The 55,638-nt window shown below is 37.0% G+C and carries 59 protein-coding genes, 1 pseudogene and 1 riboswitch (1 of these 61 cut by a window edge); of the genes and pseudogenes, 29 read left to right on the top strand and 31 right to left on the bottom strand.

Annotated elements, in window-relative coordinates:
- Positions 1-152 precede the first annotated feature (152 nt).
- Entirely contained in the window at positions 153-788 is a 636-nt protein-coding gene (locus tag COD92_RS12415) for a phosphatase PAP2 family protein (RefSeq protein WP_098996372.1), read from the bottom strand.
- Between the two features lie 148 nt (positions 789-936).
- Between COD92_RS12415 and COD92_RS12410 the strand changes: the two genes are divergently transcribed.
- On the top strand, positions 937-2,112 hold the full coding sequence (locus tag COD92_RS12410) for a M20 family metallopeptidase (protein WP_098996371.1): 1,176 nt from the start codon (positions 937-939) through the stop codon (positions 2,110-2,112).
- 19 nt (positions 2,113-2,131) lie between these two features.
- Here the strand turns inward: COD92_RS12410 and COD92_RS12405 are convergent, their stop codons facing one another.
- The 3 genes from COD92_RS12405 to COD92_RS12395 form a co-directional block, all read right to left on the bottom strand.
- A complete protein-coding gene (locus COD92_RS12405; protein WP_098529766.1) occupies positions 2,132-2,854 on the bottom strand; it encodes an EcsC family protein in 723 nt (240 codons plus the stop codon).
- A 97-nt stretch (positions 2,855-2,951) separates the two neighbouring features.
- Positions 2,952-4,163 (bottom strand): ABC transporter permease, encoded by a 1,212-nt coding sequence (locus COD92_RS12400; protein WP_098996370.1) that lies wholly within the window; start codon positions 4,161-4,163, stop codon positions 2,952-2,954.
- Positions 4,156-4,896, bottom strand: a complete 741-nt coding sequence (locus COD92_RS12395) for an ABC transporter ATP-binding protein (RefSeq protein WP_098529764.1) — start codon at positions 4,894-4,896, stop codon at positions 4,156-4,158. Before COD92_RS12395 ends, COD92_RS12400 begins: the two co-directional genes overlap by 8 nt.
- 639 nt (positions 4,897-5,535) lie before the next feature.
- On the opposite strand from COD92_RS12395, the gene COD92_RS12390 reads away from it, so the two are divergent.
- Positions 5,536-5,955 (top strand): HIT family protein, encoded by a 420-nt coding sequence (locus COD92_RS12390; RefSeq protein ID WP_098529763.1) that lies wholly within the window; start codon positions 5,536-5,538, stop codon positions 5,953-5,955.
- A gap of 154 nt (positions 5,956-6,109) precedes the next feature.
- Positions 6,110-6,637 (top strand): tryptophan transporter, encoded by a 528-nt coding sequence (locus tag COD92_RS12385; protein ID WP_098529762.1) that lies wholly within the window; start codon positions 6,110-6,112, stop codon positions 6,635-6,637.
- 54 nt (positions 6,638-6,691) lie between these two features.
- On the opposite strand, the gene yhzF is transcribed toward COD92_RS12385, so the two are convergent.
- Entirely contained in the window at positions 6,692-6,883 is a 192-nt protein-coding gene (yhzF, locus tag COD92_RS12380; RefSeq protein WP_098529761.1) for a membrane protein YhzF, read from the bottom strand.
- Positions 6,884-7,049: 166 nt separating this feature from the next.
- On the opposite strand from yhzF, the gene COD92_RS12375 reads away from it, so the two are divergent.
- Both COD92_RS12375 and COD92_RS12370 read left to right on the top strand, forming a co-directional pair.
- Complete coding sequence (locus COD92_RS12375; RefSeq protein ID WP_098529760.1) at positions 7,050-7,412, top strand: YtxH domain-containing protein; 363 nt, start codon at positions 7,050-7,052, stop codon at positions 7,410-7,412.
- A 167-nt stretch (positions 7,413-7,579) separates the two neighbouring features.
- Positions 7,580-8,155, top strand: coding sequence for an HTH-type transcriptional regulator Hpr (locus tag COD92_RS12370; RefSeq protein WP_098529759.1), 576 nt, complete (start codon positions 7,580-7,582; stop codon positions 8,153-8,155).
- Positions 8,156-8,166: 11 nt separating this feature from the next.
- On the opposite strand, the gene COD92_RS12365 is transcribed toward COD92_RS12370, so the two are convergent.
- The gene (locus tag COD92_RS12365; RefSeq protein WP_098996369.1) at positions 8,167-8,505 is read right to left on the bottom strand and encodes a DUF1878 family protein; all 339 of its coding nucleotides are present in this window, start codon (positions 8,503-8,505) and stop codon (positions 8,167-8,169) included.
- A gap of 278 nt (positions 8,506-8,783) precedes the next feature.
- Here COD92_RS12365 and COD92_RS12360 point away from each other — a divergent pair, with 278 nt between their 5' ends.
- Positions 8,784-8,963, top strand: coding sequence for a hypothetical protein (locus COD92_RS12360; RefSeq protein WP_098529757.1), 180 nt, complete (start codon positions 8,784-8,786; stop codon positions 8,961-8,963).
- 91 nt (positions 8,964-9,054) lie between these two features.
- Here the strand turns inward: COD92_RS12360 and COD92_RS12355 are convergent, their stop codons facing one another.
- Positions 9,055-9,147 carry a YjcZ family sporulation protein gene (locus tag COD92_RS12355; RefSeq protein WP_040204450.1) on the bottom strand — a complete coding sequence of 31 codons (93 nt, stop codon included), beginning with the start codon at positions 9,145-9,147 and terminating at the stop codon, positions 9,055-9,057.
- Positions 9,148-9,180: 33 nt separating this feature from the next.
- A complete protein-coding gene (locus COD92_RS12350; protein WP_098529756.1) occupies positions 9,181-9,267 on the bottom strand; it encodes a YjcZ family sporulation protein in 87 nt (28 codons plus the stop codon).
- 221 nt (positions 9,268-9,488) lie between these two features.
- Here COD92_RS12350 and COD92_RS12345 point away from each other — a divergent pair, with 221 nt between their 5' ends.
- Positions 9,489-10,361: a peptidylprolyl isomerase gene (locus COD92_RS12345; RefSeq protein ID WP_098996368.1), complete on the top strand. Its 873-nt coding sequence runs from the start codon at positions 9,489-9,491 to the stop codon at positions 10,359-10,361.
- A gap of 84 nt (positions 10,362-10,445) precedes the next feature.
- On the opposite strand, the gene COD92_RS12340 is transcribed toward COD92_RS12345, so the two are convergent.
- The 6 genes from COD92_RS12340 to COD92_RS12315 all read right to left on the bottom strand — a co-directional run bounded on the left by COD92_RS12340 (position 10,446) and on the right by COD92_RS12315 (position 18,252).
- Entirely contained in the window at positions 10,446-10,634 is a 189-nt protein-coding gene (locus COD92_RS12340) for a sporulation YhaL family protein (RefSeq protein WP_176541166.1), read from the bottom strand.
- Positions 10,635-10,759: 125 nt separating this feature from the next.
- Entirely contained in the window at positions 10,760-11,704 is a 945-nt protein-coding gene (yhaM, locus tag COD92_RS12335) for a 3'-5' exoribonuclease YhaM (protein WP_098529754.1), read from the bottom strand.
- A gap of 55 nt (positions 11,705-11,759) precedes the next feature.
- Positions 11,760-14,759, bottom strand: a complete 3,000-nt coding sequence (locus tag COD92_RS12330) for an ATP-binding protein (protein ID WP_098996367.1) — start codon at positions 14,757-14,759, stop codon at positions 11,760-11,762.
- A gap of 16 nt (positions 14,760-14,775) precedes the next feature.
- Positions 14,776-15,996 carry a metallophosphoesterase family protein gene (locus COD92_RS12325; protein WP_098996366.1) on the bottom strand — a complete coding sequence of 407 codons (1,221 nt, stop codon included), beginning with the start codon at positions 15,994-15,996 and terminating at the stop codon, positions 14,776-14,778.
- Between the two features lie 110 nt (positions 15,997-16,106).
- On the bottom strand, positions 16,107-17,360 hold the full coding sequence (locus tag COD92_RS12320; protein WP_098996365.1) for an ABC transporter permease: 1,254 nt from the start codon (positions 17,358-17,360) through the stop codon (positions 16,107-16,109).
- Positions 17,353-18,252: an ABC transporter ATP-binding protein gene (locus COD92_RS12315; RefSeq protein ID WP_098996364.1), complete on the bottom strand. Its 900-nt coding sequence runs from the start codon at positions 18,250-18,252 to the stop codon at positions 17,353-17,355. The genes COD92_RS12320 and COD92_RS12315 overlap by 8 nt, the downstream gene beginning before the upstream one ends.
- Before the next feature lie 165 nt (positions 18,253-18,417).
- Here COD92_RS12315 and COD92_RS12310 point away from each other — a divergent pair, with 165 nt between their 5' ends.
- Entirely contained in the window at positions 18,418-18,603 is a 186-nt protein-coding gene (locus tag COD92_RS12310; RefSeq protein WP_098529749.1) for a YhzD family protein, read from the top strand.
- A 32-nt stretch (positions 18,604-18,635) separates the two neighbouring features.
- Here COD92_RS12310 and COD92_RS12305 read toward each other — a convergent pair whose 3' ends face one another.
- The 3 genes from COD92_RS12305 to COD92_RS12295 form a co-directional block, all read right to left on the bottom strand.
- A complete protein-coding gene (locus COD92_RS12305) occupies positions 18,636-19,427 on the bottom strand; it encodes an enoyl-CoA hydratase (RefSeq protein WP_098529748.1) in 792 nt (263 codons plus the stop codon).
- 270 nt (positions 19,428-19,697) lie between these two features.
- Entirely contained in the window at positions 19,698-20,567 is an 870-nt protein-coding gene (locus COD92_RS12300) for a Cof-type HAD-IIB family hydrolase (protein WP_098529747.1), read from the bottom strand.
- 276 nt (positions 20,568-20,843) lie between these two features.
- Complete coding sequence (locus COD92_RS12295; RefSeq protein ID WP_098529746.1) at positions 20,844-21,191, bottom strand: YlbF/YmcA family competence regulator; 348 nt, start codon at positions 21,189-21,191, stop codon at positions 20,844-20,846.
- 150 nt (positions 21,192-21,341) lie between these two features.
- On the opposite strand from COD92_RS12295, the gene COD92_RS12290 reads away from it, so the two are divergent.
- The 8 genes from COD92_RS12290 (at position 21,342) to COD92_RS12255 (ending at position 29,057) form a co-directional block, all read left to right on the top strand.
- Positions 21,342-22,718, top strand: a complete 1,377-nt coding sequence (locus tag COD92_RS12290) for a YheC/YheD family endospore coat-associated protein (RefSeq protein ID WP_098529745.1) — start codon at positions 21,342-21,344, stop codon at positions 22,716-22,718.
- Between the two features lies 1 nt (position 22,719).
- Entirely contained in the window at positions 22,720-23,823 is a 1,104-nt protein-coding gene (locus tag COD92_RS12285; RefSeq protein ID WP_098529744.1) for a YheC/YheD family endospore coat-associated protein, read from the top strand.
- A complete protein-coding gene (locus COD92_RS12280) occupies positions 23,801-25,165 on the top strand; it encodes a YheC/YheD family endospore coat-associated protein (RefSeq protein ID WP_098529743.1) in 1,365 nt (454 codons plus the stop codon). The genes COD92_RS12285 and COD92_RS12280 overlap by 23 nt, the downstream gene beginning before the upstream one ends.
- Complete coding sequence (locus tag COD92_RS12275) at positions 25,162-26,205, top strand: YheC/YheD family endospore coat-associated protein (RefSeq protein ID WP_098529742.1); 1,044 nt, start codon at positions 25,162-25,164, stop codon at positions 26,203-26,205. The genes COD92_RS12280 and COD92_RS12275 overlap by 4 nt, the downstream gene beginning before the upstream one ends.
- A 78-nt stretch (positions 26,206-26,283) precedes the next feature.
- Complete coding sequence (locus tag COD92_RS12270; RefSeq protein WP_098529741.1) at positions 26,284-26,493, top strand: YheE family protein; 210 nt, start codon at positions 26,284-26,286, stop codon at positions 26,491-26,493.
- Between the two features lie 135 nt (positions 26,494-26,628).
- Positions 26,629-26,814: a hypothetical protein gene (locus COD92_RS12265; protein WP_098529804.1), complete on the top strand. Its 186-nt coding sequence runs from the start codon at positions 26,629-26,631 to the stop codon at positions 26,812-26,814.
- Positions 26,815-26,934: 120 nt separating this feature from the next.
- A complete protein-coding gene (locus COD92_RS12260; protein ID WP_098529740.1) occupies positions 26,935-27,837 on the top strand; it encodes a PucR family transcriptional regulator in 903 nt (300 codons plus the stop codon).
- A gap of 107 nt (positions 27,838-27,944) precedes the next feature.
- The gene (locus tag COD92_RS12255) at positions 27,945-29,057 is read left to right on the top strand and encodes an ABC transporter ATP-binding protein (RefSeq protein ID WP_098529739.1); all 1,113 of its coding nucleotides are present in this window, start codon (positions 27,945-27,947) and stop codon (positions 29,055-29,057) included.
- A gap of 40 nt (positions 29,058-29,097) precedes the next feature.
- Here the strand turns inward: COD92_RS12255 and COD92_RS12250 are convergent, their stop codons facing one another.
- Entirely contained in the window at positions 29,098-29,295 is a 198-nt protein-coding gene (locus COD92_RS12250) for a hypothetical protein (protein WP_480254070.1), read from the bottom strand.
- A gap of 374 nt (positions 29,296-29,669) precedes the next feature.
- Here COD92_RS12250 and COD92_RS12245 point away from each other — a divergent pair, with 374 nt between their 5' ends.
- Positions 29,670-29,876, top strand: a complete 207-nt coding sequence (locus COD92_RS12245) for an alpha/beta-type small acid-soluble spore protein (RefSeq protein ID WP_098529737.1) — start codon at positions 29,670-29,672, stop codon at positions 29,874-29,876.
- Positions 29,877-29,950: 74 nt separating this feature from the next.
- On the opposite strand, the gene fumC is transcribed toward COD92_RS12245, so the two are convergent.
- The 7 genes from fumC to thiT all read right to left on the bottom strand — a co-directional run bounded on the left by fumC (position 29,951) and on the right by thiT (position 37,667).
- A complete protein-coding gene (fumC, locus tag COD92_RS12240; RefSeq protein WP_176541165.1) occupies positions 29,951-31,375 on the bottom strand; it encodes a class II fumarate hydratase in 1,425 nt (474 codons plus the stop codon).
- 328 nt (positions 31,376-31,703) lie between these two features.
- Positions 31,704-33,743: a transglycosylase domain-containing protein gene (locus tag COD92_RS12235; protein WP_098996363.1), complete on the bottom strand. Its 2,040-nt coding sequence runs from the start codon at positions 33,741-33,743 to the stop codon at positions 31,704-31,706.
- 136 nt (positions 33,744-33,879) lie between these two features.
- Positions 33,880-34,335: a helix-turn-helix transcriptional regulator gene (locus tag COD92_RS12230; protein WP_098996362.1), complete on the bottom strand. Its 456-nt coding sequence runs from the start codon at positions 34,333-34,335 to the stop codon at positions 33,880-33,882.
- A gap of 160 nt (positions 34,336-34,495) precedes the next feature.
- Complete coding sequence (locus COD92_RS12225; protein WP_098529733.1) at positions 34,496-34,651, bottom strand: FeoB-associated Cys-rich membrane protein; 156 nt, start codon at positions 34,649-34,651, stop codon at positions 34,496-34,498.
- Positions 34,652-34,672: 21 nt separating this feature from the next.
- Positions 34,673-36,676 (bottom strand): ferrous iron transport protein B, encoded by a 2,004-nt coding sequence (feoB, locus tag COD92_RS12220; RefSeq protein ID WP_098996361.1) that lies wholly within the window; start codon positions 36,674-36,676, stop codon positions 34,673-34,675.
- Complete coding sequence (locus tag COD92_RS12215; RefSeq protein WP_098529731.1) at positions 36,676-36,900, bottom strand: FeoA family protein; 225 nt, start codon at positions 36,898-36,900, stop codon at positions 36,676-36,678. The genes feoB and COD92_RS12215 overlap by 1 nt, the downstream gene beginning before the upstream one ends.
- 176 nt (positions 36,901-37,076) lie before the next feature.
- A complete protein-coding gene (thiT, locus tag COD92_RS12210; protein WP_098529730.1) occupies positions 37,077-37,667 on the bottom strand; it encodes an energy-coupled thiamine transporter ThiT in 591 nt (196 codons plus the stop codon).
- A 119-nt stretch (positions 37,668-37,786) separates the two neighbouring features.
- A riboswitch (TPP riboswitch) is annotated at positions 37,787-37,895 on the bottom strand.
- A gap of 213 nt (positions 37,896-38,108) precedes the next feature.
- On the opposite strand from thiT, the gene COD92_RS12205 reads away from it, so the two are divergent.
- From COD92_RS12205 to COD92_RS12185, 6 genes and pseudogenes are all read left to right on the top strand, one after another.
- Positions 38,109-39,263 (top strand): histidine kinase N-terminal domain-containing protein, encoded by a 1,155-nt coding sequence (locus tag COD92_RS12205; protein WP_098996360.1) that lies wholly within the window; start codon positions 38,109-38,111, stop codon positions 39,261-39,263.
- A 115-nt stretch (positions 39,264-39,378) separates the two neighbouring features.
- Positions 39,379-39,930: a GNAT family N-acetyltransferase gene (locus tag COD92_RS12200; protein WP_098529728.1), complete on the top strand. Its 552-nt coding sequence runs from the start codon at positions 39,379-39,381 to the stop codon at positions 39,928-39,930.
- Between the two features lie 204 nt (positions 39,931-40,134).
- Positions 40,135-41,445 carry a hemolysin family protein gene (locus COD92_RS12195; RefSeq protein WP_098529727.1) on the top strand — a complete coding sequence of 437 codons (1,311 nt, stop codon included), beginning with the start codon at positions 40,135-40,137 and terminating at the stop codon, positions 41,443-41,445.
- A gap of 192 nt (positions 41,446-41,637) precedes the next feature.
- A pseudogene (locus tag COD92_RS33595) lies at positions 41,638-41,820 on the top strand (MerR family transcriptional regulator); the annotation flags it as partial.
- Between the two features lie 12 nt (positions 41,821-41,832).
- The gene (locus COD92_RS33590) at positions 41,833-42,039 is read left to right on the top strand and encodes a hypothetical protein (RefSeq protein ID WP_255286623.1); all 207 of its coding nucleotides are present in this window, start codon (positions 41,833-41,835) and stop codon (positions 42,037-42,039) included.
- Between the two features lie 61 nt (positions 42,040-42,100).
- Positions 42,101-43,453, top strand: a complete 1,353-nt coding sequence (locus tag COD92_RS12185) for a hemolysin family protein (RefSeq protein ID WP_098529725.1) — start codon at positions 42,101-42,103, stop codon at positions 43,451-43,453.
- A 98-nt stretch (positions 43,454-43,551) separates the two neighbouring features.
- Here the strand turns inward: COD92_RS12185 and COD92_RS12180 are convergent, their stop codons facing one another.
- Complete coding sequence (locus COD92_RS12180; RefSeq protein ID WP_098529724.1) at positions 43,552-43,848, bottom strand: hypothetical protein; 297 nt, start codon at positions 43,846-43,848, stop codon at positions 43,552-43,554.
- Between the two features lie 358 nt (positions 43,849-44,206).
- Between COD92_RS12180 and COD92_RS12175 the strand changes: the two genes are divergently transcribed.
- On the top strand, positions 44,207-44,509 hold the full coding sequence (locus tag COD92_RS12175; RefSeq protein ID WP_098996358.1) for a HesB/YadR/YfhF family protein: 303 nt from the start codon (positions 44,207-44,209) through the stop codon (positions 44,507-44,509).
- A gap of 51 nt (positions 44,510-44,560) precedes the next feature.
- Here the strand turns inward: COD92_RS12175 and COD92_RS12170 are convergent, their stop codons facing one another.
- A complete protein-coding gene (locus tag COD92_RS12170; RefSeq protein ID WP_098996357.1) occupies positions 44,561-45,094 on the bottom strand; it encodes a hypothetical protein in 534 nt (177 codons plus the stop codon).
- A 322-nt stretch (positions 45,095-45,416) separates the two neighbouring features.
- On the opposite strand from COD92_RS12170, the gene COD92_RS12165 reads away from it, so the two are divergent.
- Together COD92_RS12165 and COD92_RS12160 are read left to right on the top strand one after the other, a co-directional pair.
- Complete coding sequence (locus COD92_RS12165) at positions 45,417-46,082, top strand: DUF3939 domain-containing protein (protein ID WP_098529721.1); 666 nt, start codon at positions 45,417-45,419, stop codon at positions 46,080-46,082.
- 105 nt (positions 46,083-46,187) lie between these two features.
- The gene (locus COD92_RS12160) at positions 46,188-47,444 is read left to right on the top strand and encodes a DUF445 domain-containing protein (RefSeq protein ID WP_098529720.1); all 1,257 of its coding nucleotides are present in this window, start codon (positions 46,188-46,190) and stop codon (positions 47,442-47,444) included.
- Positions 47,445-47,699: 255 nt separating this feature from the next.
- On the opposite strand, the gene COD92_RS12155 is transcribed toward COD92_RS12160, so the two are convergent.
- Positions 47,700-48,518, bottom strand: coding sequence for a 5'-nucleotidase, lipoprotein e(P4) family (locus COD92_RS12155; protein ID WP_255295275.1), 819 nt, complete (start codon positions 48,516-48,518; stop codon positions 47,700-47,702).
- 128 nt (positions 48,519-48,646) lie between these two features.
- Complete coding sequence (alaP, locus tag COD92_RS12150; RefSeq protein ID WP_098529719.1) at positions 48,647-50,047, bottom strand: alanine permease AlaP; 1,401 nt, start codon at positions 50,045-50,047, stop codon at positions 48,647-48,649.
- Between the two features lie 308 nt (positions 50,048-50,355).
- Here alaP and COD92_RS12145 point away from each other — a divergent pair, with 308 nt between their 5' ends.
- The gene (locus COD92_RS12145) at positions 50,356-51,588 is read left to right on the top strand and encodes a PucR family transcriptional regulator (RefSeq protein WP_098529718.1); all 1,233 of its coding nucleotides are present in this window, start codon (positions 50,356-50,358) and stop codon (positions 51,586-51,588) included.
- A 135-nt stretch (positions 51,589-51,723) separates the two neighbouring features.
- A complete protein-coding gene (gene ald / locus COD92_RS12140) occupies positions 51,724-52,857 on the top strand; it encodes an alanine dehydrogenase (protein ID WP_098529717.1) in 1,134 nt (377 codons plus the stop codon).
- An 82-nt stretch (positions 52,858-52,939) separates the two neighbouring features.
- On the opposite strand, the gene COD92_RS12135 is transcribed toward ald, so the two are convergent.
- Both COD92_RS12135 and COD92_RS12130 read right to left on the bottom strand, forming a co-directional pair.
- Entirely contained in the window at positions 52,940-54,355 is a 1,416-nt protein-coding gene (locus tag COD92_RS12135) for a SpoVR family protein (protein WP_098529716.1), read from the bottom strand.
- Positions 54,356-54,496: 141 nt separating this feature from the next.
- Entirely contained in the window at positions 54,497-55,405 is a 909-nt protein-coding gene (locus COD92_RS12130; RefSeq protein ID WP_218014472.1) for a M14 family zinc carboxypeptidase, read from the bottom strand.
- A 224-nt stretch (positions 55,406-55,629) separates the two neighbouring features.
- Between COD92_RS12130 and COD92_RS12125 the strand changes: the two genes are divergently transcribed.
- Positions 55,630-55,638, top strand: partial view of a YhdB family protein gene (locus COD92_RS12125; protein ID WP_098529714.1) — the beginning only. 246 nt of this gene lie beyond the right edge of the window; only the first 9 of its 255 coding nucleotides appear in the window; its start codon is at positions 55,630-55,632; its stop codon lies beyond the right edge, outside the window.

The following is a 55,638-nucleotide window of genomic DNA, read 5'->3' as shown; positions in this document are numbered from 1 at the left end:
GCCGGCCGAAAGGTTTGTTTTTAACCTTTTGGACGGATTGGCTTATGGCCTCGAGGGGCTAGGCGCTGGAGCTGGACGTCGACAGTCCTTTTATTAACAGTTATCCACAAGCGAAAATTTTATAATTTCCTGAACGAAAATAAAGGCCGGCATTAGCTCGGCCTCTTCTTCGTATATTGATGTTTAAAATATTTGTATAAAAATATCCAAATGGCAGCCCAAATAAAGCCAAAGGCATAACCTCCAAGCACATCGGAAGGATAATGGACCTGCAGAATGATCCGACTTGCTCCAATCAGAAGCACTAATAAGGAAGCTAGAATAGCAACTAGCCATTTGGCAGTTTTCGATTGGATTTCCTCAATTAATAAATAAGCAACTGTAAAGTAAAGCACCATACTAACCATCGCATGGCCGCTAGGAAAACTGTAGCTTTTAACCTCAACAAGGTGCTCTAAATCAGGTCTAGGACGAACAAACCAATCTTTTAATACCTTATAAGCTTCATTTGCTAAAGCCAGCGATAAAGCAAGCATTGCTGCCCCAGGATAGTTCCGTTTTTTTATCAATAACCACATTAACATGATCAATGCTATTAGGCCAATCCCTTTTTTATCTCCCATTTCCGTCACCTGAATAAAAAATGGATCTGCGCTATTGGGTACGTGTGAAAACAAATCTCCGACATAAGTATCCATCCAAAAAGCACTGTGTAAAGCCACTTTAATAGCGGTAAATAAAGTAATTAAAACAGCTATTATAAGAAAAACAAACGATTTCTTTTTCAAAATTATTCCCCCAACCCCTTGAATCTCCTTGTTTACATACTTTTAAAAGTATAAAAAAAATCAATATAAAAATCTATATAATAGTGTTAAAAGTGTTAAAATTGTTTGAAAATACATTCTTTAACTTTAACCATAAGGGGGATTACATATGTTAAACAACCTATTCACTAAATTAGAAGGTTACTACGATGAAATGGTCTCCATCCGCCGCTACCTTCATCAGCATCCGGAATTATCTTTTCAGGAATATAACACTGCTAGGTTTATTCAAGACTATTATGAGAAACTGAATATAGAAGTAAAGGGACAAGTCGGCGGCAATGGTGTAGTGGCAAAGGTTTATGGTAAAAAACCGGGTAAGACGGTGGCATTACGAGCAGATTTTGACGCATTACCGATTCAAGATGAAAAAGATGTACCCTACAAATCATTAGTACCCGGCGTCATGCACGCTTGTGGACATGACGGCCATACCGCTACACTGCTTATTCTTGCAAAAACATTAAATGAACTTAGAGATGAGTTAGAGGGGAACTATGTATTTATTCATCAACACGCCGAAGAATATGCACCAGGCGGCGCTGCATCCATGATTGAAGCCGGCTGTTTAGAAGGAGTGGATGTCATTTTTGGGACACACCTATGGGCAAGTGAACAGACAGGTACCATTCAATTCCGAACAGGGCCGATGATGGCTGCAGCCGATCGTTTTGAAATAGAAATCCAAGGGAAAGGCGGGCATGGGGCACAGCCTCATAAAACTCGAGATGCCATTGTGACAGCTTCACAGCTTGTCGTCAATCTGCAGCAAATCGTCAGCCGCAAAGTTAGTCCGGTTAATGCAGCAGTGGTTACGGTAGCTTCATTTATTGCTGAAAATGCCTTTAATGTGATTGCTGACAAAGCTAAGCTGACAGGAACAGTTCGGACATTTAATGAAGAAGTCAGACAGTTTATTGAGGAGGAAATGGAAAGAATCATCCATGGTACATGTTATACATCAGGCAGTTCCTATCAGTTTGACTACTTTAGAGGTTATCCGCCTGTGGTTAATCATGAGAAGGAAACGGGGATTCTCATCCGTTGTGCTCAGTTTGTTCCAGAAGTTACAAACATTGTGGAAACAGAACCGGAAATGGGTGGAGAAGATTTTGCCTATTATTTAGAAAAAGTTCCGGGAACTTTCTTTTTTACTGGAGCAAAACCAATCAGGGAAGAAGATGGGTACCCTCATCACCACCCAAAATTTGATATTGATGAAAAAGCCATGTTAATAGCTGCTAAAACATTAGTTTCAGTGGCACTGAAAGTCCAAAGCGAATAAACATCTGGAGCCCCTTACTTTATTGTTCAGGGGCTTTTTGCAGCAACCTTAATCGATAAGCATTCATCGCAGTTTCACCTAAAATTTTTAGAAGATTATTATTAGCATAGGCACCCACGAACGCCCCAATCCCCGGCACAAGCTGAAAAAGCTTAGCGAGATCAATATAATCCCTGTATTCCTGCTGAAACTTGCGCCAATCCATTTCGATGAGTTCTATTTTTCTATGTTCCCAATGCTCAATTTCTGATAAAGTGTTTTTTCGAATTTCATCACTTGAAAAAGCTAATTGAAACACATGGAGAATAAATAATCTCTCTTCATACTTTTTTGTATCAAAACCATAGATTGCGGCAGCTTCAAACAAAAATTTCATTTTAATCGTCAGGAGTAACGGAAAGTCAGCAAGTCCCAGCAAAATTCCTCCTGCCCCTGTTCCTGCTCCTTCAACGATGGCCGTCTTTTGGTAGACGGAAATCTTTTTTTGAACTAATTCATCTCTTTCAGCGAGGGATAAAGGATTAGCCTGAACTTTACTAGTGGTGAGCTGCGACCCAAATAACGTTGCCTTAACCATTGCCTTAATGCTTTCTGTCATCATTTCATGGACCTTTTCTGGAATCCATTCATTTATTTTCACTTGGGCTTTCTTGGATAACCGATTCATCATTCCTGACCGTCTGATCAATCTTCGTTTCCATTCTTCCACTTCTTCATAAACTTTTACTTCATACTCGTTCAATTGGACCAACTCCTCTCACTTTATATTATGAATCTATACGAGCTGAACCGCCCAATAGTTCCAAAAAAATATCCCCTAAAAAAGGGGAATACTCAGATTATTTTTTCAAACGACCTTTACTGTAAAAATAAACAAATAAATAGCTAAACAGCAGACCGGCTCCTAAAATAAGCAGTGAATAGAACCATTCTCCCTTAATCAAAATTAATAACGCAAAAATACAGGATTGAACCACTAATATTATCATTAATAGGAAATGAAATGACGCTGTCTTGTCTCTCTGTGAGACAGGATATAAATCCACCCAAAGCTTATTTTGATGGTGATTCCATAATGGCAGCAATTGAAATCCAGTTAAGTATACGAATAAAATGGTAAGCACAAGTTGTCCGATTCCGAATGAGATAAAATAGATAGCAAGTGCGCCAATCACGGTCAGCCGAAAAAACAATCCCAGATAATCGGATGAACGTAAAAATGTCCTAGCGAACAAATAAAGGTACGTTTTTTCTTGCAAAAATGGAATTTTGTCAATGAACAAATCGAGGTATTTCCTTCTTTTAACCGTATCTTTTAATTTTGGAACATCTGTAAATAAATTGGCCAGTCGATAAAAAGAGGCCATCCTCTTTTCTTCAGCATCAATTAATAAATCCCATTTTAACCCCATTTTTGTTGTCCTAATGTGAAAGGAGTAATAATAAAAGACCATGATTATCCCGATTACAATGAGGATAAAGAGATTTGCCTGTTTAAACATGAGATAAGTAAATACGGAATTAATCAAATAACGGACTAGGAAATCCCAGCGGTGTACAGATGTTTCTACGTAAAATTGAATTTTCCAGTTTGCAGCTAGATTCCAAGCCTTTATCAAAAGCAAAACGAGCAAAAACGGGATAAACGAGCCGAATCCATTTTCGCTAACATGCGCATAGATGGGCATTAAGACAGCTAGAACTAATAAAAGGATATACCCTTGAAACACTAAACTTGCAAATCCTGAACGGAGGAAATACCCTTTTAACTTCTCCTCTAAAGGAAGTAAAAACACCTTGTCCGCCTCAAGTAAAAAATTATAAACTGGGCTATATGTAACAATTATTCCAATAAGAACCGCTATTACCAACGCAGCTGGAAAATTGGGTGAAAGAGTCTTAATCCATTCTTGGTAATAAAATGCCGCGGTTCCAATTAAAAATAATAAGACAATCACAATATGACCATTGAAAATATAACGTAAATATCTCCCTAAGTCCTTCATTCGACCGCTGGCACGGTCCCTCCAAAGCTTATTTTCATCAAACATAATTTTCTTCCTTTGTTAATTGAATATACAAATCATCTAAAGATGCTGTTGGCATCATAAATTGTTCCCTTAATTCAGAAAGTGTTCCTTTAGCCCGGATTTTTCCTTCATGTAGTATAACAAAACGATCACAATACTTCTCTGCTGTTGCAAGAATATGGGTTGACATTAAAATTCCTGCACCGTTATCTTTCATCCTCTTCATTAAATCAAGTAGTGATTGAATCCCAAGAGGATCGAGCCCAACAAATGGTTCATCCACTATATATAGGGATGGCTGAACCAAGAAGGCACACATAATCATTACCTTTTGTTTCATCCCTTTTGAGAAATGGGCTGGAAACCAATTTAAGCGTTTTTCCATCCGAAACTCTGTTAGCAATGGGGCAATTCTCTCTTTGTAGGTAGATTCATCTAAAGCATATGCCATCGCGGTTAACCTCAAGTGCTCATCTAAGGTAAGTTCCTCATATAAAACCGGTGTCTCGGGAACAAACGTAAATAAACGGCGATAAGCTTCTTTATTTTCCATAAAGGACTGACCATTAATTTTAATGGAACCTTTATGAGGCTCCATTAGCCCGATAATATGTTTAATTGTAGTACTTTTTCCTGCCCCATTTAGCCCGATAAGACCGACAATTTCCTTTTCTTTTACGTCAAAGGAAATATCCTTTAATACAGGATTTCTTGTATATCCACCGACCAGATGATCAATCGTTAATAAAGCCATTATAAAACGTCCTTCCGTTTCAAGTTTATCGCGATTAGAAAGAATTCTCTATGTAATGATGAATTCAAAAACGTAAATCCATTAATTTTAATTTTAACAAATAACACCCGTAAAAAATAGAAAATCAATTTTTCTTAAACTTATTGTATAAAACTTCAGCAAACGGACATCATAATATTCGAAGGGGAAATAACTTATTCCGATGAAGTGATTCATCAAAATTTGAGATGAGGTGTCTGCTAAAGACAATTTCCTTTCAAACAAGTGAGCTTCCTATTCGTTTCAGATAAGGGGATGGTTGTTTTGTACAATGTGCATTTAAACCATTTAGAGTTCAAGTAACACCACTGTTTATCTTAAAAAAATAAGCAAATGAGGTGTTTACCGCAGATCACAACCCGTTTTTAAAGGTTAGGTAACCAATAAAAACAAATAGGGGATGGTCAGCTTGAACAATGATGTATCTTTATAAAAAAACACTCTATGAAAAATGAGGTGTTTATCAAAGAACATTCCTAAATGAACGCAGATTTGAAGCATTCCCCTTCGGGAAGACAGGATTCCACGCGGATCCTGTCTTTTTCTTTTTAGATTAATCATGGTAAAATAATACAAACATTTTAAAAGGGGCTGTATGTTATGAGTGATTGTATTTTTTGTAAAATTATAAAGGGAGAAATTCCGGCTGCAAAAGTTTTTGAGAATGAACATGTTTTAGCCTTTTTAGATATCAGTCAAGTAACAAAAGGTCATACCCTTGTTATTCCGAAAATACATAAAGAAAACTTATATGAGTTAACACCCGAAATTGCCAGAAACCTATATGAAGTAGTACCTTCTATTGCCAATGCGTTAAAAAAGGAATTTGAACCTATTGGGTTAAACTCCGTTAATAATAATGGTGAACATGCAGGACAATCCGTCTTTCACTTCCATTTGCATTTGATCCCGCGCTATGGAAAAGGTGATGGCTTCGGCGCTGTCTGGAAAAACAATCAAAGTGATTATACTCCACAAGTGTTACAGGACATGGCTGCAAAGATTCAAAAACAACTATAGTTTATTTAACAAGGGTTAAACATAAATTTTCTGAAAATTAATTCTTTAAAAATATTATCGTAATATGGTATAATGAGTTTAAGTTTTTCGCTGTAGGCAATGAGTGCACTGCAGGAGAAACTAATAGCTTAGGATAGCAGAGGAGAGATGAGAAATGAATACAAAGAATCTTGTAGTTTTAGCACTTTTAGCGGGGATTGGGGTCGTGTTGCATACTGTAATGCCAGCTTTCCTTAGTATTAAGCCGGATATGATGCTAGCTATGATGTTTTTAGGAATTATCCTTATTCCAGAAATAAAAAGTGTCATGCTGCTCGCAATTGTAACTGGTATATTGTCTGGCATCACAACTAGTTTTCCTGGTGGTACAATTCCGAATATCATTGATAAGCCAATCACAGCTTTAGTCTTTTTCGGTTTATTTTTAGCCTTAAACAAATATCGAAAATCGATTATTAGTGTGGGGGTTTTAACTGCCATCGGTACATTGGTATCAGGAAGCGTATTTTTAGGTGCAGCCTTCTTTATCGCAGGTTTACCTGCCCCATTTACAGCGTTATTTGTAGCAGCTGTATTACCTGCAACTGTTCTAAATACGGCCGTTATGGTTATTTTGTATCCAGTAGCTCAATCGATTGTTAAGAGAACTAAATTAACATCAGCTTCCGTGATTCAAAAGTAATCCACGGGATCTTTTAAGAAAAGAACCCCATGGGGTTCTTTTCTTAAATTACTTCTATGATAAATACGAGAGCATCAGCGCAACCAACAGACAAATACAGGCAGAGCCGGCTAGACCGGCAGCCCTTTTCTTTATTACTTGTTTAGGTGGATAGACACCTGGTCTTTTTAATTCAACTAAATATTTAAGTGTGCCAAAGAGCAGGATTACACTTAAAATGAAAAAAGTCAAAGCTCCAGTCTTCATCCCTTCGTTCCCCCTACTTTGAATCATTTTCGAACAATAGTTGTAACTATTTATATGATACATCGTCCATTCCTATGAAGGACTTATGTAAGGGAAAACGTAAGGGAGTACTATATTAACTACTACAATTGCTTTTAAAAGTTGCCTTTTTGGAGGAAGTAGGAAAATGAAAGTTAAACCTTTTCTATACGGATTTATGACCGGAGGGCTTGCTGCTGGTATTAGTATTTTACTAACCACACCAAATTCAGGCAAAGTAACCAGGGTTAAAATGAAAAGAAACAGCCAGGTTGCTCTAAATCAATTACAGGTCCTCAAGCATAACTTATTGGACCTAAAAAGCTCTGCTTTACATGCAACAAAAGAAGGCAGGACACAAATTTCAACATTTTTAACAGATGTTAAGATTGCCCTTGCACTCTGGGAAGAAGATGTGCGCCCTCAGCAACAGAAAATTCAAAAAGAAATTATTGAGATGAAAGAAACCATTCAAGAATTGGACGAAAAAATTTTAGATTATAATAAATAGTCTGATTAGACCTACCGAGTTGTCTTTCAAGTAGTTTTTTCATAAAAAAACTAAAAAACAAGATAAAAATTGTGTGATTTCTAAAAATTTTGTGAATTTATACTTTATTAATTTTTATTTTATTGGCATAATGAAAATAGAGAAATTAAAAGTAGGTGAAAATGGGGATGACTGAGAAACAATATTCGTTAAAGGAAGCGATGATATTTAGTCAGCGAATAACACAATTAAGCAAAGCGCTATGGAAATCAATTGAAAAAGATTGGCAGCAATGGATTAAACCCTATGATTTAAATATTAATGAACACCATATTCTCTGGATCGCTTACCATTTGAATGGAGCTTCCATCTCAGACGTTGCAAAATTTGGGGTCATGCATGTCTCAACAGCTTTTAATTTTTCGAAAAAGTTAGAAGAACGAGGATTGCTGAAATTTTCAAAAAAGGAAAATGACAAGCGAAACACTTATATTCAACTGACAGATAAAGGCGAAGAGATTCTGCTTCAATCAATGGAGACTTATCAACCAAAGGGAAATGCTGCTTTTTCAGGGGCGCTACCGCTTCGAGAACTATATGGCAAATTTCCGGATATTATTGAAATGATGGCCATTGTCCGCAATATTTATGGCGAAGATTTCATGGAAATCTTTGAGCGGTCTTTCCATAATATCGAAAGTGAGTTTGTTGAAGAAAATGGCACACTGAAAAAGGCCAAAAAAACGGAACAAGAACTAGTTTAAATTGGCCTGTCTTATAGGTACTTTTGTATCTCCTCAAAAAGAGGCTCGAACAATTTTTGCTTCAAGCAGGCCCTTACGACCTCTTCAATTTTTAAATTAGCTGGTAACGTAGCAGATAATTGATTAAGAAGCGGATGGAAATGAACGAAGCCTTCCGCTTTTTGTTCTGCCAGTTTCATGTTCAATTTATCACACAAATAATAGAACTTGTTGGCTTCCTGCTCCGAGATCCCGTTTTCAATAATTAACCGATAAAAATCATAATTGGGATTGTCCAGCAATTTTATTAATAACCTCTGATGAAATTCAAGAAGATTAATCCGTTGTAAAAGAATATCCTGTTCATTCATATTAACACCTCTTTTTAATACCTTACTTTACCTATGTTCATTATTCACCTTTTAAAGAGATGGGTAAACCTTTTTTTTCGATAATCAAAAAAAAATTGCAAATATTTAGACTCTATAACATTCTAGAAAACTTCCATTCTTTTTTACTATCTTTTTCTTATGTTTTTTGATATTGTATATAGAAAAGCGGAAGCTTTCCTTATAAAGTCATACCAGTTAGATTTCAAAACATATATCGCTGAAAAATCATAAGTAAACCATCTGGGAGGGAATCATCGATGATCTCCATTTTTATTGTCTTCGCTATATTTATTTTATTCTATGTAAATAAAATGACCAATTCCCTTTGTATCCAAAAGGAAATACCGGAAGAGAACCAGCATAAGGTATTCCGTACTATTAATGTTCTCATTACCATTTTATTGATTTCATCATACTTAGAAATCCTATATACATAATCCATAAATAAAATTTGGGGATATGTAATAAGAGTAAAAAAAGCGAAGCGATGAGGTAATTCTCATCGCTTTTTATTTTTATTATTTTTTCTTAGTAAATCCAAGAAGCTCCAATGATAATCAATAAGATGAAAAGGACTACAACTAATGCAAATCCTCCACCGTAACCTGCTCCACCAGACATAATTTAACCTCCCCCCATTGTCATTTTGTTACATTAATAAACCCAAGAAGCCCCAACAATAATCAATAGGATGAAAAGGACTACAATTAGAGCGAATCCTCCGCCATATCCTGCACTCATCATAAAACCTCCTTTTTCATTTGCTAAGATATACTATTCATAAAGGTTTAATTTCGTTTAGGCACTTAGCTTATTTTTTATGGAAAAGTCCAAGTAGCTTCTTTTGTTTGAAATTTCGCTAAACGCTTACTTATATTTTTGCAGCAGTACCCATTTATGTTATAGTAATCATTGTGGACAAACCTTTTCACAGAATTTAACTATTTAGGAGAGATTTCAGCATGAAAAAATGGATTTTAGCCCTTACAATGGCTGGCAGTGTACTTGCATTAGGTGCATGTAATCAAACTAGTTCTGAAAAAGTGGCAGAAAGTAAGGCTGGGAATGTTACTCAAGAGGAACTATACAATACAATGAAGGCAAAATACGGTGAGCAAGCCCTTCAACAACTTGTATATGAAAAGGTGCTATCTAAAAAGTACAAAGTAACGGATGCAGAGTTAAATGCGAAGGTAAACGATTTAAAAGAGCAGCTTGGTACAAATTTTGATGCTACTCTTGCCCAGTATGGTTACAAAAACGAAGCAGATTTGAAGAAAACCATGAAACTTGGAATGTTACAAGAAAAGGCAGCAATGAAAGATGTTAAGGTAACGGATAAAGAATTAAAGGATTATTATGCTTCCTATCAGCCTGATATAAAGGTTCGCCACATCCTTGTTAAAGATGAAAAAACAGCCCTTGACGTTAAGAAACAACTTGATGGCGGCGCAAAATTTGAGGATGTTGCAAAAAAATCTTCAACGGATACGGCTTCTGCGCAAAACGGCGGTGATCTGGGTACCATCAATAATACAAATAAAGACCAGTACGATGCTGATTTCATAAAAGCTGCATATGCTCTTAAAGTAAATGAAATTAGTGCACCAGTAAAAACACAATTTGGTTACCATATCATTCAGGTTACTGAGAAAAAAGAGAAGAAGTCTTATAATGAAATGAAGAAGGATATTGAGTATCAAGTAAAATCATCTAAATTAACAAGTGATGATATTAATAAAGCAATGCAGAACGAACTTAAAGCAGCTGACGTAAAAGTAACTGACAAAGACTTAAAAGATGCTCTAAATGCACCGACAACTGCAGCGCAATAATAAACATTGGAAAGCGGAAGCCCGATTAAGGGACTTCCGCTTTTTTTAACATCGCCTTTATGTTTTTTTCCTTTGCCACTCATTTTATTCACCTGTTGCTTTCAATTCCTCTCGCATTTCTTTCTCACGCTCGAGCCGTTCTATATAAATTTCCCCTTCACGTTCGATACTTTCCATTTCTACTTGCCGTTCTTCCCGCCCCGTTTTAATCGCCATTAGGGCACTAATAACTATTCCTGCCACTACTGCATAAATCCAAATAGGTATCATCAATGTCTCATGCTCCCTTCGCTAATGTTTGTCCACTTTTAGATTTCTTTTACTACAACATATTTCAGCGACACCTAAAATATTCTTTTGTTCAAAAAAAAATAACCCGATTCGGGTTATTTTTGACGTTATTTATGGAAAACCGGCTTATAAAAGGCTCGGTTATCTAAGGCAAATATGCGCTCCGTATACTCCCCTGGCTTGACTCTTTCTAAGGCCCGGTCAAGCATGTTCATTTTTGCATCAAGATTATCTATATAATGAAGAATTTCGGCTTCCTTTATTAATGGTGGTTTTGGACTTCCCCACTCAGCTTTACCATGATGGCTTAAAACCAGGTGCTGGAGAATTAATACTTCTTCCCCTGTAATGCTTAGTTCCTCAGCCGCTTTACCAATTTCAGTGATCATAATAGTAATATGTCCAAGTAAATTCCCCTCAATGGTATATGATGTTGAAATAGGACCTGATAATTCCATGACCTTTCCCATATCATGCAAAATAACGCCGGCATAGAGTAAATCTTTATCGAGGCTAGGATATAAAGATGCTATCGCTTTGGCTAGGTCCAGCATACTGACAACGTGATAAGCAAGCCCTGAAACGAATTCATGATGATTTTTGGTTGCTGCAGGATATTCCATGAATGCCTTTTGATGTTTTTTTATTAAATGACGGGTGATTCTCTGGATGTTCGGATTTTTCATTTCAAATATATATTGGGTCAGCTTGCTCATCATTTCTTCCTGACTAACAGGTGCTGTCTCAAGAAAATCATCAAGCCTTACACCATCAGAAGGGCCGGTTTTTCGGATTTGGCGGATTTTCAACTGACTTTTCCCGCGGTAGTTTTGAACATCCCCTAATATTTTTACAATGGTCTGTGCTGAATAATTCTTTTCATCATCAGCCCCAGCATCCCAGAGTTTTGCCTCAATTTCTCCGCTTTGGTCTTGCAGAATTAATGTCAAAAATGGTTTACCATTACTGGCAATCCCTTTTGTCGAACTTTTTATAAGGAGGTATAAATCAACCTGTGCCCCTACATCATACTGTAATACACCCTTGCTCAACCTCTTCACTCTCCCCTCCGATAATTAGAGTATAACATATCCAGCTAGGACTCTATTAAGTAATCTGAACAGTACCTTTTTCCAAACAAAGAATATTTTCCTTTTGGAAATAAGATAATAAATGGTTGTGGCATGTGAAAAATAGAATCTGATTATGTTCCAATCTACTAAGAAGTTCAATTACCTTTTGCGTTCTCTTCGTATCAAAATTAACAAAGCTATCATCAATTATAATCGGAAACTGATACTTTTCATAAAGACTCGTAGCCAAGGCCAAGCGAATGGAGACATATAACTGCTCAGTTGTTGCTTGACTTAGTTCATTTGCTTCAAAGACAGTGTGGTCATTCCGTTCAACTAAAAAACCTGTCCCTGACTTCTGCAAATGGATTCTAGTGTAACTTCCATCTGTTAAAAAATACAGATACTCCTCTGCCTTGGAAAGCATCCTTGGCAAATGAACGTTTTTATATTTATCAATTGTTTCCTTCAATACCTCTTGCGCCAAACGATAGACAGACCATTCCTTTGCTGCCTCTGCCAATTCATAGTTCTTTTGTTTAAATTGATGGAGGATGTCAGTGTACATCCCGCCCTCCTCGAGAACTTGAATTTCAAAATTATTGGCAGCCACTTCATCCTGAACCTTCTTTAACTTTTCTTGTAAATCTTTTATTTCAAGATCCCATTGCTTTATTAACTCTGCACTGTCATGTACGGACAAAAATCCTTCTTTATCCTCTCCTGAGAGAATAGAATATTGTAGCTGATTTTGTAGATGACGACGTCTCTCAAGCAGTTCTTCTTGCTTTTTAGCCTTTTCCCCCAAATTATAGAATTGCTGTTCCGAATCTACTTTGGCAGCCAGTAAGAGTTTAGTATGTTCTGTTTGTAAAAGTTCTAGTTCCTGCACTTTTTGATTTAAATCTGCTTTAAGTTCTTCTAGCTTTAGGACTCTCTCTTTGCTCATGATAAGCTTTTCATGTTCTTCTTTGAGTTTGTTTCGTAATAGATAGGCAGAATTGTGTAAATCAAGGCCCTTTTCTTGTAAAAAGCGTGTTTCAAATGATCTTAAGCCCTCCTCTACTAAGGAAAGTTGTTGATTAATTTCTTTTATCCTAAGTACAAACTGATTTTTATCTCGTGTTATGGATTTATACTGTTCAATATACTCGAAAGCCTCGTCTAAAAAACTGTTTGCAATATAACCAGGAATATTTAATTCTTTACTTATGGAAAGAATTTTTTCTTTATTTTGTGCTGCTGCCAATTCCCATTCTTCAAATTTAGAAATGATCTTCTCAAATTGGGATTGCTGCTGCTTAAGCTTCAGTTTTAACAATTGCAGTTCTTGACGCCTTTGATTATCAAGGATTAATTGATTCTCGAGTAATGTAATATCGAGATATTGGGATGATTGAAGTTTTTCTTGCAATATTTTTTCCTTTTCTTTTAGGCCATTAATCGTTTGCCAAATGCTGTCCTCTTTAGTCTGCTTCCCTCCTTTTACCAAAAAGTATACCAGCCCAATGCAACCTAACACGCCAACGGCTAGCAGAAACCATTGCTTTGTAAATAATCCATACAAAAATACTCCGAATAGAATTAATTCAAAGAGAAGTAACTGAAACTTACGGTCGCTCTTTAACTTGTTTTTGGCTGCTTGATTTCGTTCATGTTCTTGTTGATAGAATTCTATTTTGTCTTGTATCGATTTTATTTCCCATTCTAGGCTTTTTTTATCACTCTTCTGATTTAGCTGCTCCTCGAGTAATAATCTCTCTTTTTGCGGCAGAATCTTACCCTCAGCACCACGAACCTCTTTTTCTATTTCATCAAGTGCCCTTTTTTCTTCTTGATACTGATTGTCTAATTCGTCCTTCACTTCTTCTAGTTTTTGCTTTTTACGGGTAACCATTTCTACTTGATTTTTCATGTAGATATTTGTATTAATTTTTAGAATTTCATTTTCGGACAATGGCAAATGAAGTTTTTCTCTTGTTATCGAGAGCTTTTCTTCATAATCTCTGAGTTTCCGTTCAGATTGCTGTTTCTCATTCCTTAATTGCTCCATAATTGGAACTTGGTCAAGCAATGTTAAAATTGAAGGCTCGTTTTTAAGAAACTCAAGATCCGGATTAATACCAGCTAATTCCTCCTGTAAACGTTCTACTCTATTGGCGATACTCGTAATCTCCGCTTTATACGGATGGATCAGCTGATTTATTTTTTCCATTCTTTCAATCCCACGTGCTGGGAAATCGATTGCACCTAACTCGTTTAATTCTTTTTCGGTCCAAATGTCTTCCTTTACAACAGATTCAACTCTCTTCCATTCTTTTATTTTATTGATCCTTTCGCCTGTTTCCTGAAGCGTATCATTTATTCGAAGGCTCTCTAGCTGCAATGTTTCACTTTTCCGTTGAAGTTCTTCGTATTCGTTATTTTTGGCTGCAGCCTTTTTTAATTGACCCTTTAGTTCATGAAGTTCCTGTAATTTTTCATTCAAAATGGGTTTCTTGCCTGATGGCTTAAAACGAACATCTAATTCTTTTTGTAAAAAGCTTTCCGCTTTGGATAGCTGCTCAGTACCCAAGGTTCCGGCTGAAAATAAAAACTTACCAATCTCTTCCCCCTTCATTTGGTGAATGTTCTGAAGCCCCTGTAAATTAAAGGAGAAAACGGCTTGGAACAAACTTTTATCAAAGTTTCCCAGCAAATGTTTTAAGAGCTCATCACCGCCGACAGCTCCACTATCCATCATCACCTTTACATCCCCTGCGGCTTTCCCCTTGACACGTTCAATCACAGCGTATCCATGCTCTTTATGATAAATTCTAAGTTTACCACCGTACTTAGTGCTATGTTTTGGTTCATAGCGCAGCTCGGATGACTGTTTGGTAGGAAAACCGAATAAAATGCCATGAATAAAGGCCATCAAGGTTGTCTTTCCTGCTTCATTCTCGCCATAGAAAACTTGAAAATCTGAAAGAGACTTTATCGTTACATTTTCTAATTGGCCGTATCCATATATGTATATTTCAAGAATTTTCATGCCTCTGCTCCTTTAATTAGGCCTGATAAAGTAATTCAATTAATAATTTTTCTGCTTTCTCAAGCAATTCATCTTTCTCTTCTGTTACTAACTGTGGTAAGTATTTTCTTCCTAATGGATGCTCAAAGAGGGGCGCTAATGCCTGCTCAATTTGGTCAAACTGATCAATGGTCTCAAATAGTTCTCCATAGAAATTGGCTTCGGTCTTTATTTTTTCTTTATCGATAGGTAATTTTTCCGTCAATTTCAAGTCCGTCACCCAAACAAAGGATTCTTCTTCAGTTTCATCTTCTAAAAGAAGATCAAGCAATTCATTATCAATGCTTTTTTGTTCACGGGAATCAGCAAGCTTCATATTTTTCAACAGAAAGGTTAACAGTGTACCAGTATGTTCCTTTCTTAGTCCATTAATGGCTGTTTGGCATAAATGAAAGAGATCGTCAAAACTAACTGCGGTCTCTGCATTAACGGTTACTTCCTCCCAAATAATATCGGAGGCCTCAATATAGTCCATTGTTGCATCCAAATCTGTAAAAGAAACATGATAAAATCCTTTACTACCAGACTCTTTTTTATTTCTTCCTTGGATATTGCCGGGATAAATAATGGGCGGGTTCAAAGACAATTCAGCACGTTTATGGATATGTCCAAGCGCCCAATAATCAAAATTTTTCTGGACAAGGTCTTTTACTGTAAATGGAGCGTAATTATCGTGCTCTGTCCCGGAACTTTCATTTCCATGGAGGATACCGATATGGTAATCTGCGCCATCTTTTTTTTGGTACTCATCTATTTTCCGCTCAAAAACATGTCTTGTTCCATAACTAAAACCGTAAAGATGAACGATTACACCACTTTTTGTCTGCAGCTCCATTGTTTCAACCTTGCTGCCGAAAACATGAACATTTTCTGGCATGTCAAGGTGAACCCAAGAACCGTTTAAATGGTCATGATTTCCGTGAACGATATAAACAGGGATATTCTCTTCGCTAAGTTTAAACATTTCCTTCCGGAACCGAGCTTGTGCACGTAAACTGCGATCCTCACCATCAAATATATCCCCAGCAATAATGACAAAATCAACTTGCCGCTGAATTGCAGTAACGGTTAGTTTTTTCAATGCAGTAAACGTACTGTCTTTTACTCTAGTGAAGATATTCTCTGGCAAATGCTTAAACCCAACCATCGGACTGTCTAAGTGAAGGTCGGCTGCATGAATAAACGATATTTTTTTCATAAAATATTCCTTTCACCATCTTTTCTCCATTGTAGCACCTTTACCACAAAAATGCGAATGCATGTTCTAAAATAAAAGAGTCTTACCAAAATGGTAAAACTCTTTTGATCTTATTCCTTTTTTGTTAATTGTAATGCCTTTTTAATGTCTTTATAAGAGTTAGATTTTCCATACATTAAGACACCACCGCGGTACACTCGGGCACCAAAAATAGCCAGTATCGATATGGTTGCTATTAGGATGATTATTCCTAAGATTGCCTCCCAGGCCGGGATCGTCAACATACCAACACGCAAGAACATAATCATCGGTGTGAAGAAAGGAATATAAGATGTTGCAGTTATAAACGGAGCGTCAGGCTTACCTAGACCAAACATGGCAATCATAAATCCAGCAACAACTAATAAGGTCATCGGTGTAATCATCTGCTGTACGTCTTCGATCCGACTGACTAGGGACCCCAAAAAGGCCGCGAGTGTGGCATAAAGAAAATAGCCGAGAATAAAGAAAATAACAGCGTAGACGATTGTCCCAGCAGGAATTCCTCCAAATCCGTACACACCGAAAAAGCCATCCTTTAATGATTCCATATTTCTCGTAAATGAATAATAGCCAACCAACAAGAAAGCGGCCAATTGTGTCAGACTTAATAATCCAATTCCGACTATTTTTGCAAACATTTGTTTAATTGGAGAAACACTTGATATTAATATCTCCATAACACGTGAAGATTTCTCGGTTGCAACTTCCATCGCAATCATGTTGGCATACATAATAACGGCAAAATAGATAACAAATAGCAAGACATAGACTAACCCTCTTGCCTGATTTAATTCCTCTTCCGTCTTTGCATTTTTCTCAAGTGCGATTTTCTTAAAGGAAACGGGGTTATATAGCTTTTGGAGCTGCTCTGGCGCCAAATTAATCTGTGAGGCTGCAAGCGTCGTTTTAAGCTGCTGCAGACCTGTTTGAAGATCAGAATATAGGGAAGAATCGGCGATACTCTTGGCTTTATAGGTAGCTTCAGGTAACTTTTGCTCGTTTACACTCAGTTGAATAACCCCTGCATACTCACCTTTTTTGACCAGTGTTTCTGCTTGTTCTACACTGCCCTTGAAAAAAGTCAGTTGAATTTCTTTATTAACACTTTTTACTTGCTGCTTAAATGGCTCGTAAAGCTGGCCGGATTGGTCGATTACGGCAACCCTTTCCTTACCGCCATTTTTATCAAATAAATCTATGATATTATTAATGTTAGTTATCGCTAAAACGATGACTATGGTTAATAACGTCGTGACAAGAAACGATTTCGTTTTGAGCTTGTTAAGATAGGTATGAAATAAGATAATCCAGAAGCTATTCAAAGGAATTACCTACTTTCTCAATAAAAATATCATTCAATGAGGGCTCTTCTAGCGCAAACTTGCGAATAAACCCTTTATCAACAATTTCTTTAAGGATTTTTCCTGCAACATCCTCCCCTTCAATTTGCAAGTGAATGCCCTCCATGGTCACTTTAGATTTAACTACCCCAGGGAAACTCTTTAATGAGTCTAAAGAAAAATCGGCATGTAGCACTAAATTCTTTTTGCCAAATTCACGTTTGATTTCCTTTAAGGAACCACTTACGACCGGACTCCCTTTATGTAAAATGCATAGATGCTCACACATCTCCTCTACATGCTCCATCCGATGACTCGAAAACACAATCGTTGCTCCATTTTCCTTCAAAGTTAAAACTGCTTCTTTTAGCATCTCCACATTAATAGGGTCAAGTCCGCTGAACGGCTCATCTAAGATTAATAATTTAGGTTTATGGACCACCGCGGCAATAAATTGGATTTTCTGCTGGTTTCCTTTCGAAAGCTCTTCAACCTTTTTATTCTCATAATCTAGGATTTTAAAACGCTCTAACCACGATTTTAGTTCAATTAATGCTTCAGTCTTTTGCATTCCTCTTAATCTGGCTAAATAGACAATTTGATCACGTACTTTTAATTTAGGATATAAGCCTCTTTCCTCAGGCAAATAGCCAACCAGATGGCTGGTGGAATAGTCAATTGGTTGATCATCCCAAGTAATACGGCCAGCCGAACTGTCCAGCAGTCCTAATATCATTCGAAATGTCGTCGTTTTACCGGCCCCGTTTGCCCCTAAGAAACCAAACATCTCTTTTTCAGGAATCGTTATCGATAAATCATTAACAGCTGTAAATTGACCAAACTTCTTGGTAACATGTTCAAGTTTGAGTACCATATTACGCACCCCTTTCCTTCTTTAATACGAATATACCATAATTTGGTTTCGGTTTATTTTTTTGAAAAATTCAAAGAATTGTGTAAAAATAATATAAAGGTGGAAACGACTGCATTGGTAAACGCCGACTCCAAAATAAACATTTATATATAAGGGGGATTGTCGATGAGAACGTATAAATTAACAGTCTTTGAGGCAAATGGGGAAAAATTATTAGATGAGAGTCTTCAAGCCGGGAATGATGAGGCAGCAAAGAAACAAGGGGAACAGCTTTTACAAGAGAAACAGTTGCTAGAAAAGACACATCGATTAACCTCACCTAGCGGCAAGCTTTTACTATTTCATTCTTAAAACAAAGAAGCCCAAGGGCTTCTTTGTTTGTTTTATTTTCCTATAAAGAACGGCTTTCTTTTTTCGATAAAAGCCCTGATACCTTCACGGTGGTCAAGCGTTTCCCGCATTTTTTGCTGGCCGTATTTTTCTAATTCCAGCACTTTAAGTAATTGTGGACGATTCTTCTCAGCCATTATTTTTTTAGTTTTAATCATCGCCTGAACCGGTCGGCTCAGCCAATCTTGCACCCTTGCCTCTAGCGTTTCTTGAAGGCCCTTTTCAGCTACCTCTTGGATTAATCCCATTTTAAATGCTTCGTCAGCACTTAACATTTTTCCGTCCCAAATGACCTGCTTAGCCATCGTCTCTCCTAATCTTTTTTCCAAAAAGAAGTGTGCCCCGCCATCGGGTATTAAGCCAATACCAATAAAATTCATCGCCAGCTTACTAGTTTTGTCTGCAATAATATAATCAGTGGCCAGTGCCAAACTAAATCCTAAACCTGCTGCCGCACCCGAAACAGCACTAATAGTTAGTTTTGGCAGGCTATACAGGGTAATAATTAATTCGCTAATGCAATCCATTACAGGAAAGAAATCACTTTCATTCATATTGGACAGCATTGTTTTAATATCTCCACCGGATGAAAAGGCTCTTCCTTTTCCTGTTACTACTAAAATATCAATCTCATCTGAATCACTAATTTCCTTCAGCTTATAAACTAGCCCCTTGATGACGTCCGTATCCATGGCGTTTAATGCATCTGGCCGGTTTAATTCAATGGTGGCAACACGATTATTCACTCGCAAATTGACCTTATCTGTTTCAAAATTAATTGACATGGGAAATCTCCTCCCCTTTATTATTCACTCACTTTCATTATATATGGAAATGATTAGAATAAAAACAAGCTTTCTAAATATATTGAATTTTAACGGAAAAGCGGAAGCGCCTTGACCAGGGGCTGGAGCTGGAAAATTCTCAAGGTCAAATTTTCTTTCTTATAATTAAAAATCTCCTGCTTAAATTAAGCAGGAGATTTTGATTAGAGACCAGTACTTTTCCATCCTGACCTTTATTGGCTTCTAAAGTTGCCTTGATATCTCTGTTTTTTAATTTTTAATGATTTTCATTTTTCTTAAGAACTCAATTGGCTGCTGCTTGCGGAAGTGTTCTTTTACCATGTAGGCCACACCATGTTCATTATTGGACCTTGTTACCCAATCGGATGACCTCTTGACCTCAAAGTCGGCATTCCACATCGAAACTCCTAAACCCGCTGCTTCGATTAACGGGATATCATCAAGTCCATCACCAATATATACCATTTCACTTCGCTTGATTCCTAGTTGATTGCCTAAGTATGATAATCCTGTTAGCTTGGAAACACCCACTGGAACAATATCAAGCCTGAGTGAATCCAATTGAATCACATCAATCTCTGTAAACATTTTTCTTAATGCTTGGATGGCATCATTAAGGTCCCGCTCATCTTCAAAATACACCTCTATTTTTGGAGGCGTTACCGGCTGGTCGTGTAAATACTCACTTAAGGTAGACACAAATTGTTGGGAATAGAAAACGGGGTCTCCTGAAGTAAACACAGTTTTGGCCAGTAATTGATTATGAAGCTTTAATTTATTTGCTAATGAAAATTGCTCGTGGACTAGCCTAATTTGACACGGCAATGCCTCTAAAAAACGAATCGTATCATACGTAATGTCCTCATTAATTCTTTTTACATATACTGGTTTCTCTAGGGTATTTGCAATAAATGCCCCTTGGTGGGTAATAAGCGGTGCTGTTATTTTTAACGCCTTCGCCACCTTCTTGGCTGAAGGGAAGCTCCGTGATGTAACCAATGTTACATAAATTCCTTTTTGCTGAACATATTCAATTGCTTCCCTGGTTGATTTATGAATTTTGCCATTCGATTGTAGAAGCGTGCCATCGATATTTAGCGCAAGCAAGCGATAAATCATTATGTTGCCCCCTGTTCTTGGTGAAAATGCCTTTATATCACTTTTATGACCTTTCACTCGCATATAGAACAGAAAGAAAAGCGGAGGCGCCTTGAACAGGGGCGCAAGGCTACAGACGAGCCGGCGAGGAGGCTGTTCTTTAGCCCTTCTTGACGGATTGGCTTATGACCCCGAGCCCCTAGGCGCTGCAGCTAGACAATTTTCAAAGTGATTCCTTTTATTGCATTTTATAGAGCAAAAGCCTTCGGTTTTAGGACCGAAGGCTTTCAACTAATCTTACAGATTTCCGTATAAATCTTCCAATGGTTTCATAATAACTTTGTTTAATTCGCCAATCACCATGCTCATTCGTTGTTCTGCGTCCATTAGCCGGGCTATTTTTTGATTCTGCTGAACAAGGGCAACAGTGGATTGTGCCTGCTGGACTTCCTGTTCAGAGATATTTTGGCCCATCATTTGTTTTTGCTGCAAATTCATTTGCATTTGACGGAACTGGTCAAACATTTGTTTTGACTGAGGGTCTTTATTTACTTCGTTATAGGCCTGCTGTAATTGTATATACTCATTACTTTGACGAATTGCAGTTTCTAATGCATAGGCGGAATCATATAAATTTACTGCCATTTTAAGCCACTCCTTTTTGTATAAACATCTTCACAACTATAACAAACTATTCAATTAAATGCGAGAATGTTCAAATCACCTTTCCTCAAGTATTTACATAAATTACTTATATCAACTAATGCCCAAGATCCCAGTAAATGAGGAGTGATTATGTCATTTTCGTTAACCTCGATCCTAGTCGTTCCAATAAAATTATCAGACAAAGATCAGGATGTTATCCAGATGTCTGCCCAATTGTTTAAGCTGCTCCAATTAAATATGCACGAGATAAACGTCTCGATTGGCAGAAGAACCATTCCAATAAAAGTTCAAACCAAAGACTTAACAGATAATACAATCTATTTTCCCGAAGATTTAATGGAATCTTTTTATCTCCCCATTCACCCTCTTAAATTTCAAGCAATGGTTCTTCCCGAGAGTCAAACATTAAAGCTCGGACCTGTCGCAGCTTTATTAACAGATTCAATTGATAACCAAAATAATGAACCTTACTTTCGTTCCATACATTTGTTTTGTGAGGAGCTTCAACAAGGAATTAGTGAGACTGGCGGGTTCTTTTATGTTTTTTCCTATCAACAGTTTTTAAGTCAAGGATATTACTTGATAGATGGAAAATGGACGGCTGCACAGCTGCCTGCCCCTGATGTCATTTATAACCGGATTCATTCAAGAGCTCTAGAGTATAAAAAAGAATTCAAACAATTTCGAGCAAAAGTGAATCAATTATTGATTCCGTTTTTTAACGACCGTTTTCTTTCAAAATGGGAAGTATACGAACACCTAAAAGACATAAGGAATCTTGATTCCTATCTGCCGAAAACAAAGCTTTTTTCGAAAGATCATTTTTATGAAATGACACAAAAATATGGCACCCTGTTCCTAAAGCCTATCCATGGAAGTCAGGGCAGAAATATTATTAAGGTAAGTCGGGAACCAGATTCCTGTTATTCTCTTGAAACCTCATTAAAATCTGGGCCGGCTAAACAAAGAGAGTTATTTTCATTGGATGAAATATTCCAACAAATCAAGCCACTTATCCATAATCGAATTTATATTATTCAACAGGGTATTTCATTGATGTCCTATCAATTATCTTCGATGGATTTCCGAGTTCTATGCCATCAAAATCTGGATAATAATTGGCGGGTAACTTCAACTGTGGCACGGATTGCCGGAAAACAAGAATTTGTCTCTAATTTAGCAAGAGGCGGCACCCTTACACGACCATTAAACGCATTAAAGACTTGTCTAAACGATAATAAAGCCGTAGAAGTTCTAGCCCAAATGAAGGAATTGGCACTTGAGACTGCCTCCATTATAAGCCAAAATTCACAAGGTATTATTGGTGAACTTGGTATTGACATTGGTGTTGACCAAGATGGAAAACCATGGTTAATTGAGGTTAATTCGAAGCCATCCAAAAACTTTGAAGATGGCTTAACAAAAATTAGACCCTCTGCCAAGGCCATTATACAGTTCTGCACCATTCTTGCATTTGATATAGCTGTTATGAAGGAGGATATATAAATTGCTAACATTTGGTATTATGACATTAAATATGGAAAGTGAAAATGCTTATATAAACGAGTTGGCCAAACGTGCAGAGTTATTGGGAATGGAGGTATTCCGGTTCATCCCATCCGATATCGATCCCCATGACCTCCATGTAAAAGGGAGGAGGTTTGATTCAAAGTCAAACTCTTGGATCCCTTGCCAAGCACCCGTCCCAACTATCATTTATGATCGATGTTTTTACGGAGAGGAGGAACATTCCAAACTATGCCTGCCCATCGTAACCTGGTTAAAAAGCCGTAGCGATATTACATTTTTAGGCTATGGCTTACCTAATAAATTCGAACTATATCAAGCTTTAAAGACTACTGCCCTATCCTCCTATTTACCTTCAACACAAGCTGTCTCAGATGTTGAAAGTGTTTTAAAGGAACTTACTTTAAAGAAAAAAATTATATTAAAACCGATCAATGGTTCCCAGGGGTACGGTATTTACTATTTAAAGAAAAATGAAAAGACGATTCATGTTAAAACAGAAAAGCAAAAAAGAATTATTTCACGGATTTTTCCAAATGAGGCAAGGCTTATTCAATGGTTAACACTTTTATTGAAACAGCGCCATTATCTGCTGCAACCGTATTTGGAGCTATCGAATAAGGAACACAAACCCTTTGATATTCGGATTTTGTTGCAAAAAAATGAGCTGGGAATCTGGGGTGAACAAGGGCGGGGAATTCGGATTGGAACTACGGGCGGTATTCTATCAAACCTAGCTGCCGGGGGGACCGTAATTAATTTTAAAGAGTGGCTCGTTTCCCTGCCGCCGGCTAAGGCTGAATATATAAGGGAGGAGCTTACTTATATACTCAACTGCCTCCCTATTACCTTAGAGAGTGCGTTTATGCCACTATTTGAAATTGGTGTGGATATTGGCATTGCCAAAGACGGATCGATCTGGATTCTTGATATAAACTCTAAACCAGGAAGGAAGGTCCTACTATCTACAAACCCTGAATTACAAGAATCTCTATACACCAAACCGCTCCTTTACGGAAAATACCTTTCAGAGACGGATCAAACGGAAAGGAAGGTCTATTATGAGAAAACATTATCTCATTGAAGTTGCACAAAATGATCAATTAATCGTCTTTTGCCCTTCTAATTTAATTCAGGATAAACAGATTAAAAGAATTGCTTTTGGCTCAAAATCAATGGATGTGGAATTTTTTCCTCATCCTGATAAAAATGACCGAATTGTCATTAGCAGAAAAATCCAAGAGACGATTCAGTTTCCTTATTTTAAAGTCCCCTTACATGCCTTTCTAGAGGATGAGGTTCTCTATATTGGTCCGTTAGTTGGCATATTTACTGCTGGTTTTACTTCATACCCAGAACAGCCTATTGGTGAAAGGACCTTGTTTTTTGCGAAACTCCTTTCTGTAAATCGCTCTGTCGGTGCGCTTGCCTTTGTTTTTGGGGAACAGCATATTAATTGGGAGTTGGGTACGATAGAAGGATACTTTTTTGAAGAGAATGTTTGGCAAACAATCGAAGTCCCTTTCCCAAATGTTATCTATGACCGCCTGCCGAATCGAAAAAGTGAGGAAAATCCTAAATTAATTAAAGTGAGAAATCGTCTCCAAAAAGAATATCTGATTCCTTGGTACAATCCCGGTTTCTTTAATAAACTTGATATCTATGAAAGACTGCAACAAGACTCTTCCGTTACAGCCTACTTGCCAGAAACTTTTCCATTTACGTCCTTTTCTTCAATCGAAACGATGCTATCCAAGTATGGTCATATTTTTATAAAGCCAAAGAATGGCAGTCTTGGTCATGGTGTTCATCAAGTCATCTATGACAAACACACTGACGATTATTATTGCCGGTATCAAGATGAAGCAGGTGTTAATCGTTTACGTAAATACTCAAGCTTGGAACGATTATTCCAATCGGTGTTTGCAGCACAATCACTAGATAGAATGTTAGTCCAGCAAGGGATCCATCTGCTTAGAAATGATCAACGTTCGATTGATTTCCGCATTCATACTAATAAGGACGAAAACGGTGAATGGCAGGTAACAGCCATTGCCGGAAAAATTGCCGGTCAAGGCAGTGTAACCACCCACGCACGAAGCGGCGGGGATATCAAAACAATTGGCGAAATTTTCCCTAAGGAAGAAGCAGAAATTTATCGTGAAAAACTAAGTAACGCCGCGCTCTTGCTAAGTAAAGCACTCGATAAAAATATCGAAGGAATAATTGGTGAGATTGGCTTTGATTTAGGTATTGACCGAAACGGAGATGTTTGGCTTTTTGAAGCAAATTCAAAACCGGGCAGGTCGATCTTTAGTCATCCGGAATTAAAAGAATTTGATTTATTAACCCGGAAATTATCGATTGCCTTTGCCGTTTTTATAACGGAGCAGTCCTTATTACATCCAGAGGAATTATTTAAATGAAAAGTAACAGCACGCCATTGATTGGAATCTTGACAGCAAGTAAATCAGATGGAACCATTGCCGGAAATGGTCCACTTTTTATAGAATTACAAAAGAAGCTTATTTCACTTAATGGAATAAGCTTTGTCTTTATACCGGAAGAAGTGGAAACTAATTATATAAACGGATATTCCTATTCGCCTGAAGAAAACTGTTGGAAAAAAGGATCCTTTCCTCTCCCGGATCTTGTCTATAATCGCATCCCGTTTCGTTCTTCAGAAAAAGATGAAAAGAGTCAATGGTTATTTGCGTACTTACAGGAAAAGAAAATACCTTTTTTTAATCCTTGTTTTATCGATAAATATAAACTTTTCCAATTATTAAAAAAGGATAGCATCCTTCGAGAGTATTTACCAGAAACCATCCTTGTGCAGGAGCAATATGAATTATTAGACTTTCTAAAGAAATTCGGGGGTATTTATTTAAAACCTACGCAATCCTCAAAGGGAAAAGGTATTGTTCGTTTAAGACTGAACGGCCCTTCAGAAATTCAACTTAAGGGCATTAATAAACAAGACAGCTACCCATCCTTTACTCATTTTTGGGAGAAATGGGCCGAAGAGTTATTTAAGAAACAATATCTAGCCCAGGAAGAAATTCTTTCGGCAGAGTATGAAGGCAAACGTTTTGATTTTCGTATCTTAGCACACGGCAATCAGGATAATTATACTCTAACAGGTGTGGGAATCCGGCTTTCCCAGGAGCAGGAAATCACAACTCATATCCCAACAGGAGGCAGGCTCCTTCCCTATCACCTGTTGCAATCAAATGAGCATGATGAATTTTTTCAGACGATTATTTCTAATATCGGTAAATCACTGTCCAGGCAATTTGGTTACTTCGGTGAGTTTACCATTGACGCAGGATTAAGTAAAACAGGTCGATATTATATTTATGAGGTAAATTCAAAACCGATGAGCTTTGATGAAACGGATATTGAGGAAAGGAAAATCGAAAACCTGTGCCGCTTATTTCTCCAACTAATAGACGAATCTTCCTGAGTTTTAAAAAAAGGATATCCATCATCTATAAGACAAGGTAAGCTATACTTATAACCGTCTTTAAGGAGGATGTTTCCCATGCTTATGCACTTTCAATATAATCCGTTATTTTCAAATCAAAATATTCCTGGCTGGTCAATTTCCTTTTATTATAAAAAAAAGAGATATACCGGTATTTATCACCAAACTGGAACCATTGAATGGACTGGAACTGCGCCAGAACAAGTGGACCTTGAACCATTAAAGAGCCAAATTCATGAATTAATGCTTTTTCATGTTTATGAATAAAGAGAAAAATGCATGAACTCTCACCCTTTGCCTCACACTAAGGTAATAATCTCTTATTGTGCAAGGGAGTATACCCTGAGCCAAAAAGGATAATGATTCAAATGATTCATTTTTTAGGAGGAAAGGGTGACTGTGATGAGTAAAAATAATATAACCAGTAATGAATCAGCCTATGAAGGCAGAGATAAGGCTTATGTAGATGTAGACCGTATGATCAATGAAGGCTTGTCCGGAGGTTCAGTCCATGCCCGCCAGGATGCTGCAAATATTGAAGAAGCGCATGATCTTCCTAAAGAACAACCACCAGCAGAAATTGAATAATGGTGTAGTGGCTGTACCTAATAATTTAACAGGTACAGCCATTTATCTTTTATGCGCTGCCACACTATTGGTATAATATTGCCTAAAGCCTGAAAAATTTAATAAACGGGGAAATAAAACATGATAAAAAAATTATTGTCACTCTATCAAAATTCCATCCTTTTTCCCAGCAAGCCTGAAAATCCATCAGAACGGTTTCTTTACTTTTGCAGTGAATCAGAGGATGAATGGATTGGAATTCCTAAAACAGAGCTAAATGAACGGGAATTAAACCTCCTTACAGTACTCTATACTTTGGTAGAATTTCCAAGTTCAAACCTCCACCCAACTGTAAAAGCGTGGCATGATTTTCTATATTCAAATGGTCCCATGCCTAGTCATTTAGCTGGAAATTCTCTAAGAATAATTCAATTCAACATAAACGGAGCTGAAACAAATCAGCCTGAAATAGAATCAGCTTTGAAAGGTTTTTTCACTGAAGATATAATCATTTTTTGGGAAGGCGGAAGCCGAGGGATTGTGATAGAAGAGAAGAATACGATGTCACTTTCAGAGGAAGAGATCCTTTCAATGTCCGAAACACTAGAAAGCGATTTTTATGTAAAAATTTCTTTTTACATCGGTAAACCAATCCTTTTTTCAGGGCAGTTACCTAGCAAATTTCACCAAGAGAAAGAGTATTTTACATTTGCCCTTTCACAAATGGGCTTATTTAATATCTTTACGTTTGAACGGGTATTACCTGCCTATTTAGCCTATCAGTTGCCCCCTGAATTAAAAGCAAAAGTTAGTCAAGAAATTATTGACTTATTTAACGAGGATTATGAAATGTTTTCAACGATTAAAGTCTTTCTTGAAAACAATTTAAACGCCAGCATGACAGCCAAAAAATTATATATTCATCGAAATACGCTACAGTATCGAATTGATAAATTTGTTGAAAAAACAGGTATTAGCCTCAAAGATTTTTACGGAGCTTTTACCGTCTTCTTAGCCTGCCTCCTATATGAACAAAAAAAATGACAACATGCCCAAAAAAGCGTTTTCACTTTTTGTGCAACCTGTCCATATGTAAATGTTTTCATTCCCTGTAAACTAAAGATACAACTTACACAGGGAGGAAGAAAAAAATGGCTGAATTAAAATTAGATCATATTTATAAAATTTACGATAATAAAGTAACGGCTGTACAGGATTTCAACTTGCATATCGAAGATAAGGAATTTATCGTGTTTGTAGGTCCATCTGGCTGCGGTAAATCTACAACACTTCGAATGATCGCTGGACTTGAAGATATCTCAAAAGGCGACTTTTACATTGATGGAAAAAGAGTAAACGATGTAGCTCCTAAAGACCGTGATATCGCTATGGTATTCCAAAACTATGCTCTATATCCACATATGACTGTATATGATAACATGGCTTTCGGATTGAAGTTACGCAAATTTCCAAAAGATGAAATCGACCGTCGTGTTAAAGAAGCAGCAAAAATTCTTGGCTTAGAAGCTTATTTAACTCGTAAGCCAAAAGCACTTTCAGGCGGTCAGCGTCAGCGTGTTGCCCTAGGCCGTGCGATTGTTCGTGACGCAAAAGTATTCTTAATGGACGAGCCATTATCAAACCTGGACGCTAAACTTCGTGTTGCGATGCGTGCAGAGATTGCTAAGCTTCACCGCCGTCTTGATACTACTACTATCTACGTTACCCACGACCAGACAGAAGCGATGACAATGGCAACACGTTTGGTAGTTATGAAAGACGGTGTTATCCAACAGGTTGGTTCTCCTAAAGAAGTATATGAAAAGCCTGAGAATGTTTTTGTTGGCGGCTTCATCGGTTCACCTGCAATGAACTTCTTTAATGGTAAACTACAAGATGGAAAATTTGTGATCGGTAATACTACGATTGCTGTTCCAGAAGGAAAAATGAAATTCCTTCGTGAGCAAGGTTATGTTGGAAAAGAAGTAATCCTTGGCGTACGTCCAGAAGATATCCATGATGAGCCTGTCTTTATCGAAGCATCAGCTGGAACAAAGATTAAAGCCAATATCGATGTTGCCGAGTTAACTGGTGCAGAATTAATGGTATATTCTAGTATCAGCGGTCAGGACTTCGTTGCTCGTTTAGATTCACGTGCTGATGTTCACCCTGGACAAACTGTTGATCTTGCTTTTGACTTAAATAAAGCACATTTCTTTGATGCTGATACGGAATCTCGTATTAGAACAATTAATGAAAGATAAATATTAAAGAGAATCTGCCCCGTTATCTAAGGTAACGGGGTTATTCTTTTATAAGAATCACTTCATCATGATGACAGGCCGGGCATCTATATAGATGCGGGCACTTTTGACCTGAATTCGTATCTGGATATCCATCCTCAAGCTTCATTAAATCAATTTCCATATAGGGGCTGTAATCATCAAAAAAATCAATGAGCCTCCCCGCTTCTAACATAGGTTCTCCGCAATTCGTACACATTAAATAGACTTCCCTTAATCCATTACATACCGGGCATATTGCCACTATTCTTCACCCTTTTATTTATAAGATAATCTTAGTTTGTGTTAACTTAACCTTCATATGTAATGGAATAAATTTCTAATTTATTTTTTTGAATAGAACTCTAAAAATTAATCATAATAAAGATTACAAAGCAACAATTACACCGATGGATGAAGCCAACAACAAGGGTAGTATCCGGTGCAACTCCGGATCATCCAACCAAAATGAATTATCTCCAATTACTAATATTCTTTATCAGCAACATTGATAATATGGGTTAGGCCAGGTGGCAATATTATGGTTCAATTCCATACTGACCCCAAAATTAATAAGAGGAGTGTTATTCAACTATGGCAAGTAACAACAACTCTAATCAACTTTTAGTACCAGGCGTAGAACAAGCACTTAACCAAATGAAGTATGAAATTGCTCAAGAGTTTGGCGTAAATCTTGGTGCAGATACTACTTCACGTGCAAACGGTTCTGTCGGAGGAGAAATCACTAAGCGTCTTGTAGCTATGGCAGAATCTCAACTTGGCGGCGGATTCCAACGCTAATCTTTAACAAACTTTATTGTACAAATTAATAATATGGCTTAGCCCCCTCCTATTGACGGAGGGGGCTTTCACTGTTACACCATCTTTTCAGGCTGGATCCACTCAGTAAATTGTTCTTCCGTTACGTAACCCGTTTTAAGTGCTGCTTCTTTTAGGGTACTATTTTCCTTAAAAGCAAGCTTTGCAATTTCCGCTGCTTTTTCATAGCCAATATGTGGATTAAGCGCTGTAACTAACATTAACGACCGCTCCACATTATTTTTAATCTTTTCTACGTTTGCTTCAATTCCTATTGCACAATTTTCATTAAAGGACCGAATCCCATCGCTAAGAAGCCTTATTGTCTGAATGAGATTATAAATAATAACTGGTTTAAAGACATTTAACTCGAAATTACCTTGACTGGCAGCAAAACCAATTGCAGCGTCATTTCCAAAAATCTGGCAGGCAACCATCGTTAAGGCTTCGCTTTGTGTTGGATTGACTTTTCCCGGCATAATGGAACTTCCCGGTTCATTTGCAGGAATACTAATCTCACCTATTCCACTGCGTGGTCCACTAGCAAGCCAACGGACATCATTAGCCATTTTCATTAAATCAGCAGCCAATGCTTTTAATGCACCGTGCACAAAAACAATTTCATCATGACTTGTCAGTGCATGAAATTTATTATCTGAAGATTTAAAGGAATAACTCGTTAGCTTGCTAAGTTCCTCAGCCATCATTTGTCCAAATTGTGGATGGGCATTAATGCCTGTCCCTACCGCTGTTCCTCCTATTGCCAAATTCAATAGATGCAGGCAAGCTCCCTTAATCATCTGTACATCTTTTTCAAGCATCGCCCTCCAGCCGCTGATTTCCTGGCCAAGGGTAAGTGGGGTTGCATCCTGTAAATGGGTTCTGCCTATTTTGACTATGTCAGCAAAAGACTTCTCTTTTTCTTGTAGAGTATTTATCAGTTCTAAAATCCCTGGGATTAAGTGACTTGTAATTTTCATATAAGCTGCTATATGCATGGCTGTTGGGAAAGTATCATTCGAACTTTGAGACATATTTACATCATCATTTGGATGAATTCTTTCTGCTCTTCCCATATCGACAAGTTTTTGGTTTGCCCGATTGGCGATCACTTCATTGACATTCATATTAGATTGGGTACCACTGCCGGTTTGCCAAACTAGTAATGGAAAATGCTGATCATAATCCCCATTATGTATCTCATTACATACGTTTACGATGATACTCATTTTAACTTCATCAAGCTTCCCTAATTTTGAATTAACGATCGCCGCAGCTTTTTTAATAAATGCCAGCCCATAAATGACTTCAATCGGCATTTTTTCTTCACCAATTTTAAAATTTTCTTTGCTCCGCTGTGTCTGAGCTCCCCAATATTTATCTTCGGGAACTCGAATTTCACCTAGAGTATCCTTCTCAATTCTAAATTTGTCCAAAACCTTCCACCTCACATTTTCGACTACTTCAATATATATATCCATTGTTACCTAATTTATTAACATCGCAATGATTTCTTTTGTTAAATAAAAAAAACTACAGACACATGTCTGCAGTCTAAGATTTAATGAGTGTATATCCAATAAAATAGGAAAGAATTAAAAAACTACCAATCGCTAGTACAACCGAGTATTCTGACATATACATCCCACCCCTTGATTTTGTTTTTAAAATATCATAAAGACAGGATGCAGCAAGTGATAAAAATTACACCTTTGTGACTTTGAAGTGAATTTTTTTTGAATATATAGCTTTTAGGAAGTGACCGGTAGACATCCATTAAAGCAAAACCCTCTCTTCCCGGCAAATTCGTTAATCAATAGGTCCTTTTCCTTTATTCTTCCACTTTTTATTCCACTTCTCGATTTGTTTATTCCATCTGTCTTCCCACTTTTGGACTTCATTGTTGAAATGCTCTTGAAAATTACTTTTCTCTTCTTCTTTTTTCCTTTTTTCTATCAATGGAGCGATATGTGGGACATTAAAACGCTGGCTTGGGGTGCCCTTTAATGCTTCTTCCATCACTGTACGAAAGACAACAGCTGAACCAGTTCCACTAGCTGGGGTTATATAATGATCAGCGTCTGTTTTATCATAACCGACCCATATCGCACCGACTAACTGTGGTGTATAGCCGACAAACCATTGATCCTTCAAGCCGTTTATTCCTTTAATTGGTACCTGCGTAGATCCTGTCTTCCCCGCTGTTTCCCTGCCAGGGATTTGCGCTGCTTTTCCTGTTCCTTCTTCCACTACACCAAGAAGCATGGTCGTCATATTGTCGGTTACAGCTTTTGATGTTACCCTGATCTTTTTTTCTTTCCACTCGGCGACTGCATTCCCCTCTGAATCAACGATTTTTTTAATTACATGCGCCTTAATCCGACTTCCTTTATTAGGAAAAATAGAAAATGCCTCGGCCATATTTAAGGGTGATACCCCTTTATGCAAACCGCCTAGAGCCATTGATAAATTATTATCCTCTTTATCCAAAGGAATCCCGAACCGCTTAACAGCATCAACTCCCTTTTCAATCCCTAATTCATTTAAGAGCCACACAGCAGAAACATTTTTTGATTCCTTTACCGCTTCATACATAGGAACCTCACCTGCATATTGATGGTCATAATTACTTGGCTGATAAGATCCAAACTTCATTGGTTTATCCTTTAGCATATCGGTAATCTTCCAGCCTTGCTCTAGGGCTGGTGTATATACAACAATTGGCTTAAACGAAGAGCCCGGCTGTGCCTTTAGTTGGGAAGCACGGTTATACCCTCTAAAGGTATGCTTTCCTCTTCCACCAACAATGGCCCTGATCCCGCCTGTTTTTGGGTCAAGTAATACACCGCCGCTTTGGACAAGGCGATCCGTACTTTTAGGAAATAGGGAGCTATTTTGATAGGTTGTTTCCATTGCGGTTTGCATTTTTGGATCAAGTTCCGTATAAATTTGGAAACCGCCAGTTAATAATTCATCCTGTGTAAAGCCATATTGCTTTACAGCCTCATCTAATACTTGATCAACGTAATAAGGGTATTTTCCACGAAACGGATCGCCTCCTCTATTCATTAAGACAACCTTGTTCGCTTTTGCCTGTTGATATTGCTCATTATCGATAAAACCTTGCTTCTTCATTTCAGATAAGACTAGATTGCGTCTTGCTGTTGCCTTTTCCATATGCTTATAGGGATTTAGAGCTGATGGCGCCTTAATTAACCCGGCAAGTAGGGCAGATTCACTTACTGATAATTCCTGCACATCTTTCGCAAAGTATTTGCTAGCCGCTTGTTTAACACCATAGGCACCATTACCAAAGTAAATTTGATTCACGTACATTTGAAGGATTTCCTGTTTAGAATACTCATGTTCAACAGCAATGGCTAAAAATACCTCTTGTAACTTTCTTTTCAGTGTCTTTTCTGACGTAAGAATCGTATTTTTGGTTAATTGCTGCGTAATCGTACTGCCTCCTTCAACCATCCCTCCTGCCTTCAGGTCACGAAACAGTGCACGTGAAGTTCCGATTAAATCAACTCCATTATGCTGGTAAAATCGATGGTCTTCAATCGAAATAATGGCATTCTTCAAGGAATTCGGGACTTCCTTAATTGGAACCCCTTCATTCTTATTAGCAGATACCTTACTGGCGATTTTTCCACTTACATCATAAAAAACAGTCGGCTGTGGCAGCTCATTCTTTAATCCTGAAATATCTGCATCCTTTGAGAAATAAGAAAGAAGACCGAAAAAGACTAACACTAGAATCAATATCAACAACAAAATCACTTGAAACAAATGCCACTTCCTCAACTGCTTAAAAAGACCGATTACTTTATCTGTAAATATCACTATGAGGACATCCTTTAGCTGTAATCTTTTAACAGGAATACTTTTCGATTATTTATTAGTCTTTATAAAAATTTGGAAAAAAAAACATCACTATGAAAAAAAAGATGGGCCGAGGCCTCATCTTTTTTTCGCATTATTATTCACTATTTGCCAGTTCTTTAAAGCGTTGTCTAGAAAGCTTTTCATCAAAGCTTGAAAAGATACGATAGTTTTGATCGTCTAGAATCCGAAAATGCTTACTTAATATATTTTGCTGAAGGATAAAGCCGTTTTTTTTCGAAATTCCCCTCCACCAAACTCGTCCGCCAAGGGTTTTTGCTTTACGAAGGTCGATTCCGTTTAGGGCAACTGTTTCTAATACCTCAAGGGGTTCATTTCCAAATAAAAATTGGACGGTTTCCGTTTCTCGAAAAAGGGCACAAATGGAAACAACTGTCGACCAGCCAGCTAGAACCCTCCCTTTTTCAATTTGTACAAGGGTTTTCTTCGAAATACCGATAATATCAGCCATTTTATCCTGGGTATAACCTGCTTCTGTCCTAATCAGCCGAAGCTTCTCAGAAACCTGCATAATAATTTCATCCCTGGTCACAGTAAGCCCTTCCTTCAATTTCTTCTAGTGTAATTTTACACAACTTTATAGGACTATTCAAATTTCAAGAAAAAAAACTGCTATATTTCACTATAGCAGTTTAAGTACTTAAACTTTGAAATTTATCTAACCCCAGGCTATACGCCGCTGACCAGGGCGCTTACGCATTTCGTGGGGGGATACCGCACTGACTGGAACATGAATTTTTCAAATCACAGGCGGCGCATTTTCCCTTTTTGGATTTATTAATGAATTTCACTAAAGCCCAGGCAGCATATCCAAAAATAGCCACACCGATTATTATACTCGCAATCATTAGGTCCACCCCTTCAAGATTTTACATCAATCCAAATAGTTTTCCTCCTTGGTAAATGACCAAGGATAATATATAAGCAATAACGAAAGCATAAATCATTGAAAAAGCAGTCCATTTCTTAGAACCGGTTTCCTTATAAATGGTTGCCGTCGTTGCCAAACAAGGAATATACAATAGGATAAAGACCATAAAGCTATAGGCTGCCAGCGGAGTATAGTAATTAGCCAATAACCCTTGCAGGCTTGCATCATTTGGAACGAAGTAAATAATATTCATGGTTGAAATGATCGCTTCTTTAGCCAGAAAACCTGTTATTAACGAAGCAGATGCCTGCCAGGTTCCAAAGCCAATCGGATCAAAAATAGGTGCAATTATATTACCAACAGCAGCTAAATAGCTATGGTCCATATCAACCTTCAGACCATTAGGACCAGCATAAGATAATAGCCAGATAAAGACGGAACCGGCAAAAATAAATGTTCCCGCCTTTCTAACAAATCCTTTCCCTTTATCCCAAGTACTTCTCCATAATGATTGAAACTGTGGAAGTCGGTATGGAGGAAGTTCAATAACAAATAAAGATGTTTCAGATTTTAGTAGAGTTTTAGAAAATACTTTGGCTAACGTCAATGCTACTACAATTCCCAACACGTATAGGCTAAGAACAACGAATGCCTTATGGCCTGCAAAAAAGGCTCCTACAAATAAGGCGTATACCGGTAACCGGGCTGAGCATGACATTAATGGTGTTAATAGTATAGTTAATAGTCTCTCCCGAGGAGTTTCAATCGTTCTAGCCGCCATAATCCCAGGAACATTACAGCCAAATCCAATCATCATTGGGATAAAAGCTTTGCCATTTAATCCTACTGATTCCATTATACGGTCCATTACAAGGGCTACGCGCGCCATGTAACCAGAGTCTTCTAATAAGGAAATAAAGAAGAACAGGATAAAGATTTGCGGTACAAACACAAGTACGCCGCCAACCCCAGCTACTAACCCTTCAATAATTAAGTCATGAATAAAATTTGAAGCATGAATAGAACTTATGACCGCCTCAAACCCGGACGTGACAGGTCCCGTTAATAAGGCATCGAGCACATTTGATAAAGGCGTGCCCAGCCAATCAAATGTCAGCATAAACATGAAATACATGAGCAGCAAAAAGATTGGCATCCCAAGAAAGCGATTCGTTACAATGCTATCAATTTTTTCAGACAATGGAATTACCGAGTCACTTTTTCTTGCTACTTCGGCAACGATTTTTTCAATGACTTCTTTTCGCTTTAAATAAATAAAATTGGAGAGTGACTTTCCATCCAATCGTGCTTGAAGCTTTTTTTCCAAATTTCTCACAATATCATTTATTCTTTGCGGATTGGCGATACTGTTTACATAGTTTTGAACATATTGATTTCCCTCAAAATATTGAATAGCAAGAAACCGAATAGAGTGGCTGGTCTTCCCACTAATTTCACCGGTAATTGCCGTAATCGCCTCTTCTACCTCTTTGCCATAATAGACTAGGTGCTTATTGGCAGGCTGGATGGATTTTGTAGAGATTACATCTACAAGCTTGTCACACCCTTTTCCACTCCGAGCCACGACAGGCACAACCGGAACGCCTAGAACTTTGGCCAACTTCGGAGCATCAACATGAATGCCGCGTTTATTGGCAACATCGATCATATTTAAACCTATAAGTGCAGGCTTCTCAAACTCCAATAATTGAAGTGTTAAATGTAAATTACGTTCTAATTGTGATGCGTCTAAAATATTTAATAACCGGTCAACTGATTCAGTTAAAAAGAACGAAGTTACAACCCCCTCATCCTTTGATAAAGGATTAAGAGTGTATACTCCCGGTAAATCTATTAATTGTCCAATATTATTCTTGAAAACTCCGACTTTTTTTTCAACGGTTACACCGCTCCAGTTGCCAACATACTCATAGGAACCTGTTAAATTATTAAACAATGAAGTTTTTCCAGTATTCGGGTTTCCAATAAGAGCGATTTCCATTATATTCTCTCCACTTCAATCTGAACGGCTTCTTTTCGGCGAATCCCAACACATTGACCGCAGGATTCGATCATAATTGGGCCGCCAAATGGCATCACACATTTTACACAGACTTCAGATCCTTCCGTAATTCCTAAATCAAGTAAGCGCCTTTGAACGAGGTGACCAACATGAGATAGATCAATTATTTTTCCTTTATCTCCTGTTTTTAAAGAACCAAACATGTATATCACCCTATCTATGTTAATTGAGAATGATTATCTTTCTAATTGTATTTTAACACTTTTTTGAGTTAATAAGCATAATAAATTTGACAAAAGTTCGAAAATATTTTCTGGAAGGACATCTATATCCATACAAAAAAAGGAAAAGAACTAATCCTTTCCTTTTTTCCTATTTATTATAGTCTTTTTTGTAAAATCATTTTCTTTGGAAGGGCACTAATTAGTACAATAGAAATGATTGCACTAATAATGAAATTAGGCAGCATATAGGTTCCATTATATAGTAGAGAGTAGATAGCTACCGGCTGGCCTTTTGGAGCATACTCGCCGAAAAAGGCAATCCCAGAAATCACATGACAAATATATCTTAGCGCACTTCCCAAAAATGCCCCACTAATTACATAAGCCATCCATTTACCATTGTTCTGTTCATTGATTGCTTTTTTAATAGCAGATGCAAAAATTCCTGCGGAACCAACAACTGTAAAAGCAATAAAGTAATCAATAATCCCTTGTACAATCGTATAAACTTGGGAAAACCCTAGAATAAACTGAAGGAAACCTAATAAAAAGCCTGTTAAAAGTCCACCCTTTATCCCCCAGCGATAGGCAATGAGGAATATCGGCACCATCGCAATGGAGATGGAACCACCCTGTGGCCAAATTCTTAAAGAAACAATTCCCGCGACAAAATCTAATAAATAAGCAAGTGCAGTAAATACAGCAACTTCTGCAATAAATAAAGTATTATTTCTTGTTTGATTCACTAAACATTTCCCCCTATATATAATTAGACCCGCTTGATCTCTTCCGAAAGACTATATGTTGCCATAACAATGTGGAAGAAAAAAAGCAATTCAGAACTTGGAATGTCTGAATTGCTTTGTATTTAAGCAAACCACATCCCTACGCTAGTGTTACCTAACAGGTTCATAGGGTCAGAACGCTAACGTTCACTCTCAGCCGCCCAGAAAGCAGCTCCCCCTGTGGAAAGTATTCAATTGTATCCATAGAAAATATACTACTCTACCACTAATTAAACAAGATATTTGTTATAGAGAATGTTATATGCGACATTATAAATTATGGATAATTAATAACATTTCACTGGATAAAAATTTTTTCCTTAAATTTCATAAAGGATTTTTTCATTCTTCAGCGAATTATCATGGTAATCAGTTTGGTTAAAACCAATAGGGGGAAACAACATGTTTACGGGAGAACAAACGGATTTAATCGCCTTTTTTGCTCATAACAAAAAGCAATTAGTACAAGAATGGGAAAATGCAATCATGATATGTCATGGTGATCCCTTTAAAGGTAAAATACGTGAAAATGGGGAAGCCCTATTAGATGTTATTCTAACGATGCATACCATATCTAAGGAAGAATTATTAACGATTATCGAAAAGATCGCCATTGCCATATCAAAGGAACGGGTTATGGCCGACATTAACATTGGTGATTTTGTATACAATGTCAATATCGGGAGGACAATTTTATATAGCTATTTAAGTAAGACTGGACTGACATGGTCCGAATTACAAAAATCTATTAATGATGTTAACTTTTGTTTTGATAAATTTTTATATTTTGCCGTATCCCATTACTCTGAAGCGAAGAATAAAATTATTGAAGAAAAGACGATGTTTATTGATTCAACCCACCAGGATCGCTTAACACTTCTCGGCCAAATGACTTCAAGCTTTATTCATGAATTTAGAAACCCACTTACATCTGTTCAAGGATTTATTCAATTACTGAAAGCCGATTATCCAAATATGAGATATTTAGATATCATTTCAAGTGAATTGGACCAGCTTAATTTTCGTATCTCCCAGTTTTTGTTACTTTCGAAAAAAGAGCTTATTGGTAAGGAAAAGGTATTTTTCAAATTAAACCACTTAATTGATGAGGTTTTAAACTTCCTCTATCCTAGTATTTTGGACGGTAAAGTTAAAATTCAAAATCATTTAGACGGCGACTTTACATTGAATGGCTATGCAGATGAAATCAGGCAGGTCTTTATTAATATCATTTTTAATGCCATTGATGTTCTGAATCACCACGAGGTCGCAAATCCGACCATTGAGATAAACAGTTTATTAGAAGACAATACAACGATAAAAATTAGTATTTCAAACAATGGGCCCGTCATTCCAACTGAGTTGCATAAAACCATTTTCGAACCGTTTTTCACTACAAAAAAACTGGGGACTGGCCTCGGCTTGTTTGTCTGTAAAGAAATTATTGAAAAACATAAAGGAAAATTAACCTGCGACTCTTCACAAGATAAAACAACGTTTTCCATTTACTTGCCAGTTGCTTTGGACCAAAGTGATGAGCAGGAAATTAATCTATAGAGAACATCGAATCCCACTTTCAAATAAGCAGGGATTTTTTTCTTTTTAAATTCATCTCCCATTCCGGTGCCCACGCATATGATGTACCAAAAATCATCATCAGGAGAATAGGCCTATGTTTACATTAAAAGTTGATCATGAGATTGAGTTACAATTGTTTCAACGGCATCACGCCTTAACACTTTTCAAACTTATTGAGGAGAATCGTGAACATTTACGGGAATGGATGCCATGGGTGGATAGTATGGCCTCCCCCTATCAGATAGAAACCATAATCCCGGTATGGCTTAATCAATTTGCTGAAAACAGCGGCCTTAATGTAGGGATTCTTTACCGGGGGGAGCTTGTCGGCTCCTTGGGTTTGCACCAAATTGATTGGTATAACAGCATGGCGAGTATTGGTTATTATTTAGCTAAGAAAGCGGAAGGTCATGGGATTATCACAAGGTCCGTTAAAGCCCTGCTGAATTATTGCTTTTTCCAATTAGGTATAAACCGGATTGAAATTCGCTGCGGAGTAAATAATATAAAAAGCCGTGCCATTCCAGAGCGGCTGCGATTTGTCAGGGAAGGGACAGTTCGTGATGGAGAACATTTAAACGGTCATTTTCATGACCTTATTATTTATAGCATGCTGGCGCGGGAATGGAAGTCTGTGCATATTTAGTACCATAATACCAATGATCAAGCGGCCAACATGGCTGCTTTTTTTGTTGAATTGATAGCTAATTTGCTAATAAGAGTCATATTTGAAATAATAAAAGAAAACTTGGCAATTTGAAAAAGTTAGAAGTTGGAATTATAGGGAATAATCATTACATAGAGTAAAAAGTAAGTGAGGTGGCATGCCTTACCCTTTGTAAGGTGCTAAATGATTTGGATGAACGTTTTAATTATCGCTATACTGATTACTTTTACCGCATTTTTTGTTGCATCAGAATTTGCCATGGTAAAGGTGCGGACGACTAGAATAGATCAATTAATTTCAGAAGGTAATAAAAAAGCAGAAGCAGCAAAAAAACTCATTTCTAATTTAGATGGGTATTTATCAGCCACACAGGTCGGGATTACGATTACTTCCTTAATCTTGGGCTGGTTAGGAGAGCCAACAGTCCGTAGACTTTTAGAACCTATTTTTAATTGGATTCAGTTACCGCAATCATTGAAACAAGTGATCTCCTTTATTCTTGCTTTTTCTATCATTACCTTTTTCAATGTTGTTATTGGTGAATTAGCACCAAAAACGTTTGCGATTCAAAGGTCAGAACAAATCATTATGCTTTTTGCAAAACCAATGATACTTTTTTATCGGTTGATGTACCCCTTTATTTGGATTCTAAACCGGTCTGCCCGGTTTGTAACGGGATTATTCGGGATTAAACCAACTTCTGAGCAAGAGATTGTTTTATCTGAAGAAGAACTGCGGATAATTCTGTCGCAAAGCTATGAAAGCGGCGAGATCAATCATTCGGAATATAGTTATATGAATAATATTTTTGAATTTGACGATCGAATTGCAAAGGAAATTATGGTACCAAGGACTGAAATCGTCACCCTTTCAAGAGATGCGACAATGGAGGAAATTATCGAAATTGTCCGCGAGGAAAAATATACCCGATATCCCCTCATTGACGGTGATAAAGATAATATTCTGGGAGTGGTGAATATTAAAGAGGTCCTTACCGATTGTATTCAGCAAAAATGTACTGGGGAACAGCCCCTTCTCCCCTATATCAAACCTGTTATTCATGTAATTGAAAATATCCCTATTCAGGAGCTTTTAGTGAAATTACAAAAAAACCGCTCCCATATGGCGGTATTATCTGATGAATATGGCGGTACTGCAGGGATTGTCACCGTTGAAGATATTCTCGAGGAAATTGTCGGTGAGATTCGAGATGAATTTGATTTGGATGAGCTTCCTCTTATCCAAAAAAAGGGTGAATATCATTATATTTTAGATGGGAAAGTTCTAATAAGCGAGGTAAATGACCTTCTGGGAACAACGCTTGAAGAAGAAGAAGTAGACACAATTGGCGGATGGTTTTTAACGCAAAAGTTTGATGTCAAAAAGGGTGATTCAATTGAAAAAGAAGGTTTCACGTTTCAAATAAAAGAAATCGAAGGTCATCATATAGTCTATATTGAAGTAAGTAAGGTTGATAAAAACGCCTCCGAGTAAATCGGGGCGTTATATTTTTTTACACATTTTTTGTAATATTTAGTTTTTTATATTCATACTTACGGGAATTCCCCATAAAATATAAGTATATATTACTATCTAAACTAGAACGTTTGACTGTACAGTTTAATTTCTTTATAATTATTGTTAATTTGTAAAATATAGAGGTGGTAAGATGGGGCTGTCTATCGGATTGGTGAAATAGCAGAAATAGCGCATGTTTCGAAACGCACCATTGACTATTATACGTCTATTGGCTTGTTAAAGGCAGAACGCTCTAAGTCAAACTACCGCATTTATTCGGATGAAGCACTGGATGATTTGAAATTTATAGAGGAATGTAAATGTCTGCACTTTCCATTAGACGAGATTAAAAGAAAACTAGAAATGCGCAAAGCAAAAAACCTGCAGGAATCAGAGGTTGATAAGCATGTAAGTGCTGTAACGCAGCAAATGAGGCAGCTGCATAGCGACTTGTTTGACCTAATCCCCATTTTAGAAAAATTGGATGAGGATCAGAAAGAAAAGCTGACCAGCAATCTTAGCCTGCTTCGAACAGTACTTATGAAATCACTTTTAAGTGTTACGACTTAATTTTTTTAAATAACTGGGAGGTGACACCTTACCCGTCCACCAACGGGCTAAGGGAACTTATTTGGACATATTTAACTTGGTTATTATAGCCATTTTAATTGCCTTAACTGCCTTTTTTGTAACTTCAGAATTTGCGATCGTCAAAATCAGAAGTTCAAGAATTGATCAGTTAATTGAAGAAGGAAATTCGAGGGCTGTTTCCGCAAAAAAAGTGATATCAAACTTAGATGAATATCTATCTGCTTGTCAACTGGGTATAACCATAACTGCTTTGGGATTAGGTTGGATTGGGGAATCGACAATCGAGCATTTGCTTAGCCCACTATTCCTAAAATTGAACTTGCCTGAGAGCGCAACACAAATATTTTCAGTTGGGATTGCATTTGCGACCATTACTTTCCTTCATGTTGTGGTTGGGGAGCTAGCACCTAAAACTCTTGCTATTCAAAAGGCAGAATTGATTACCTTAGTCATGTCACGTCCCTTAATCTTATTTTATAAGATTATGTACCCTTTTATTTGGGTACTAAATGGGTCTGCACGGATTGTTTCTAGTCTTTTCGGGTTAAAGCCGGTATCGGAAAATGAAATTGCCCATACGGAGGAAGAACTTCGAATTATCCTGTCTGAAAGCTATAAAAGTGGCGAAATTAACCAATCAGAGTTTAAGTATGTAAATAAAATTTTTGAATTTGATAACCGGATTGCCAAGGAAATCATGGTACCTCGAACAGAGATGGTTTCTTTATCAAAGGACGATTCATTAGAAACATTTCTTCAGGTCTTACGGGAAGAAAAATTTACCAGATATCCTGTCATTGATGGCGATAAAGACCATATTATTGGTTTAATCAATATCAAGGAAATCATGACTGATTTAATTGGCAATGAAAATCTTTCATCACAAACTCTAGAAAACTTTACTCGACCGATTATTAGAGTAATAGAAACGATTCCTATTCATGATTTATTGGTTAAGATGCAAAAAGATCGTGTTCATATGGCGGTCTTAATGGATGAATATGGTGGAACATCAGGACTTGTTACGGTCGAGGATATCCTCGAGGAAATTGTTGGTGAAATTCGGGATGAATTTGATATGGATGAAATTTCAGAAATCCGTAAGATTAAGGAAAATCATTACATCATCGATTCAAAGGTTTTAGTAAGTGAGATTAATGATTTATTAGGCGTTGAAATTGATGATGAAGATGTCGATACAATAGGCGGTTGGATTCTAACTGAGAATTATGAAGCTAAAGAAGGCGACATCATCCATCACGATTCATATACCTTTAAAATTCTAGATATGGATGAACATCATATCAAGTATATTGAAGTAACAAAAAACACAAATAATGAAGAATCAAATACTCAACAAATGGCAGTAACAAAATCAGGAGTTCTTTCATAGAAAAATAGGCCGAATCATTCGGTCTATTTTTTTGCTTTTACTATGTCTACATAGACAAAAATAAAAAGACTGTATAAGACAACAGTCTCCACTTAAGATTATTTATTTTTTGAGATGATCATTTCTTCTTCTAGCTTCGCGATTTTCACTAAATGGGAGTCAAGCCGGCGATTTACATGCTGAAGTTCAATGCCGTGTGTTTCTTCAATCCTCTGCAGTGAATCTTTAATATCAGACAAATCAATCTGATTTACTTCCACCCTATGTTCAATGCTATCCATTTTTTCTAATCTTGAGAGCCTTTTTTCAATGGTTTCTAATGTAGCATTGAATGTTTGAATTAAGCTTCTTAAATCCAGTTCGTTCTCTGGTAATTTTTCAAATTCATTGCCCATTGAACAAACCTCCCTTCTATTTGTCCCTTAATTTTAACATCATTTTCACTGTAAATATGTTACAAAAACAGCACATTCACCTCCAAAGGATAAACTCCCTGGTCGTATTCACATAATCGTCAACAATAGTTAAATTTATTAACCATTTTAAAAAGATTCTGCCCTTTATAATTTGAACAATCTAACAAAAAATTGAACATTTAATTAATTAACCTATTTATGTGAATATTATCACATTAATTTCACTATAAATATTATAGTCTTACACTATAAGGAATAGAGGGCTTACATTTTTAATATTAACCTTTCATCTTATCCTTATGACGAATAATTAACTTAAAAGGTTGGTGTAAAGAATATGTTCATATCGATCGATGAAAAAGCTGCTTTATGGTTCACGAAGGAATTTGAAATGAATAAGCCAATCAGTATTCGCCTGTTTCCTCAATATGCAGGCTTTGGAGAAAAGAATAAAGGTTATAGTCTTGCTTTTTCAATTGAGCAGCCTGCAGATGCCGGCTATGCACAAGAAATGAACGGAATTACCTTTTATGTAGAAGGAAATGATGTATGGTTTTTTAAAGACACCGAGACATACTTATCTGTTGATGAAGCACTTGAGGAAATTCAAATTACCTATAAAGAAAAAGCCATTCATTAGTATGATAAAGACCAGCCGTTTTGAAAATTGGCTGGTCTTTTGGGTTCTCATTTAGTTTACTTGCTTACCTAAGGTTGGCGGAAATAATTTTGCCCCTTCAAAAACTTTTCCTAGTTTTTCTTCACCTTGTGCGAATAGGTCATCCCCTGCAGTAATTGACGGTTTATCTTTTTTCAATTCATCTGCTTTCACTTGGTATGATGCAGAATAGTCCTTTAATGCGGCCTCAAGATCAGCTTTTTGATCACTAAGCTCTGAAGGAACCTGGATGCTGTTTAATTCAGCCGCAACAGAAGCAGCAGATTCACTAGCTTTTGTCTTATCCTCAACAGTTGGCAGTTCTTCAGGCGCTGCATCTTCCTTAGTTGCCTTTGCCATATATGAATTTAAATCAGCATCTTTTGCGTTAACCTTATTGCCAATTTCCATATAAAATTTAACCAATTCCTTCTTAACATCGACTTTAGATGCAGCTGCTTCTTTTGTTGTATCGTTCTTGTCAGTTTTTTCCTCATCATTTGCTGAACAAGCAGCTAGCCCAATGGCCATTGTTAAGGCAGATAATGATAATAAAAATTTCTTCATCGATTTCTCCCCATTTTCTCTCTTTTTAATGCTTGATTATTTTACAACATTTATTTTGACTAGAAAAGTAAAAAGGGATCAATAATGAAATATTTTTAAAAAAATTGTTATTAATACATTAAAAAGATTACTATAAAAAGTAAAATAATAAGTATAACGTATAATCATTCCAAACTAGTCAACCATGTTTTTTCAAATAGTAATAAATTGGGATCTATGTTACAATAATAACTTTTTTAGGTATAATAAAGATTACATAAATTTCCTCTTACTAAATAGTTCTCACTATTACTAAAACTTTCAAAGAAAGGGGTCTGACTTCATGATTTTTGGTATTGCCATCATTCCTATCTTTGTTTATGTTGTCTATAAATTGGGAGTGGTTCTTGAAAACTGGTATGAAATTGATTCAACCTTCACCATAATAGGAATATTGTTGGTAATCGGAGTTGGTGGACTAACCGTATATTCAAAAGTCCCAAAAAATATTAAAATGCCAGGCGATACAACTAAAAATGATAAAAAGTCTAATAATGACTCTATTATTAACTATCCACCAATTGAGGTTACGATCGACCAAGTGCGTAAAGCCATTAGGGAATATTCTGATAAACTTCCAAAAGGAGTTTTCCGTACCATTTTAGTTCAAGATGATAATAGCATTGATTTTGAGAAGCTTGCTCCCTATCTTGGCGGAATTCCTTATAAAAAATTTTATATGTCAAAGGAGACCTATGATCTATTCGAAGAAAATGAAAAACTAATACCAATTGAAATGGATATGGTCCAAAAGGCGGTTGATCAATATGTGAAGGACCATAAAGAATATCCTATGTTAAATTTTGATCCGCTGCACAGGGTAAACTATTATCTTCTCCTCCAAGAACACTACTTAAAAAAGGCCCCTGTTACACAGTTTTATATTACCGATTTAGATGGTCTCATCACACATATTAGACCCCAGAATAAAAACTCCTCTCAACTCTGAGAGGAATTTCTTTCTTTTGGGTAGTTTTTTTTGCTTTTCTTTCAACTATATTGAGATAATAGCACTAACTAATTTAATAATAATTTAAGAACGAGGGGTACAAAGATGGTAAAACAGAAAAATAAATCGCATCATTTAGCGACTATTTCTCTTATAATCATGGGAATCGGATTTATTGCTACCATTCCATTGCAGGATTCATTTTGGGGAAATATCCTCCAGGGGGGTTTTGAAGCAGGGCTCGTCGGTGGACTAGCAGACTGGTTTGCGGTAACTGCACTATTTCGACATCCGCTGGGAATTCCAATTCCCCATACTGCCCTGCTGCCAAAGAACCGGCAAAGAATTACTGCAGGAATAATATCCATGCTTGAAAATGAGTGGCTTACTAAGGAAAGTATTCGCAAAAAAATCAATACGATTGCTTTCACAAATAAGCTTATAGAGATTTTAGAGACTGAAATAAATTCCCAACCGCTACAAAAAAATGTCGTCACGCTTGTTCAACACTTGATTAAAAAAATAGAGGTAAGAAAGCTAACACCCATTATCGAAAAAGAACTAAAAGCTAAATTAGATGACTGGGATATAAAAAAATATCTTCCCTTACTTATTAAGCAAGTGACAGAACGAAATTACGACGAAAAAACCTTAGATTACATTCTCAAGGAAATCGATGAATGGGCTGCGAAAGATTCCACTAAATATAAGCTGGGCGGAATGGCAGTGGATGCTGTGGAAAACATCAAAGCAGATGGCTTTATGCAGTTTGCCCTAAAGTCTTTTAGTAATCTTGTTAACGAGGAAAAATTGGGTAACATTATCCAAAACCTAATCCAAAAAGGTGTTGCCAGTTATAGCGACCCCTATAACCCAAATCGCCGAACTTTATTGATTCATATCCGAAATAAGCTTGAATCAATTAAAACAGACGAAAAAATCTATGAAGAACTTTCGAATTTGAAATCACATGCCATTACTAAATGGGAGTCACAAGAGCAAATTAATGATATATTAGAACAGTTTCAGCAAAAAGCTATCGATTTCGTTGCAGAACCTAGCTTTTTAAATCATTACTTACTTCCATTTATAAATGACACGTTAACAGAATTAAAAAATAGCCCCGAAAAAATAGAGGCCATTGATACGTGGATTAAATCAAAGCTTTCTTCCTTTGTGGAAAAAAATCATTCTAAAATTGGCAAGCTTGTCAAAGAGAATTTAGACAAATTGGACGATAAAACATTGATTAACATGGTTGAAACTAACGTTGGAAAAGACCTGCAATGGATCCGGGTTAATGGAGCTGTTTGCGGATTTTTGATAGGACTTATCTTAGTTGGGTTTAGAGCTTTCTTTTAAATTTGCCTTATTTATTAAGGCTTTTTTTTTTGCGATTTCCCAAAAGCCCCTACTATAAAATGGTTCTTTTTCAGGTTCTCTCTTCATTTTTAGTACCATAGTCATATTTTTTAACATAAGGGGTCAGGAAAATGGCTGTTAAATTGAATAATCATAAGTTAATCCGTCCAAAAGGTTAAAAAGCAACCTTTCGGCCNNGTCGACAAGTCGCCCTATATTGGGGCTGACCAAGACGCTTCCGCTTTTCTTAAGAATTTACCGAATATAAACTTCTAGTAACTTCTTTCTTAGCCTGTCCTTTTCTTCATTTGTTTTTCTATAGTCGTATTGATAAATAGCACCCTCCCAATCGCCATACATTGGGTTAGGGAAAACAATCAGTTTACGGCCAAACTCATCCTTACGTTTATTCACCTCATGAGATCTTTCTGAAACAGTTAACCCATCAAACCCGTAAAAATCACCTAAATTGTCTCCAAAGTACAAAAGAATGTCGCGAGTTTTTGCTACCTGAATGCGGCGGGTTTCCTTCCCTCTTTCTCCGGGCTGTTGTAATAACACATGCTCACTAATTACCTGAGGAGCACCTACATTTAATAAATTTTTCATGGTTGCTTTTTTTTCCCTTTCGTTTCGATTCGATATGTAAAAAATATCGACTCCCCTTGCATTAGCATATTGCAAAAATTCAATTGCACCAGGCAAGGCTTTTGCTTCCCCACGTCTAAACCATTCATTCCAGCCGAACGGGACTCCTTTGCCATGAAGGACAAACCACGCCTGATGCGGACTGTTATCAAGGATCGTCTCGTCAATATCTAGGACAATTGCGGGTTTTAATCCGGTTGTTTTAGGTCGGTCCCTTAATAGTTCATCTAATCTCATTCTCCCCATGTTATAACCTTGATAATATAAAGCTTTTGCTTCGGCTGAGTTTTGAAACCAAAGTACAGACATGGTATTTTGATCATACAGGTTTAACGAAGAACTGCCTTTCGTCTCAGCTTTTACATTTAGACTTGAGAGTGACAGAACCATTATTAAGGTTAAAAGCCATCCAATCTTCCTCTTCAATCACAATACCCTCCTTTTTTTACAATAATAGTATGTGAAAGAAAGGAACATCCTAACATTTGAGTATTAGATATTTTTGTAAAAAAAGAGCAGCAAGTCCAATAAAACGACTTACCGCTCTTTCCTGTTTAAATGATTCGTTTTTTTACATTAGTTTCTATCTTATCCCGTTTATGAAAACCTTTGATATAGTAGACTGCTACTAAGAAGACCAGGAATAACGGTCCGATTACTAAAGCAATTCTTGTATCAGGATTATAGCCCATCAATCCTATGACAAACGCTAAAAAGGCTAAGGCTAGATAAGATGTATAAGGAAATAATGGCATTTTATATTTTAGTGCCTTTACTTCACCCTGTTTAAGAGTTTGGCGATAACGAATTTGCGATAAAAGAATGACTCCCCAAGTCCAAATCGCACCAAACGTAGCAATACTCGTAACCCAAGTAAATACCTTTGCAGGGACAATATAATTTAGGATAACCCCTATCAGTAAAGCTCCTGCAGAGGCAACCACAGCCACTCCGGGAACACCACTTTTGGTAACCTTACCAAAGTTTTTAGGGGCCTCACCATGCTCAGCAAGGTTAAATAGCATCCTAGCTGTACTAAAAATACCACTATTACAAGATGAAAGAGCTGCAGTTAGAACAACAAAGTTTATAATACCCGCCGCCCCAGGGATGCCAATTTTTTCAAAGGTCAGTACAAATGGACTCCCTTTTGTACCAATTTCCTCCCATGGATAAATCGACATAATTACAAACAGTGCTCCAACATAAAATAGAAGAATCCGCCAAAAGACTGTATCTATTGCTCTTGCAAGCGACTTTTCCGGATTTTTTACCTCTCCAGCTGTAACCCCGATCATTTCAATTCCCAAGTAGGCGAACATAACCATTTGCAGGGATAATAACACACCTTTTATTCCATTCGGAAAGAAACCGCCATGCTCCCATAAATTCTTGACACCAGTTGCAATTCCGCCATTACCAAGACCAAAGATAATCATCCCGGCACCGATTAGGATCATAGCAATGATTGTAATAATCTTAATTAAGGCAAACCAAAATTCTAATTCCCCATACGCTTTAACAGCAAGGAAGTTAACTGACGCCATAATGATAAGTGCTGCTAACGCCCATATCCATCTTGGAACAGCTGGAAACCAATATTCCATATAAATACCGATGGCAGTAATTTCAGCCATACAAGTAACGACCCATAAAAACCAATAATTCCAACCTGTTATGTATCCCGCCAGTGGTCCTAAATAATCACGAGCATATTTACTAAAAGAACCGGCTACCGGTTTTTGAATTGCCATTTCTCCTAAGGCTCTCATTATAAAAAACATGATTAACCCGCTAAATGCGTAACCAACCAAAATACCTGGTCCCGCCATTTTGATCGCAGACGCTGAACCAAGAAATAATCCTACCCCAATAGCTGCACCGAGAGACATTAACGTTATATGTCTTTCCTCTAAACCGCGATGAAGTTCTTTGTTCTGAGTGTTTTTCCCCATCTATGAATCTCCTCCTGAAAAAACTTCAATTTCCCATTCATCCACTTGTTCGACTTTTGACAAAAAATAATTTATGAATTATTATCATACTACTTATCAGCAATTAATGCGACTGACCATCCTCCTCTTTTTTTGTTGTTAGCGCTTTCAAATCTACTAAAAAAATTTTTGAACATTTTCTGACATTATTTTAACATTTCTATGAACAATCTTTTTTGTAGAATAACGAGAAATTCACTATAACTTTTTGTAGAATTAAACTAAAGAATAAAATCATTTCCGTGATAGACATTGTGGAGGTTTTCATTTTGAATACGAGACAACATGATCCGTTTAAAACCGCTTTTGATAGTTTAGAAGAATTTGCTGATTTAATAAGCCAAGTTTTAAATTGCCCGATTACTATTGAGGATGCTAACCATCGACTTCTTGCCTATAGCACACATGATGAACGGACTGACCCCGCAAGGATCTATACCATCATCGGACGAAGAGTGCCTGAGAAGGTGATTAATCAATTATGGAAAGAAGGAACCATTCCAGCCCTGCTTCAAACCCGTGAACCCATCCGTGTTAAGAATATGGATGATATTGGACTTAATAATAGAGTTGCTATCTCTATTTGGAAGCAAGATGAGGTATTAGGCTTTATTTGGGCGATAGAAATTGACAAAACCTTAACTGATAAGGATTTTGATTTACTCAAAAAAGCGGCAGATTCGGCCAAAAATAAACTTTTACAGCTACAAACAAGGAAAAATAAAAAAGAAGAACATTCTCAGGAATTCTTCTGGAAACTACTAACCGGACACTTGAAGGGTGAAAAGGACATCTACGAGCGTTTTCATGCATTGAAAATTACTCCCTCCCCTTCCTTTGTTATTGCGGTATTTCAATTTCCTGAAAACATAACAAGTAAAGTAGAACAAAACATCTCTTATTTATTAAAAACCAGTCAACTGATGAAAATTCTGCTCTATACAATTGACTGTAATCAACTAATTGTCTTAATCTCCGCTGTTAATAATAAAGAGCCTTATCAAGAGTTTAACCGTTTTGTTCAGACCTTTGTTTCGACAATGGACGAGCGGTACCAGATTAAAGGAATCACTCCTGTATACAGCAGTATTTATGATGATTATCAAAAAATTGGCCAAGCATATAAAGAAACCTTAAGTGTTTTATCAATTAAAGAAAAATTTCCAGCAGAAACTAAAGAAATTTTTAATTATCAAAAACTGGGAATTTATCAACTTTTTGAACTTATTTTGGAAAAAAGACAAAGCGAGGCTTCTGAAAATTATTCATTAAAAAGGCTGCAAGAATATGACCATAGACATCATAGTAATTTAGTTGAAACGTTAGAGGTTTTCTTAAATAAAGATAACAATATAAATGATGCCGCTAAGGAACTAAATGTTCATGCGAACACTCTCAATTATCGGTTAAAGCGGATTTCTGAAATTGGCGATGTAAATTTTAAGGACCCTAGCCAGAAAATGCTTCTCTATATTGATCTAAAGCTCGAGAAATATAAATAGATTTGAACATTTTGTGAAAATCTCCAAACGGGATAAAAAATTTTCTACTTTCTAAACAAAGTATTTCCGAGAAAAACATTTTATACTTTAGCCATAGCAAGGAAATACTTTTAAGTATTAGGGAGGACTTCAGATATGTTTATTGGTGTACCTAAAGAGATTAAAAATAACGAAAATCGTGTATCACTTACTCCAGCTGGTGTTGTTTCATTAGTAAAAGCTGGTCATAATGTATTAGTAGAAAAAGACGCTGGTATTGGAAGCGGTTTCACTAATGAGGACTATTCAAAAGCGGGCGCAGAAATCATTGAAAATGTTAAAGATGTCTGGACAAAATCAGAAATGATTATGAAGGTAAAAGAGCCATTAGAGAGTGAATATCAGTATTTCCGCCAAGGGTTAATCTTATTTACTTATTTGCACCTTGCTGCTGAACCTGCTTTAGCAAAGGCACTTAAAGATAAAGGTGTTCTTGCCATTGCCTATGAAACAGTCTCTGTGAACAGAACTCTTCCGCTGCTTACCCCAATGAGTGAAGTAGCCGGTCGCATGAGCGCACAAATTGGTGCACAATTCTTACAAAAGAATAATGGCGGTCAAGGAATCCTTCTAGCTGGCGTACCAGGAGTTAACCGTGGTAAGGTAACTATTCTTGGTGGTGGTATTGTTGGAACTAATGCTGCTAAAATGGCAATTGGGCTAGGTGCTGATGTAACGATCATCGATTTAAGCGCAGACCGTTTACGCCAGTTAGATGATATTTTTGGAAATCAAGTTAAAACATTAATGTCAAATCCATATAACATCGCAGAAGCAGTTGCGGAAGCCGATCTTTTCATTGGAGCGGTGTTAATTCCAGGTGCAAAGGCTCCGAAACTAGTAACTGAAGAAATGGTGAAGACAATGAAGCCAGGATCTGTTATTGTCGATGTTGCGATTGACCAGGGCGGAATTGTTGAAACTATTGACCATGTAACAACACATGATAATCCTACTTTTGTCAAACATGGTGTGGTTCATTATTCCGTTGCCAATATGCCTGGGGCAGTTCCAAGAACCTCAACAATTGCCCTTACGAATGTTACCGTTCCATATGCATTACAAATCGCTAATAAAGGGGTTGTAAAAGCCATTTCGGAAAATGCTGCTTTAAAGCTTGGCGTTAATGTTGCAAATGGGGATATTACTTATGAAGCAGTGGCAAAAGACCTAGGATTTAAATATGTTTCAGTAGAAGAGGCACTTGCGAAAGAATCTGTTGTCATCTAATTCAGGATCCTCTCCTCCATCCATTCCAAACAGTTTAGAGGCATAAGCAAAGAGGCAGCTATTTAAAATAGCTGCCTTTACTTTATAAATATTTTCGATGTACACCTTTACCATCATATGAAAACAGCATTTTTCTTTCTTCAATCATGGTTTCTATATGGACAGGTCTGCCCCAAAGCTGGTGAATATACGGAAGTACCTTTTCAAGATACTTTACGTCTAATTCTACACCCTCATACCAGTGCATTAAGTACAGCTCTCCATTTTTCAAGAAGTCGCCATCATTGACGGTGATGTAAGGGAATCCTCCGTTTACACGCATATTCACTAATTGATCACGGACATGTTCCCATTCTTTATCAACGATCTTATAATCCCTTCCCTGCTTTTGGAAAAGATACATATCCTCTCTCATCACTAGATCTTTGTTTAAGTAATTACGCAGGAAAGATATGTCTGATTCAACTTCCCGCACCTCGAACATCTTTTCCCTGCCAGACCCTGGCTGAACACCTCTTCGTTTCATCTCTTCAGTTGGGTTATTATATCTTTCTTCGATATCCTCAAAGATTTTAATACCAAGGTAGTAAGGGTTGATTCCCGTTTTGGATGGCTGAACAACTCCCGCATTCAGTTTTGCAAATTCAATCGCTTCACCACTTGTTAAGTCCAATTCGCGTAATATCCGTTGATGCCAAAATGAGGCCCAACCCTCGTTCATGATTTTCGTTTCAAGCTGCGGCCAGAAATAGAGCATTTCCTCACGCATCATGGTTAAAATATCGCGCTGCCAGTCCTCTAACTCTCGACTAAAGGTTTCAATAAATAATAATAAGTCCTTTTCCGGTTTGGGCGGGAACTTCCTTTTCTTCGGGCTACTGATTACCTTATTTTCCTTTTCATCCAGCTTCCATAAATCATCATATGGGGTTACATTTCGCTGCTCATCATCTTCATCGTCATCTACATCTGTTATGGACCATGAAAGTTTCGGCCTCATTAGAGAAGGGTCAATGTGCTCATCAATTGCCAACACAGCGTCTAAAAAAGTTTCTACTTCCTTCTTTCCATATTGTATTTCATATTTATGGATTCGCTCTGCAGTAGCAGCCATACTTTCTACCATATCCCGCTTGGTATTCTGGAAGCGGACATTATTTTTAAAGAAATCACAATGAGCCAAAACGTGGGCAACTATTAACTTATTTTGAATAAGGGTGTTAGAATCAAGCAAAAATGCATAACAAGGGTTAGAATTTATTACGAGCTCATAAATTTTACTTAGACCTAAATCATAATGCAGTTTCATTTTATGGAATTGTTTCCCGAAGCTCCAATGTGAAAATCGAGTTGGCATACCATAAGCACCAAAAGTATAGATAATTTCAGCTGGACAGATTTCATAACGCATTGGATAAAAATCCAGACCAAAGCCTCTGGCAATTTCGGTAATTTCACTAATTGCATATTCTAGCTGCTTGCGATCTTCAACTTTCATTCCTCACTCCCCCTTTTCCTCTTAACACAATGTATGAAGAAAAGGTGGGATTGATGAGAGAGATGGCCAAAAAACAATGCAAGCCGTTATGTTTTTGTGATTCTACTGTTTAGGATAAAAGTTTATTATTAGTTATTTAATTTATTGACCCATCTTTTTAGCTTCCTTCGCAAGAAGAAGACCGACATATTTATTCCGCTTCCATTCGGTATTAAAAACTGACAGGGGCGGACTAGTTTCCCCAACTAGGTAACTAATTTCAATGGTCATAGCCGGTCTGTGATAGGTTGTAATAAACCAATCTGTAAAGCCACCGCCAAATGCCTCTGGGTCTGGTTTTGCTAATTTATAGTTGGTCAGTCTGGATACCTTCTTTGCAACCTTATAATCACGCTTCAGATGTTTTCCATTTTTGTAATTCCAAAAAATCTCCCTGCCTGCTGTATGATAAGCAACTGCAATTGAAGGTTTTATCTCTCTAATAAAATTGGTTAAAGCAATGACCTCTTTGGATTCAAAAGGTTTTTTACCTTTATAAAATGCATAGCTTGGGTTTGACTGTTCTTGGTTAAGCCTTCTCCAGCCTGCGGGGTATTGTCTGTTTAAATCCACTCCTATCCCATTAGCCTTCCATCTCTTTAAATTTCTTGAGCCTTCATTCATCTGTAACAATTGTTTTTGATAATCCGGGGAAAATGATTTGAGATTATTTTGTTGAATGGTCACTCCATCCGGATTAAGCATAGGTATAAACCAAATAGAAACCTGATTCAGGATATCTGTTGACCTAAACCCCATTCTCTGGCCTCTCTGATATGCTTCGGCATAACTCTCGAGCATGTTCATCAAAAGGGCGCTTGTCAGCCACTCTCGTCCATGATGAGCACCAATCAATACAATATTAGTTTTTCCCTCGCCTAACTTTACTCCCCAAATTTCCCTTCCAAAATGCGTTGTTCCAATTGTTTTAATTTCAATATGTTCCCGGTATTTTTTATTTATTTGTTTCAGATCTTGTTGCAGACATTCGTATGAGTACGGTTTATCCACCTTTACAATCTTCGCATCAGCCATGGAATTTGTTAGTGTGAATAAACAGAAAAGCACACAAATTAATCGACCCAATTAAGGCACCACGTTTCTATAGAAAACTTTTTTATACTGGTAAATGTTAAAAACAGCGTAAACATCAGGTGTCCAACATTTTCTGTGAAAGTTATCTGGGGAATGTCATAAAATAAAGTCAACTCCTAATAAGGAGGAGGCAAAAACGAATGAATAAA

It is taken from the genome of Bacillus sp. AFS037270 (genome assembly GCF_002585305.1).
Note: the sequence above shows the minus strand (reverse complement) of the source record. Positions and strands in the feature narration are given on the sequence as shown.

Coding starts and splice junctions, on each gene's coding strand:
- COD92_RS12410 (WP_098996371.1), top strand. CDS start 937: ATGTTAAACAACCTATTCACTAAATTAGAAGGTTACTACGATGAAATG.
- COD92_RS12400 (WP_098996370.1), bottom strand. CDS start 4,163: ATGTTTGATGAAAATAAGCTTTGGAGGGACCGTGCCAGCGGTCGAATG.
- COD92_RS12395 (WP_098529764.1), bottom strand. CDS start 4,896: ATGGCTTTATTAACGATTGATCATCTGGTCGGTGGATATACAAGAAAT.
- COD92_RS12390 (WP_098529763.1), top strand. CDS start 5,536: ATGAGTGATTGTATTTTTTGTAAAATTATAAAGGGAGAAATTCCGGCT.
- COD92_RS12385 (WP_098529762.1), top strand. CDS start 6,110: ATGAATACAAAGAATCTTGTAGTTTTAGCACTTTTAGCGGGGATTGGG.
- yhzF (WP_098529761.1), bottom strand. CDS start 6,883: ATGAAGACTGGAGCTTTGACTTTTTTCATTTTAAGTGTAATCCTGCTC.
- COD92_RS12375 (WP_098529760.1), top strand. CDS start 7,050: ATGAAAGTTAAACCTTTTCTATACGGATTTATGACCGGAGGGCTTGCT.
- COD92_RS12370 (WP_098529759.1), top strand. CDS start 7,580: ATGACTGAGAAACAATATTCGTTAAAGGAAGCGATGATATTTAGTCAG.
- COD92_RS12365 (WP_098996369.1), bottom strand. CDS start 8,505: ATGAATGAACAGGATATTCTTTTACAACGGATTAATCTTCTTGAATTT.
- COD92_RS12360 (WP_098529757.1), top strand. CDS start 8,784: ATGATCTCCATTTTTATTGTCTTCGCTATATTTATTTTATTCTATGTA.
- COD92_RS12355 (WP_040204450.1), bottom strand. CDS start 9,147: ATGTCTGGTGGAGCAGGTTACGGTGGAGGATTTGCATTAGTTGTAGTC.
- COD92_RS12350 (WP_098529756.1), bottom strand. CDS start 9,267: ATGAGTGCAGGATATGGCGGAGGATTCGCTCTAATTGTAGTCCTTTTC.
- COD92_RS12345 (WP_098996368.1), top strand. CDS start 9,489: ATGAAAAAATGGATTTTAGCCCTTACAATGGCTGGCAGTGTACTTGCA.
- COD92_RS12330 (WP_098996367.1), bottom strand. CDS start 14,759: ATGAAAATTCTTGAAATATACATATATGGATACGGCCAATTAGAAAAT.
- COD92_RS12325 (WP_098996366.1), bottom strand. CDS start 15,996: ATGAAAAAAATATCGTTTATTCATGCAGCCGACCTTCACTTAGACAGT.
- COD92_RS12315 (WP_098996364.1), bottom strand. CDS start 18,252: ATGGTACTCAAACTTGAACATGTTACCAAGAAGTTTGGTCAATTTACA.
- COD92_RS12310 (WP_098529749.1), top strand. CDS start 18,418: ATGAGAACGTATAAATTAACAGTCTTTGAGGCAAATGGGGAAAAATTA.
- COD92_RS12305 (WP_098529748.1), bottom strand. CDS start 19,427: ATGTCAATTAATTTTGAAACAGATAAGGTCAATTTGCGAGTGAATAAT.
- COD92_RS12300 (WP_098529747.1), bottom strand. CDS start 20,567: ATGATTTATCGCTTGCTTGCGCTAAATATCGATGGCACGCTTCTACAA.
- COD92_RS12295 (WP_098529746.1), bottom strand. CDS start 21,191: ATGGCAGTAAATTTATATGATTCCGCCTATGCATTAGAAACTGCAATT.
- COD92_RS12290 (WP_098529745.1), top strand. CDS start 21,342: ATGTCATTTTCGTTAACCTCGATCCTAGTCGTTCCAATAAAATTATCA.
- COD92_RS12280 (WP_098529743.1), top strand. CDS start 23,801: ATGAGAAAACATTATCTCATTGAAGTTGCACAAAATGATCAATTAATC.
- COD92_RS12275 (WP_098529742.1), top strand. CDS start 25,162: ATGAAAAGTAACAGCACGCCATTGATTGGAATCTTGACAGCAAGTAAA.
- COD92_RS12270 (WP_098529741.1), top strand. CDS start 26,284: ATGCTTATGCACTTTCAATATAATCCGTTATTTTCAAATCAAAATATT.
- COD92_RS12265 (WP_098529804.1), top strand. CDS start 26,629: ATGAGTAAAAATAATATAACCAGTAATGAATCAGCCTATGAAGGCAGA.
- COD92_RS12260 (WP_098529740.1), top strand. CDS start 26,935: ATGATAAAAAAATTATTGTCACTCTATCAAAATTCCATCCTTTTTCCC.
- COD92_RS12255 (WP_098529739.1), top strand. CDS start 27,945: ATGGCTGAATTAAAATTAGATCATATTTATAAAATTTACGATAATAAA.
- COD92_RS12250 (WP_480254070.1), bottom strand. CDS start 29,295: ATGTGTACGAATTGCGGAGAACCTATGTTAGAAGCGGGGAGGCTCATT.
- COD92_RS12245 (WP_098529737.1), top strand. CDS start 29,670: ATGGCAAGTAACAACAACTCTAATCAACTTTTAGTACCAGGCGTAGAA.
- fumC (WP_176541165.1), bottom strand. CDS start 31,375: ATGGATATATATATTGAAGTAGTCGAAAATGTGAGGTGGAAGGTTTTG.
- COD92_RS12225 (WP_098529733.1), bottom strand. CDS start 34,651: ATGATTGCGAGTATAATAATCGGTGTGGCTATTTTTGGATATGCTGCC.
- feoB (WP_098996361.1), bottom strand. CDS start 36,676: ATGGAAATCGCTCTTATTGGAAACCCGAATACTGGAAAAACTTCATTG.
- COD92_RS12215 (WP_098529731.1), bottom strand. CDS start 36,900: ATGTTTGGTTCTTTAAAAACAGGAGATAAAGGAAAAATAATTGATCTA.
- COD92_RS12205 (WP_098996360.1), top strand. CDS start 38,109: ATGTTTACGGGAGAACAAACGGATTTAATCGCCTTTTTTGCTCATAAC.
- COD92_RS12200 (WP_098529728.1), top strand. CDS start 39,379: ATGTTTACATTAAAAGTTGATCATGAGATTGAGTTACAATTGTTTCAA.
- COD92_RS12195 (WP_098529727.1), top strand. CDS start 40,135: ATGATTTGGATGAACGTTTTAATTATCGCTATACTGATTACTTTTACC.
- COD92_RS33590 (WP_255286623.1), top strand. CDS start 41,833: ATGCGCAAAGCAAAAAACCTGCAGGAATCAGAGGTTGATAAGCATGTA.
- COD92_RS12180 (WP_098529724.1), bottom strand. CDS start 43,848: ATGGGCAATGAATTTGAAAAATTACCAGAGAACGAACTGGATTTAAGA.
- COD92_RS12175 (WP_098996358.1), top strand. CDS start 44,207: ATGTTCATATCGATCGATGAAAAAGCTGCTTTATGGTTCACGAAGGAA.
- COD92_RS12170 (WP_098996357.1), bottom strand. CDS start 45,094: ATGAAGAAATTTTTATTATCATTATCTGCCTTAACAATGGCCATTGGG.
- COD92_RS12165 (WP_098529721.1), top strand. CDS start 45,417: ATGATTTTTGGTATTGCCATCATTCCTATCTTTGTTTATGTTGTCTAT.
- COD92_RS12160 (WP_098529720.1), top strand. CDS start 46,188: ATGGTAAAACAGAAAAATAAATCGCATCATTTAGCGACTATTTCTCTT.
- alaP (WP_098529719.1), bottom strand. CDS start 50,047: ATGGGGAAAAACACTCAGAACAAAGAACTTCATCGCGGTTTAGAGGAA.
- ald (WP_098529717.1), top strand. CDS start 51,724: ATGTTTATTGGTGTACCTAAAGAGATTAAAAATAACGAAAATCGTGTA.
- COD92_RS12135 (WP_098529716.1), bottom strand. CDS start 54,355: ATGAAAGTTGAAGATCGCAAGCAGCTAGAATATGCAATTAGTGAAATT.